Raw genomic sequence first — 56627 nt, 5'->3', positions numbered from 1 at the left:
CGGCATCGGCGCCCAGATCCTCCGCGAGCTCCAGGTCGGCCAGATGCGCCTGATGGCCAACCCGCGCAAGATCCCCAGCATGGCCGGATTCGGCCTGACGGTCGTCGGCCACCTCGCCGCCGAGGCCTGAGCCTCGCGCCCGCCCTCTTTTTCCAGGTAATCCCATGCCCCGCTACGACAACATCCCCGAAATCGCACCCAACCTCGACGGCAGCGGCCTCAAGGTCGGCGTCGTCATGTGCCGCTTCAACCTCGACGTCTGCGAAGGCCTGCTGTCCTCCTGCACCGCCGAGCTGCTGCGCCTTGGCGTCGCCGCCGCCGACATCACCATCGCCACCGTGCCCGGCGCCCTCGAAGCCCCGCTCACGCTGCAGGCGATGGCCAAGAGCGGCCGCTTCGACGCGCTGGTGGCCCTCGGCGCGGTGATCCGCGGCGAGACCTACCACTTCGAGCTCGTCTCCAACGAGCAGGGCGCCGGCATCACCCGCGTCACCCTCGACACCGGCGTACCCATCGCCAACGGCATCCTCACCACCGAGGACGACGACCAGGCCCTCTCCCGCATGCAGGTCAAGGGCGCCGACTGCGCCCAGGCCGCCGTCGAGATGGCCCGCCTGCTGAAGGCACTGGCATGAGCGCCGCGCCCAAGTCCCCCCGCCGCCGCGCCCGCGAATTCGCGCTGCAGGGCGTTTACCAGTGGCTGCTCAACCAGTCCGCCCTCACCTCCATCGAGAGCCAGATGGCCGAGGTCGGCGGCTTCGACAAATGTGACCGGGATCTCTTCCTGGGCCTTTTGCGCGGCACCATCGGCAACGCCGCCGACCTGCAGGTGGGCTTCGCCCCCTTCATCGACCGGCAACTCAACGAGCTGTCGCCCGTCGAGCGCGGCATCCTGCTGATGGGCACCTTCGAGATGGTGCACCGCCCCGACACCCCCTACCGGGTCATCATCAACGAGGCCATCGAGCTCGCCAAGGGCTACGGCGGCACCGACGGCCACCGCTTCGTGAACGGCGTGCTCGACAAGCTCGCCGCCCGCCTGCGCCCCGAAGAGTTCGAGGCCAACCAGCAGCAGCGCCGCGCCGCCCGCGCGGCCAAACAGGGCGGCGGCGACACGCCCGCCTGAGCCCCGGTGCCATGCCCTCCGAGTTCGCGCTGATCCGCAAGCACTTCACGCGTCCCGCCCGCCACACCGACCTGGCGGTGGGCGACGACGCGGCGCTGATCCGCCCCTCGGCAGGCATGCAGCTGGCCATCTCCACCGACATGCTGGTGGCCGGCACCCATTTCTTTGCCGACACCGACCCCGAAGACCTCGGCTGGAAAGCCCTAGCGGTGAACGTCTCCGACCTCGCCGCGATGGGCGCCCAGCCCCGCTGGGTCGTGCTGGCCGCCAGCCTGCCGGCCCCCGACGAAGCCTGGATCGCCGCCTTCGCGCGGGGCTTCTTCGCCTGCAGCGAAGCCTTCGGCATCGACGTGATCGGTGGCGACACCACCCGCGGGCCCCTCAACCTGTGCCCGACCATCTTCGGCGAAGTGCCCGTCGGCAGCGCCGTCACCCGTGCCGGTGCCCGGCCTGGCGACGACCTGTGGGTGTCCGGCGCCCCCGGCCGCGCCGCCCTCGGCCTCGCCCAGCTGCGCGGCGAAGCCACCCTCGCCGGCGCCGACCGCGCCGACTGCCTTGCCGCCCTGCAGCGGCCGCAGCCGCGGGTCGCCCTCGGCCTCGCCCTGCGCGGCCTCGCCAGCGCAATGCTCGACGTCTCCGACGGCCTGCTGGGCGACCTCGGCCACATCCTCGAACAATCCGCGGTCGGCGCCGTGATCAGCGAAGAGGCCCTGCCGCTCGCCCCGCTGCAGGCCGCCTGCGGTGACGCCGCCCTCGCCTTCCGCGCCTGCACCGCCGGCGGCGACGACTACGAGCTGCTGTTCACCGCCCCCGCCGCCCACCGCGCCGAAGTCGGCGCGCTGGCCGGGCAGCTCGGCGTGCCCCTCCACCGCATCGGTGCGATCACCCCGCCCGACCAGGGGCTTCGCCTGCGCGGCCACGACGGGCAGCTGCGCCCCCTGGCCGCCCGCGGCTACGACCACTTCGGGCGCTGAGCATGCAACCCAACCGGCGCTTCCTGCTGGCCGACCCGGCCCATTTCGTCGCCCTCGGCTTCGGCTCCGGCCTGTGGCCCAAGGGGCCGGGCACCGCCGGCACGCTGGCCGGCTGGCTGCTGTTTCCCTTCGTCAAGGCGCCGTTGTCCGACCCGCTCTTCGGCGCGCTGCTGGTGGCCTGCTTCCTGTTCGGCATCATCGCCTGCGAGCGCACCGGGCGCAGCCTCGGCGTCGCCGACCACGGCGCCATCGTGTGGGACGAGATCGTCGCGATCTGGCTGGTGCTGTGGCTCACCCCGTCCACGCTGGCCTGGCAGGCCACGGCCTTTGCGCTGTTCCGCTTCTTCGACATCGTCAAGCCCGCCCCCATCCGCTGGGTGGATGAACACACCCGCGGCGGCTTCGGGGTGATGCTCGACGACCTCCTGGCCGCCGGCTACACCCTGCTGGCGCTGGCCATCCTCATGCGACTGACCGGCTGATGGACACCTCCACCGACCCCCACCTCGACGCCCTCTCCCGCCTCGTCGGCGAGCACCTCGCCGCCCGCGGCTGGCGCCTCGCCACCGCCGAATCGTGCACCGGCGGCTGGGTGGCCGAAGTCGTCACCGCCACCGCCGGCAGCTCAGGCTGGTTCGACTGCGGCTTCATCACCTATTCCAACGACGCCAAATTCGCGCTGCTGGGGGTGTCACCGATGACCCTCGCCCGCCACGGCGCGGTCAGCGAAGCCACCGTCGCGGCGATGGCCGAAGGCTGTCTCGAGCGCTCCGAGGCCGAAGTCGCCCTGTCGATCTCCGGCATCGCGGGCCCCGGCGGCGGCTCGCCTGCCAAGCCGGTCGGCACCGTCTGCTTCGGCTGGGCCCGCCACGGCGAAGCCCCGCAGACCGCCACCTGCCACTTCGACGGCGACCGCAGCGCCGTGCGCCGCCAGGCAGTCGTCTTCGCCCTCACCGAACTCCTCCGCCGCTTCCAGTAAAACCCTGCCGATTCAGGTAGTTGGCGATTGTGCTGGACTCTGCCCGATGACTGTATAAAATATCAGTCATCGCAGCATGCCATGAGTCTTTGCACCGGCACCATGCTGTGGTCCACCCGCACGCAAACTCTGTGCCATAATCACCTAAACCTTTATTGAAGGATCACGACCCATGGACGACAACAAGGCCAAGGCCCTCTCGGCTGCGCTCTCCCAGATCGAAAAGCAGTTCGGCAAGGGCTCGATCATGCGTCTCGGCGACGGCGAGGTCGAAAGCGACATCCAGACCGTCTCCACGGGCTCGCTGGGGCTCGACATCGCCCTCGGCATCGGCGGCCTGCCCCGCGGCCGGGTCGTTGAAATCTACGGCCCCGAATCCTCCGGCAAGACCACCCTCACGCTGCAGGTCGTGGCCGAAATGCAGAAGCTCGGCGGCACCGCGGCCTTCATCGACGCCGAACACGCGCTGGACGTCACCTACGCCCAGAAGCTCGGCGTCAACATCGGCGAGCTGCTGATCTCCCAGCCCGACACCGGCGAACAGGCCCTCGAGATCGCCGACATGCTGGTGCGCTCCGGCGGCGTCGACGTGGTCGTCATCGACTCGGTGGCGGCCCTCACCCCGAAGGCCGAAATCGAAGGCGAGATGGGCGACCAGCTGCCCGGCCTGCAGGCCCGCCTCATGAGCCAGGCCCTGCGCAAGCTCACCGCCAACATCAAGCGCACCAACACCCTGGTTATCTTCATCAACCAGATCCGCATGAAGATCGGCGTGATGTTCGGCAGCCCCGAGACCACCACCGGCGGCAACGCGCTCAAGTTCTACGCCTCGGTGCGCATGGACATCCGGCGCATCGGCACGATCAAGAAGAACGACGAGGTGATCGGCTCCGAGACCAAGGTCAAGGTCGTCAAGAACAAGGTCGCCCCGCCGTTCCGCGAGACCCTCTTCGACATCCTTTATGGCGAAGGCACCTCCCGCGAGGGCGAGATCATCGACCTGGGCGTGCAGCACAAGTTCGTCGACAAGTCCGGCGCCTGGTATGCCTACAACGGCGAGAAGATCGGCCAGGGCAAGGACAACGCCCGCGAGTTCCTCAAGTCCAACCCCCACATCGCCCGCGAGATCGAGAACAAGATCCGCGTCGCCGTGGGCCTGCCCGAGATGGCAGTGATCGCCCCGGCCGCGCCGGCAGCGGCGGCCTGAGGCCGGTTCAACACCTTCACGACTCCCCATGGCCGCCAGCCTCCACGAACGTGCCCTGCGCTGCCTCGCCCAGCGGGAACACTCCCGCGCCGAGCTGGCCCGCAAGCTCGGCAGCCTGGGCGAGGCCGATGAGGTGAAGGCCGAGCTCGACCGCCTCACCGAGCTCGGCCTGCTCTCCGATGCACGCTTCGCCGACGCCTACGTGCGCGCCAAGGCGGCGCGCTTCGGCGCCTCGCGGCTCCGGCTGGAGCTCTCCCGACGCGGCGTGAGCGGCGAGCTGATCGCCGCCAGCCTCGAAGACAACTGCAGCAGCGGCGAGCTCGAACGCGCCCGCGACATCCACCGGCGCAAATTCGCCGAGGCGCCCCAGGACGCCCGCGAATGGGCGCGGCAGGCACGTTTTCTTCAAGGTCGTGGCTTTTCCTCCGAAATAATCCGTAGAGTCCTGAAAGAACACCCCGGCGATGAGCCTGCTTAAAGTCAGCAACCTGCAGAAGAAATACAAGGCCCGCACGGTCGTTCACGACGTCTCCTTCGACGTCGGCAGCGGCGAGGTGGTCGGCCTGCTCGGCCCCAACGGCGCGGGCAAGACCACCTGCTTCTACATGATCGTCGGCCTGGTGACCGCCGACGGCGGCGAGATCACCCTCGACGACCAGGTTCTGACCCATCGGCCCATCCACCAGCGCGCCCGCCTCGGCCTCTCATACCTGCCCCAGGAGATGAGCGTTTTCCGCAAGCTCACGGTGGCCGAAAACATCCAGGCGGTGCTCGAGCTGCAAAGCCTCACCAAGGCCCAGATCGCCGAGCGCCTCGAAGCGCTCCTCGGCGAGCTCGGCATCGAGCACCTGCGCGACAACACCGCGATCTCCCTGTCGGGGGGCGAGCGCCGCCGCTGCGAGATCGCCCGCGCCCTGGCCAGCGACCCGCGCCTGATCCTCCTCGACGAACCCTTCGCCGGCGTCGACCCGATCGCCGTGATCGACATCCAGAAGATCATCCGCTTCCTCAAGGAAAAGGGCATCGGCGTGCTGATCACCGACCACAACGTCCGCGAGACCCTCGGCATCTGCGACCGCGCCTTCATCATCAATGCCGGCGAAGTGCTGGCCAGCGGCCGGCCCGACGAGATCGTCCGGAATGAGCAGGTCCGTCAGGTTTACCTCGGCGAGCACTTCCGGCTCTGAGGCATCATCGCATCATGAAGCCCAGCCTCCAGCTCAAACTCTCCCAGCACCTCGCGCTCACGCCGCAGCTGCAGCAGTCCATCAAGCTGCTCCAGCTGTCCACCATCGAGCTCAATCAGGAAATCGAGAAGGTCCTTCTCGAGAATCCCATGATCGAGCGCGACGAGCCCGAGAACCAGCTCGGCTCGAGCCGCGTCGAGGCACCCGGCCCGATGGCACCGGCCGGCAGCGAGGCCGCCCAGGAGCGCGAGCAGGAGCAGGCCCGGGAATCCGACCGGGAACGGGAGCCCGAGCGCGACTTCGAGCCCAACGGCGAGATGGGCGAGTGGCAGGGCACCGGCAGCGCCCCCCGGGACGATGACGACGACGCCGACTTCCAGGAGTTTCAGGCCGCCATCCCGGCCCTGCGGGACCACCTCGACGCCCAGATCGCCCTCACCCCGCTGTCCGATCGCGACCGGGCCCTGTGCCGCTTCATGATCGAGGCCCTCGACGACGACGGCTACCTCAGCCAGTCCCTCGAAGACCTGCTACCCCTGCTGCCCCCCCGAACTCGAGGTCGAAATCGACGACCTCAAGATCGCCCTGTGCCAGATCCAGAGCCTCGACCCGGCCGGCATCGGTGCCACCGACGTCAGCCAGTGCCTAGCCCTGCAGCTGCGCACCCTGCCGGCCGGCGAGATCCGCAATCTGGCCCTGGCCATCGTTGCCGATCACCTCGAGCTCCTGGCCGCCCGGGATTTCCTCAAGCTAAAACGCGCCCTGCGCTGTAGTGACGACGCCCTGCGCGAAGCCCACGCTCTGATCCTAGGGCTCAACCCGCGGCCCGGCGCCCAGTTTGCCGCCTCCGACACCCGCTACGTGGTGCCCGACGTCGTCGTGCGCAAGGTCCGCAACAGCTGGGTCGTCAGCCTCAACCCCGACGCCATGCCGCGCCTGCGCATCAACAACCTGTATGCCCAGATCCTGCGCGACAACCGGGGTGCCAGCGGCTCGCTGTCGAGCCACCTCCAGGAAGCCCGCTGGCTGATCAAGAACGTGCAGCAGCGCTTCGACACCATCCAGCGCGTATCGCAAGCGATCGTTGACCGCCAGCGCCAGTTCTTCGATTATGGCGATGTGGCAATGCGTCCGCTTACCCTGCGGGAAATCGCCGAGCAACTGGATCTACACGAATCCACCGTCTCGCGGGTGACCACCCAAAAGTACATGGCCACACCGCGCGGCATTTTCGAATTCAAGTATTTTTTCGGCAGTCACGTCGCCACCGACACCGGTGGAGCCGCCTCCTCGACAGCGATTCGGGCGCTGATTCGCCAGTTCGTGGGGGCGGAAGACAAGAAGAAACCCTTGTCCGACGCCAAGATTGCCGACTTGTTGGGCCAGCAGGGCATCGTTGTCGCTCGCCGGACGATCGCAAAGTACCGCGAGTCCCTCGATATCCCGCCGGTCAGTCTGCGCAAATCCATCTGACAGAAAGGTAAGAACCATGAACCTCAACATCACGGGGCATCACGTCGAAGTCACTCCGGCCATCCGCGATTACGTCACCGGCAAGCTCGACCGCGTGATCCGGCACTTCGACAACGTCACCAGCGTCGGCGTGATCCTCTCGGTGGAAAAGCTGCGTCAGAAGGCTGAAGTCACCGTCCATGTGCGCGGCAAGGACATCCACGTGGAAAGCGAAGATTCCGACATGTACGCCGCCATCGACGCCCTCACCGACAAGCTCGACCGCCAGGTCCTGAAGTACAAGACCAAGGCTGCCGACCACGGCCACGACTCCCTCAAGAACCACGTTGCCGAATCCTGATCTGCAACCGTCGTAATACCGTATTCCCCGGGACCGTTGTGGCTATAATGCGCCCCAACTGACACAACGGCCCCGGCGGCTTCCGCGCCGGGTTTTCCACTCAGCTTTCCTCACCGGAAACCAGCTTCGGCATCGACCGAGCAGGCGAGTCCATCCATGAACCTCATCGCCAAACTACTGCCGCCCGCCAATGTGGTCGTCGGCCTCGAGGCGAGCAGCAAGAAGCGTGCTTTCGAGCAAGCCGGCCTGCTGTTCGAGAACAATCACGGGATCGGTCGCAGCACCGTCTTCGACAGCCTGTTTGCCCGTGAGAAACTCGGCTCCACCGGCCTGGGCCAGGGCATCGCGATTCCCCACGGCCGCATCAAGGGCCTCAAGGACGCGCTGGGAGCCTTCATCCGCCTCGCCGAGCCCGTGCCCTTCGACGCACCCGACGGCCGTCCGGTGACCATGCTGTTCGTGCTGCTGGTGCCCGAGCAGGCCAACGAACACCACCTGCAACTGTTGTCCGAGCTGGCCCAGATGTTCAGCGACCGCGCCTTCCGCGAGCAGCTAATGAGCGCCCCCGACAGCCTCGCGGTTCATGGCCTCTTCGCCGGATGGGGAAGCGATGCGTCAGACGACGGTAGCCCGGCTGTTTGACGACAACCTCGAACGCCTGAGGCTGCGCCACATCTGTGGCAGCCTCGACACCCGCATCGCGGTCTCCGAAGACCGCATCTGGCCCGCCGACATGGTCGGCCACCTCAACCTGATCCACCCCGACCGCCTGCAGATCCTCGGCTCGTCGGAGCTCTCCTGGGCCCGCCGCCAGACCCGCGAGAAGGTCATCCACCACGTCCGCGAGATCCTCTCCTACGGGCCGCCAGCCATCATCGTGGCCGACGACGAGGACATCCCAAGCATGGTGCGCACCCTGTGCGCCAACGACGACATCGCGCTGTTCGCCAGCCCGCTGCCGGCCGCCAACGTCATCGACCACCTGCGCAGCTACCTGTCGCGCAAGCTCGCCGAGCGGGCCGCGCTGCACGGGGTGCTGATGGACGTGCTCGGCCTCGGCGTGTTCATCACCGGCGACTCCGGCGCCGGCAAGTCCGAACTCGCCCTCGAACTCCTCTCCCGCGGCCACGGCCTGGTGGCTGACGACGTGGTCGAATTCTCGCGCATCGCCCCCTCCGTGCTCGAAGGCCGCTGCCCGCCGCTCCTGCAGGACGTCATGGAGGTGCGCGGCCTCGGCATCCTCAATATCCGCACGATCTTCGGCGAAACGGCCTGCCGGCGAAAGATGAAGCTCAAGCTGGTGGTCCACCTCCAGCGTCGCCAGCCCGGCCAGGAAGACCCCCTGCGCCTGTCCCTCGACAGCGAACAGCAGACCATCCTCGGCGTGTCGGTGCGTCGGGTGGTGCTGCCGGTCGCCGCCGGTCGCAACGTGGCGGTACTCCTCGAGGCCGCCGTGCGCTCCACCATCCTGCTCCTGCGCGGCATAGACTCCACCCAGGAGTTCGTCGACCGTCAGCGCCGGGCCATGGAAGAAGGCGGGCACTGAGGCCCGCGGTTTCATCCGCGTCAACGCATCGCCCCGCGCACCGTTTATCATCCAGATGTAGTCCCCCCAAACCGCCCATAGAAGGAGTGGCCAGATGAAGAAAGTGATCCTGAGCGTCGCCGTTTCCCTGTTTGCCGCCAGCCTGGCGCCCGCCGCCTTCGCCGCCGGGGCCCAGCAGAACAAGATGAAGGAATGCAACGCCTCCGCCGGCGAACTCAAGGGCGACGAGCGGAAGGCCCACATGAAGGAATGCCTGTCGGCCAAGCCGGCCAACAAGGGCTCCACTCAGCAGGAAAAGATGAAGTCCTGCAACAAGGAAGCCGGCGAAAAGGCGCTGAAGGGCGACGATCGCAAGAAGTTCATGAGCGGCTGCCTCAAGGGCTGACGCCTCGGCAGCTCATCCCATGCAAAAGGGCCCGACGGGCCCTTTCTCTTGTGTGGGAGCACGGCGCCCGAGCCGTCAGTCGAGGGCGAAGGCCACCGCATCCGACATGTTGTCAGCCACCGAGAAGCCGCAGCCGATGTGGCCCTTCTCGGCCAGCGCGAGTTCGTCGCGCTTGACGCAGCGCTCCGGGCTCCCCTCCTCGAGCAGGTAGGTGCCGTTGGTGCTGGAATCGGCCAGATAGAACGCCCCGTTGCGCAGCTCGATACGGGAATGCTGACGCGACACACGGGGGTCTGAGACGACGATGTCGTTGCCCGTCTCACGCCCGAACAGGAGGGTTGGGTGGGCAGCATCGATCACCCAGTTCTGCCCCCGGAAACTCACCCGCATCTGCTTTGGGGCCTGGCCCACGTCCTGGCGCGAATCGGCCGGGCTCGGCGGCGGTGGCGGCGCCTCGCCCAGTGCCGGGGCAGAAGGCGTGAGCGGTGCCAGGGCCGCGGGCGGCGCCGGGCTGGCCACCTCGTCGGTCTTGCCCAGCATCCGGCGCATCGACGGTGACAGGATCTGACTCAGCGCGTCGGAGACCGCAATGGTGTCAGGGTTGCTGCCTTCGACCAGGCTGGCCGCCAGCTTTTCTGCCGCCACCCGATCACCGCCACCTTCCGACTCGAGGACCACACCGGCGCGCAGCACCAGCTTGATCCCGCTCATCGGCGGCAGGGCACGCACCCGCTCGCGCATCTCACGCGCCGCCAGCAGCGCCGAATCGGCGTCGGCAAAGCTGGCCACCAGGGAGTCTGGACGCAGCTCGAGCGCGCTGCCCGAGTAGGCCTCGGCACAGCGGGACATGCGGTTCAGGCAGCGCTCGACCGCATAGCCAGCCTCCGCCTCGCCAAGCTTGACGGCCAGACGCAAGCCGCCGGCCACATCGGCGTACAACAGACAGCGGTTCGAAGCGCGCTCATTCATCGTTACAGAATCCGTCGGAGCCTGACAGGCCGCCGCGCGTCGGCGCAGCGTGGGGGTTGGAAGAAAGGGACGGAACCGGCCATGGCGATCACGGCCTCCAGATCCCGATCGGGATGTCGGTGCTGCCCGCGCCGACCGGCAGCTCGGGCGCATCGAAGACGATGTCGCCCTCGCCCACCTCGGTGGAACGAGACACGTTGCGGAAATCAAACAGTTCGCCATCCGCCAGGTGCGAGGGCACCACGTTCTTGAGGGCCGTCGCGATCGACACGATGCGCCCCGGGAAGCGGCTGTCCCAGTCGCGCAGCATGGCCTTGATCTGCTTGCGCTGGGCGTTTTCCTGGCTGCCGCAGAGGTTGCACGGGATGATCGGGTATTCCATGCCCCGGGCGAAGCGCTCGATGTCCTTTTCGGAACAGTACGCCAGCGGCCGGATCACCACGTTCTGCCGGTCGTCACTGACCAGCTTGGGCGGCATGGCCTTCATCTTGCCGCCGAAGAACATGTTGAGGAACAAGGTCTCGATCATGTCGTCCCGGTGGTGACCGAGGGCGATCTTGGTGGCCCCGACCTCCTTGGCCGTGCGGTAAATGATGCCGCGGCGCAGGCGCGAGCACAGGGAGCAGGTGGTCTTGCCCTCCGGGATCTTGTCCTTGACGATCTTGTAGGTGTTTTCGGTGACGATGCGGTACTCGACCCCGATGGACTCGAAGTAGGCCGGCAAGACGTGATCGGGGAAGCCCGGCTGCTTCTGGTCGAGGTTCATCGCGACGATGCGGAAGTCGATCGGCGCCCGCTCGCGCAGGGCCAGGAGCAGGCTCAGCAGCGTGAAGGAATCCTTCCCGCCCGACACGCAGACCATCACCACGTCGCCCTCTTCGATCATGCCGTAGTCGACGATGGCCTCCCCCACCTTGCGCATCAGGTGCTTGCGGAGGCGCAGGAATGAGTTGGAGAGACGACTCTCCGTCTCGGGAAGTTCGATCGCCGAAGGCGCGGAAGGGGCCACTACTTGTTCCATCTTGTGCAAATATCCAATGATTATAAACTGATGCAAAAACCTGTTACACCAGCATAAATGTTAAATACGTTATAAATGCGCCGTTCGTCCGCCGTCGACCGGGATGACCTGCCCCGTGATGTAGTGCGCGTCAAGGAGCAGAAAGCACACCGTGCGGGCAATATCAGACGGCGAGCCGACGCGGCCGAGCAGGGTGTGATCGATGATCGCCTGCCGCGCCTCGGGCGAAAACTGGCCGTCTTCCGGCCACTCGATCGCTCCCGGCGAGACACCATTGACGCGCACCTCCGGAGCCAGCTCCAGCGCCAGAGCCCGCGTCAATCCAAGCAAACCGGCCTTTGCCGCGCAATACAGGGGATAGCCCGCGAGGGGCCGTTCGGCATGGATGTCGATGATGTTGACGACCGCCCCCCGGGCCACCTTTAGGGCTGGCGCGGCGGCCTGCACGAGAAACAGGGGCGCCTTCAGGTTGGAGCCGACCAGATCGGTCCAGGCCGCCTCGTCGATATCGCCGAGGGCCGTGGGGAAGAAACTCGAGGCGTTATTGACCACACCGTCGAGTTTCCCGAAATGGGCAATTACCTCCGCGACGAGCCCCGGCAGGCTCGCCGAATCAAGCAGGTCGGCCTGAAAAACCCGCACTGAGCCCGGCCGCTGCCGATTCAGGGCTTCTGCCAGCTGCTCGGCCTCAGCTACCGAGTGACGGCAGTGCAGTGCCACCCGCGCCCCCGCCAGATGCAGCTGACGAACGATCTCGGCCCCGACGCGCCGGGCGCCGCCGGTGACGAGGACCACGGGGGCCGACGGTTCTTGGTTCATGACTCGCAGGGGTATTTTTGAGGGAGGCGTAATCATACGGTGCTGGACGCACATCGGCCCAGGTTTCGCGGCCGCAGCCCGCGGTGCCAGGCCCCACCGGAAAACCCTTGATAATTCTGGGAACTGCCGCCGGACGCGCCTGATCGCGCGCGGCTGCGGGCGGCCAGGTCGACGGGCAACACGGGCCCGAACACCGCCATACGGCGCCCCTGAGGCCCCACGAGGCGACGGCAGGACCTGGGGCAGCGCGGCGCCCTGTTGCCATACCGCGGCAGGCCTGCGACGGCACGACCGGACGGCAGGGACACCTCCCCGGGCGTGCCGGCGCGCACGCAGCCCCCCGCCCCTCGAGGTGCAAGCCTGGCGAGGGCGCGATAGTGAGTGCTCATGCGGCACCCGAACTTGCGAAAGCGGTCAACCGGCATCCCCTGATAATACATCAGCATCCCTCCGGCAAACCCCGCCGGGAGGTGGGCGCCAGAGGGGTAAAATGCCCATTTTAACCAGCCGGTGCGAACCATGAAGCTGCCCCAGCCCTCCCCCGAAGCCCTTGCCCAGAGCGGACAGCTCGTCGACCGCCTGCGCAGCCTGATCGAAGCGCAGGGGGGCTGGATCTCCTTCGCCACCTACATGGCCGAGGCGCTCTACACGCCGGGCCTCGGCTATTACAGCGGCGGCGCCCACAAGTTCGGCCCCGGCGGCGACTTCATCACCGCGCCGGAGCTCACGCCCCTGTTCGGCCAGGCCCTGGCCAGCCAGGTACAGCAGATCATGGGCCTGTCGGCGCCCCATGTGATCGAGGCGGGTGCCGGCACCGGCCTGCTGGCCGCCGACCTGCTGCTCGAACTCGAGCTCCGCGGCGCCCTGCCCGAGAGCTACGCCATCCTCGAAGTCTCGGGCGAGCTGCGCGAGCGCCAGTTCGACACCCTGGCTGCCAAGGTTCCGCACCTCGCATCCCGCGTGCAATGGCTCGACGGCCTGCCCGAGCGTTTCTCGGGCGCGCTGGTGGCCAACGAGGTGCTCGACGTGATGCCGGTGCACCTGATCGCCTGGCGCCCCGAAGGCATCTTTGAGCGCGGCGTCGCCCTCGGCGACGAGGGCCGGTTCGTGTGGGCCGACCAGCCAGCCGCCGGCAAGGTGGCCGAGGCCGCGGTGGCCCTCGATCTGCCGCTGCCCGAGGAGGGCGAGTACGTCAGCGAGCTCAATCTCGCCGGCCGCGCCTGGGTGGCCGAATGGGCCGCCCGCCTCGACCAGGGCGCGATGCTGCTGGTGGACTACGGCTACCCGCGGGCCGAGTACTACCTGCCCAGCCGCAGCACCGGCACCCTGCTGTGCTACTTCCGCCACCACGCCCACGGCGACCCCTTCGTGTGGCCGGGCCTCAACGACATCACCGCCTTTGTCGACTTCACCGCCATCGCCGAGGCCGGCTTCGAGGCGGGCCTCGACGTACTCGGCTACACCGACCAGGCCAACCTGCTGTTCAACTGCGGCGTGCTCGACTGCCTGGCGCGCAGGGCGCCCGAGGAGAGCACCGATTACATCCGCGCCGCCAAGGCCCTGCAGCGCCTCACCGGCCCCCACGAAATGGGCGAACTGTTCAAGGTGATCGCCCTGGCGCGGGGCATCTCCCAGCCGCTGATCGGCTTTCTGCGCGGCGACCGCCTGCACGCCCTCTAGGCGCCACAAAAACAGAGCCCGCCGACCTTGCGGCCGGCGGGCTCCGGGCTTTAATGCAGCCTCCGCCTTGGGCGGGCTCACTCCTGGAAGCGATACACCGCGCTCAAAAAGGCTTCCACGTCTGTCGGGACGGGGTGCACCGCGTGCTCCGGGAGCGGGATCTCCTGAAGGCCGAGGGCCAGCTCGGGCGGCACCAGATTGGCGTTCAGGACTTCGTCGTCATAGACCGATCCGACCGCTTCCTGCGGTTCATCGTAAAAGCGCTCACCACTTTGCATGTCCATCCAGATCACCATTTCGGCCTCCGTTCCGGGGTGAAGATGCACCCCTTTGCTAGTCTAACGGCCCGGGCCCCCAAAGGTTGAAGGAAATCCAGCGGCGCCGCAGGCACTTCGACACACCCACCAAGCCGCCAGTCTTACGTTTCAAGGATGGATCAAGCCCGGCCCCGGGGCAATGACGAAGTTCACGGGATACCCGGTTTTCGGGCCGCCCTTACAAACCCTGACTCTTCAGCCAGTACAGGATGGGGTCGGCGGCGATGCGCCAGTCGGTCTCCATCATCATGCCGTGGCCCAGGTCGGGCAGGATGTTGGCGCTGACGCCGTAGCTGCGGGCGGTCATGCGCACCTGGTCGGGCGGGATCAGCACGTCGTGCTCGGCCCCCAGCACCAGCATCGGCGGCCGCGGCGTGCGTGACAGGGACGGCAGGTCGAACAGCGACATATCCCAGATCGCCCGGTGGGATTCGGGCTGGCACAGGTGATAGTAGCGGCGCAGGCGCTCGATCTCGATGGTCTCGTGGAACATCGCGTCGCGCAGGGTCTCCATCTGGGGCTGGCCGCCGCCCATGATGCGGTTGAGGTCGCCCAGCAGATGGGGCTTGGAGAAGGCCAGCCCGAAGGCCGAACCGAGCAACCCCTGGGGCGGCACCGACGACATCAGCACGGCACCCGGCACCGTGTGCTTCTCGAGGTACTTCTGGATCACCATGCCGCCCATCGAGTGGCCGATCAGCACCGGCGGCGCCGGCAGCTTGTCGGCCACCTCCGCCACGTCAGCCACGTAATCGGCGATCGAGAAGCTGTCCAGGTAGGCCCGCCCGCGGCTGGCGCCATGGCCCGACAGGGACACGGCGTAGGCAGCGTAGCCCTGCTCGGCAAACCAGGGCAGAAAGTTCTCATCCCAGCACCAGGCGGCCGTGTAGGCGCCGTGGACGAAGAGCAGCGGGGTTGGGCGGGCCTCGCCGGCGGGCATGCGACAAAGAACTTCAAGATCACCGAAGCGGGCGCGGTTCATGCGCGGGCTCCGGCCAGACGGGCGGGGGTCGAAATCATGGCTTGTTCAGGCAGAATCATGTTGTTGTGGCGCAGAACTTACAGCACCCGCGCAGCGGAAGAAAGCACAATCCGCGCCGGGCTTCACAACAAACGTTTGAACCTGCCCCCTCAAAACCCGCGGAGAAGCCTGATGCTCAAGTGGTTGCTGGCAATCGTGATCCTGGCCGTGGTGTCCGGGCTGGGCTCCAGCCTGTCGCCGCGGCGCTGGCGCTTCGGGCACCTGCCCGGCGACCTCCACTTCGACCTGTTCGGCCGCCACATCCATATTCCGCTGACCAGCACCCTGCTGCTGTCGTTACTGGTGGGGCTGCTGATCCGCTGGCTTTGAGGCCTCTTCGCCGGGCCCGCGCACCGCAAAGCTCACGCTGTCGAGCACCGCGCCCTCCGCCGACATCAGCTCGAGCAGATGGCGCCCCGCCACCGGGCGCCAGGCTAGCCGCCCGCTGTTTCCGTTTCCGTTTCCGTTTCCGGCGCTCAGGCGCTCGCCGTCGAGACGCCACCAGCTGCCGGCCGGCGCCCGGGCGGCTTCGAAATGCACCCGGAAACCGCGGTCTTCGGCCAGCCCCAGCGCATCGACGATACCGCCACCGACCGGATACAGGATGCGCGGCGGGTTGCGCGCAGCGACCACCACCCGCTCGGTCTCGGTGCCGCGGATAAACCACTCGCGCCGCGCGTTCTCGATGGTCGGCTCGAACACCACCAGCGCCGACACCACGCCCGCGGGCGCGGGCGGGCGCGGCAGCGCCGGGTTGCGCTGCAGCCCGCGCAGGAAGTCCTGCCCCAGCCCCGCCGCCTGGACGGGCAGGCCGCGGCCACCGGCGGTCCACAGGGCCAGGGTGTAACGCTCGGAGAAGGCCGCCAGCACCGTCTCGCGCCCGTCGGGCACGTACTGGCGGAGCACGAAGGGCTGGGCCGCGCCGTCCGCGTCGCGCAGGGCCAGAATGTCGCCCACGATGAAGCCGGCCTCGGCCCGCAGCAGGCGGCGCTGGGGCCGCTCCGGCACCAGCGTGAGGTGCGGTGCGAGCCACTGTCCGCCGCTGGCGAGGGCCCGATACAGCCCGGCCAGCTGCAGCAGGTTGAGGTCCGGCGGGCCGCTGCGGGGCAGCTCGATATCGGCCAGGCGCAGCCGCTCGGCCAGCGTATCGCCCGCCAGCCGGGTCACCACCTGGCCCGGCTCCGCCAGCCCCTCGGCCAGCGCGCTGCGGGCGCTGACCCACAGGCGGTCGTCGGGGTGGGTCGGGGCGTGGTTGCCGAGGGAGTCCTCGAGCGGCGTGGCCGCGGTGATCTGGCGCCGTTCGATCGCCACGCCGTAGGCAAAGGGCAGCAGCAGGTTGCCGGCGCTGCGCAGCAGCTGCACCTGGTCGGGCTGAGACGAGTCGGGCGCCCCCACGTAGGCCAGCACCTCGCCGCTGGCGTTGTCCACCAGCACGCCGGCCGCCTCCGCCACGCCGAGGCGCTTGAGCGCGGCCGTGAGGCTCTGCTGCAGCTCCACATCCAGGGTGCTCTGCAGGCGCTCGCCCGGGTGCAGCGCCGGCAGCAGCAGGCGGCCGGCATGGGGCGCCAGCCCCCAGCGCGGGCCGGTGTGCTGGCGGTCGAGGTTGGCGGCGAGGCGCTGGGCCGGCGCACAGGCGGCCGGCGCGTTGATGCGCTCGGCCAGCACGCAGGCCCGCTGGGCGACGTGCTCGGGGCGGGCGTTGGGGCCCCGCAGCAGCACCGCCAGGATCAGCGACTCGGCCCGCCCGAGCTCGGTCGGCGACTTGCCGAACAGGGCCCGCGCCGCGGCGTGAACCCCCTGCAGGTCGCCCCGGAAGGGCGCCAGGTTGAGGTAGGCCTCGAGGATCTGCTCCTTGGTCCAGCGCGCCTCGAGGGCCTGGGCGGCAAGGGCCTGGTCCCACTTCTGGCCGAGGGAACGCCGCGGCAGGCCACCGCGGCCAAGGGCGAGGTCCGGGTCGAGCAGGCCCGCCAGCTGCATCGACAGCGTCGAGGCACCGCGTTTGCGGTCGTACCACAGGTTGTGCCACAGCGAGCCAACAAAGGCCCGCCAGTCGACGCCCGAATGCTCGAAAAAGCGCTTGTCCTCGGCCGCCAGCAAGGCGTCCTTGAGGGCCGGCGAGAAGCTGTTGAGGGCCACCCATTCGAGCCGCCGCACGTGGGGGTCGACCCGCCTCTCGGTGAGCGGCGTGCCGTCCCTGGCCAGCAGCACCGCGACCGACGGGCGGGCGGCGGCCTTGACGTCGGCGAAGGCCGGGATGGGCTGGGTGGCCTGCACGGTCGTCGTCGCCACGCCCATCAAAATGACGAGGGCGATCCGCCGGAAACGGGCGGCGAGCAGAGGAGGAGAACCGGGCGAGGACATGGCTGGCCGGCATTGTATGCCGGCCCAGGACGGGCATGACGCGGGATTCGTACCGCCTGGCCGACAGTAAATTGTCAAGAAAGGTTTCGATGCCCAGGGCTCAGCCCAGCGCCTTGAGCGCCGCCACCCGGGCTTCGTGCACCGCCTCGGGGATGCGCGCCTTGTCGGCCAGGCCGCGGGCGATGGCGCCAGCGTCCACCCCGCGCACCGCCGCCAGCGCGGCGAGCAGGTGGCCCCGCTGGGGGTAGGGGCGATCGCCCAGACCGGCGCGGCCCCGATGATCGCAGGCACAGGCGTCGAGCATCGCGGCGAAGCGCTCCGGGCGGCGCAGGCCGTCGCAGCGCTCGATGAGCCGGACGATGGTGAGCGGGCGCAGCTCGAGGGCGCGGTGCACGATGCCGTGCTCGCGGGCCACCATCAGCGCCAGGTCGCGGCAGTCGGCGGGGCACTTGAGGCGGGCGCAGACCTCCGCAGCCAGCCGCTCGCTGGCGGCCTCGTGGCCGTAGTGGTGGGGCAGCTTGTGGGCGGGGCTGGTGGCCTTGCCAAGGTCGTGGAGCAGGCAGGCGAAGCGCCCGGCGAGCGGCAGGCCGGCGGCTGCGGCCTCGTCGAGCACCAGCAACAGGTGGGCGCCGGTGTCGACCTCGGGGTGATGGGCCGCCGGCTGGGGCACGCCGAACAGGCGATCCACCTCGGGCAGCAGGCGGGCCAGGGCACCGCAGTCGCGCAGCACCGCTACCATCCGCGACGGGCGGGCTTCCATCAGGCCGCGGGCGAGTTCCTGCCACACCCGCTCGGGCACCAGCGCGTCCACCTCACCGGCGGCGACCATCTGGCGCATCAGCGCCAGGGTTTCGGGGGCCACCGTAAAGTCGGCAAAGCGGGCGGCGAAGCGGGCCAGCCGCAGGATGCGCACCGGGTCTTCGGCGAAGGCCGGGCTGACGTGGCGGAACACCCGCGCGGCGAGGTCGCGCTGCCCGCCGTAGGGGTCGGCCAGGGTGCCGTCGGCGTCGCGGGCGATGGCGTTGATGGTGAGGTCGCGGCGGGCCAGGTCTTCTTCGAGGGTCACCGCCGGGTCGGTGTGGAAGACGAAGCCGGCGTAGCCCGGCGCGGTCTTGCGCTCGGTGCGGGCCAGCGCGTACTCCTCGTGGGTGTGCGGGTGGAGGAAGACCGGGAAGTCCTTGCCGACCGGCTTGTAGCCCTCGGCGAGGAGCATCTCGGGGGTTGCCCCGACGACGACCCAGTCCCGGTCCTTGACCGGCAGGCCGAGGAGTTCGTCGCGGATGGCGCCGCCCACGCAGTAGATCTTCATGAGCGGCGGAGCATGCTGGCGGCCAGCCGGGCACGCTTGTTGGCCTCGCCGAGCCAGGTCGGGGCGATCGCCTCGAGCGGGGTGGGCCGGCGCCCCCAGGGCTGGGGCGCGCCGCTGGCGACGTTGTCGACGCGCATCGAGCGCACGTTGTCGCGGCTCATCAGTGGGCCGGGCAGGCACTCGAGGGCGGCCGCCTGGAGCATCGCGAGGCCCTCGGGCAGCGGGATCACCGGGCGCCGGTGGCCGCTGACCTGGCCCACATACTCGATCAGCTGCTTCAGCGTGTACACGCCCGGGCCGGCCATCTCGAAGACCTGGCCGGCGGCATCGGCGCGGGTGAGCGACTCGGCCACCACCTCGGCCACGTCGCCCACGTACACCGGCTGGAAGCGGGCGCCGGCGCCGCCCAGGGGCATCAGCGGGAAGGCTTCGAGCAGGCTGGCGAAGAGGTTGAGGAAGCTGTCGCCCGGCCCGAAGATCACCGAGGGGCGCAGGATGGTCCATGCCACGTCCGGCGCGGCGGCCCGGATCGCCGCCTCGCCGGCGGCCTTGGAGCGCTGGTATTCGGACGGGCCATTGGCGTCGGCGCCGAGGGCGCTCACATGCACGATGCGCCGCACCCCGGCCTCGCGGGCGGCGGCCACCAGGCGGGTCGGCAGCTCGACGTGGGCGCGGGCGAAGGCCGGGCCATAGGGCTGGCCCGAGGGCGAATGGAGCACCCCGACGAGGCTCACCACCGCATCCACGCCGGCCATCAGGCGCCGGAGGGTGGGCGGGTCGAACACGTCGGCCTCGACGACCTCGGCGGTGGGCAGCGGCAGCAGGTGGCGGGCACGGTCGCGGCGGCGGGTGGGAAGCACCAGCGCGACCCCGGCGGCGGCCAGCTGGCTGGCCACGGCGCTGCCGACAAAACCACTACCTCCGACGATCAAGACCTTGCGCGGATACATGTTGGGACTCCGATGAGGATGGGTTGAACCTGGATAAGGCGGCGAAGCGCTTCGTGCAGCCTTGAAAACCCTGCCGAAGCGCGCTGTTCCTGCGGGTCGGCGCCCGTCACGGCGGCACGCCTCTCACCCTGGATTGACTCGCCAAGCCCTGAAGAAATTCCCTTATTCGGCGGCGGGCTCCAGGCCGGCCCCCGGCGCCGGGCTCCCCAGGCCGGAGAAGTCGCCGCCGGCGCTCGGCGCGATGGTGCCGAGGCGCCCCTTCAGCGACGGCGCCTTGCCGTCGAGCAGGGCGGCGTAGATGACGGAGTTGGCCATCACCTTTTTTACATAGTCGCGGGTCTCGCCGAAGGGGATGGTCTCGGCGTAGATGGCGCCCTCCAGGGGCCGCGCATCCTTCCACTTGCGGGCCCGCCCGGGGCCGGCGTTGTAGGCGGCCGAGGCCAGCACCGGGTGGTTGTCGAGGCCTTCGAGGACCATCCGCATGTAGGTGGTGCCGAGCATCACGTTGGTGTCGGGGTCGCGCAACCAGCCGATGTGGTAGCCCTTCATGCCGAGCTTGCCGGCCACCCACTGGCCGGTGGCGGGCATGATCTGCATCAGGCCCTGGGCGCCCACGCTGGAGCGGGCTGCGGTGACGAAGCGGCTCTCCTGGCGCATCAGGCCATACACCCAGCCCGGGTCGAGGGACTGATTGCGGGCGTTGGGTTCGATACGCTCGCGGTAGGGGGCGAGGTAGCGCAGGCTGTAGTCGTGCTCGCTCTTGGTGCGGTCGGCGGCATTGATGGCCCGGTCGTAGATGCCGAGCTGCTGGGCGAGCTGGGCGGCGCCGATCAGGAAACGGTCGTCCCGGTTGCGCATCGTCCAGTTCCATTCGCGGGCGCCTTCGGTGCGCATCTCGAGGCGGAACAAGGCCAGCGCGCGCTGCACGCCGGGGGTCTGGCGAACCTGCTCGGCCTCGTCGGCGCTGAGGGCGCGGGCCTTTTTGGGCAGCGTGAAGCCGCGCCCGAGCTCCTCGTCGGCGAGGATGCCGTAGAAGGTCGGGTGGCCGGCGATGCGCTCGAACTCGAGGCGCGAGGCGTCGCGGTTGCCCAGCGCCATCTGGGCGCGGCCGAGCCAGTAGGTCCAGTCGGGGAGCTTGCGCTGCTCGGCCGGCATGGCCTCGACGCCGGCCTTTACGCCGCGCCAGTCACCGGCCCGCAGCGCGGCGCGCACCCGCCAGGCGGCCTGCTCTTCGGACATCGGGGTGTCGCCGGCGGCCTTGAACCAGGGGTTGGCGTCGGGCATCAGCCGGGTGGCGGCCTGCCAGGCGATCTGGCCAAGGGCGTAGCTGCGCTCGGCGGCCGAGAAGCGTTCGTTGAGGCCGAGGTAGCGGGTGTAGGCACCCATCGGGTCGTCGCGGGACAGGCGGGCCAGCGCGATCAGCGCCAGCTCGCGGCCCTGGCGCTGGGCGGCGAAGCTGACCGGCAGGCGGTCGAGGTAGGTGGAGGGCGTCTGCCCCGCCCGCTCGAGCTCGATGCTGGCGGGCTGCTGGTCGGCGGGCAGCCAGGCGGCCACCGCGCGGGCGCCGGCAAAGCGCTTGGCTTCCATCAGGCGGCGCACGCGGCTCCAGGTTTCGTCGGGGCTCACCCGGGCTTCGCGGACCAGGGCCTGCAGCACCGGGATGCAGCTCTCCGGCGTGTCGACCAGCGAGAACCACAGCGGGCGCGCGTCGTCGAGGGCCGCGGCGTCGCCCAGGCCGAGGCGGGCCTGGAGGTGGTAGCACTTGACGTCCTGCTCGGGCTGCTCCATGGCCGGAAACTCGGCCGCCAGGGTGTCCCACTCGCCGCGCTTGCCGAGGGCACGCAGCCATTCGCCGCGCAGGCGCTCGGCCAGCAGGCTGCCGCGCTGGCGCTCGAGGAAGTCGAGGATGGGGAGCGGGTTGAGGTCGCCCGGGCGGGCGACGTGGGCCGACAGGGCCCAGTATTCGGGGTAGGGGTCGAGGGGATGGCCGGTCGGCGGGGCATACAGCGCGAGCCGGTTGCGGTCACCGCTCCGCGCGGCGTCCTTGGCGAGCAGGATCCGCTCGTCGCCAGGGTCGCCACCGGCCGGGGAGGCCATCCACAAAAATGCCGCCAGAACGGCCCACACGCTATTCTTCATTGCTTCCAGTTTCCGCCACGTTCCAGCCCGATTGCCGCCGGAGAATAGCACAGTGACCACCCCCTTCCCGCCCCCTGACGCCCGGATTGCTGCATTGCGCAAGGCCCTGCGCAGCGAACGCATCGCCGCCCGCGAAGCGCTGCCTGCCGCGGAGCGCCAGGCCCTCACCGGGCGCATCGAGACGCACCTGGATGCGCTGGTGGCCCGCCTCGCGCCGGGCTGCCTGGCCTTCTGCTGGCCGTGGCGCGGCGAGGTGGATCTGCTGCCCTGGGCCCACCGCTGGCTGGCCGCCGACCCGGCTCGCCGGGCGGCCCTGCCGGTGGTGCTGACCCCGGCCCGCCCGATGGAGTTCCTGCGCTGGCGGCCGGATGCGCCGATGGCCACCGACCACCACGGCATCCCGATCCCGGCCGGCGACGAGCCGGTGTCACCGGAGCTGCTGATCGTGCCCCTCAACGTTTTCGACGCCGCGGGCTACCGGCTGGGCTACGGCGGCGGTTATTTCGACCGCACCCTGGCCGCCCTCGACCCGGCCCCCACCTGCGTGGGGGTGGCCTTCGAGCTGGCCCGCTGCGAGTCCACCCACCCCCAGGCCCACGACAAGCCGATGGACTGGGTCGTCACCGAGGCGGGGGTGTTTGGGGGGAGTGGGGGCCGGGCTGGGGCGCTGGCGTTTTGTTGATCGACGGAGGGTCCGGCCGACCCTCCATCGCCTAATTTTGAGGCAACGCCGCCTAAAGTTTAGGCAGCATCGCCTAAATTTTAGGCAAGAGAGGGTCCCCGCCACCCTCGGCTGCCTCATTTTTAGGCGACGGAGGGTCCGCGGGAGGGTCGATCGCCTAAAATTTAGGCAGAGTCGCCTCATAATTACGCAGTGCCGCCTAAAATTTAGGCAGCGGCGACTAAAAATGAGGCGGCGCTGACTCATTTTGAGGCGGCGGTGCCTAATCTTTAGGCAAAGTCGGCGAATTTTCAGGCCAGGTCGGGGGAAATCCGTCGAGGCGACGTCGGATTACGCCCTGTGGACTAGCCCAACCTACCCGGGCTGCCCACCGGCTTGACGCCGGCGAGGGGGCTGTCGAGGATGGCGGCGCGGATCACGTCGATGGCGCCGCTGCGCGGGTAGGTGACGCGCCAGGCCAGGGCGACGCGGCGGAAGGGTTCCGGCGTGGTGAAGGGGCGCACGGTGAGCAGCGAATTGCCGCCGGGCAGCGCGTCGGCGGCGGTGCTGGGCAGCACGGTGATGCCGGCGCCGGTGGCGACCATGTGGCGGATGGTCTCGAGGGAGCTGCCCTCGAGGGTGCGCTGCAGGCCCTCGCCGGGGCGGCACAGGGGGCAGGCTTCGAGCACCTGGTCGCGGAAGCAGTTGCCGGCACCGAGCAGCAGCAGCGGCGCCTCGGCGAGCCGGCTGGCGGGGATGCGCTCCTCCGACTCCCAGCCGTGGCCGGCGGGCAGCAGCACCCGGAAGGGCTCGTCGTACACCGCCTGGGTAACGATGCCGGGCTCTTCGAAGGGCAGCGCCACGACGATCACGTCGAGGTCGCCGCGCTTGAGGGACTCGGCCAGGCGGGCGGTGTAGTTCTCCTGGATCAGCAGCGGCATCGACGGCGCGGCGGCGTGCACCCGGGGAATCAGGTGGGGCAGCAGGTAGGGCCCGATGGTGTAGATCACGCCGAGCTTGAGGGGGCCCGACAGCGGGTCGCGGCCGGCGGTGGCGAGCTCCTTGATCTGGCCCGCCTCGAGGAGCACCTTCTCGGCCTGGGCGACGATGCGCGCGCCGATGTCGGTGATCTTCACGTCGGCGGCGCTGCGCTCGAAGAGCGTCACCGCCAGCTCTTCCTCGAGCTTCTTGATGGCCACCGACAGGGTCGGCTGGCTGACGTTGCAGCGCTCGGCGGCGTGCCCGAAGTGACGTTCGCGGGCGAGGGCCACGAGGTAGCGAAGATCGGTAAGCGTCATGAAAGCTCCCTGCGATGGCGATAGGCTTTAACTATACATGGGCATGTGGGGAGTAGGTATTGGGAAGTGGGAAGTGGGCGCCCCCCAATACCCACTCCCCAATACCCACCCCCTTGTTTCCGCAGCGGGCCGCCCCAAGATTTGTAAGTCAACGTTCGTCCAGGGAACGGCCCCTGCCGGGGCGCGTCCACTCTCCCGTGAAAATTCAGGAGCCACGCATGAAGCCCACCGTGTTTCGATCCACCCTTGCCTTTTCCGCCATCGTCCTCGCCCTCACCGGCTGCCTGCAGGAGGGCGGCGCGATCTCCCCGTCCCACGCGGCCAATGGCAGCGCGGCCCCGGCCGCGGCGCCTGCCACCGCGCCGGCGGCCGGCCGTTACGGCCTGCCCGACTTCTCGGCGCTGGTCGAGCAGGTCGGCCCGGCGGTGGTGAACATCAGCGTGACCCAGAAGGTCGGGCGCAGCGGCGCCACCTCGGGCGAAGACGCCTTCGCGGGCGACCCCTTCTACGACTTCCTGCGCCGCTTCGGCGTACCGGTGCCGGGGATGCCGGGCAACGGCGGCGGGCGGATGCCCGAGCAGATCCAGCAGGGCGTCGGCTCCGGCTTCATCGTGAGCCCCGACGGCTACGTGCTGACCAACGCCCACGTGGTCGATGGCGCCAGCGAGGTCACCGTCAAGCTCACCGACAAGCGCGACTTCAAGGCCAAGGTGGTGGGCGTCGACAAACGCACCGACGTGGCCCTGCTCAAGATCGACGCCGCCGGCCTGCCCTTTGTCCGCACCGGCGACGCCGAGCGCACCAAGGTGGGCGAGTGGGTCATCGCGATGGGCTCGCCCTTCGGCTTCGAGAACACCGTGACGGCCGGCATCATCAGCGCCAAGGCGCGCCGCCTGCCCGACGAGAACTACGTGCCCTTCATCCAGACCGACGTGGCGATCAACCCGGGCAACTCGGGCGGCCCGCTGTTCAACCTGGCCGGCGAGGTGATCGGCATCAACTCGCAGATCTACTCGCGCTCGGGCGGCTTCATGGGCATCTCGTTTGCGATCCCGATCGACGTGGCGATGAAGGTCAAGGACCAGCTCCAGAAGTACGGCAAGGTCTCCCGCGGCCGCCTGGGCGTGGCGATCCAGGGCCTCGACGCCGAGCTGGCCCAGAACTTCGGCCTCGACAAGCCCGTCGGCGCCCTGGTGGCCAGCGTCGAGAACGGCTCCCCGGCCGAAAAGGCCGGCCTCGCGCCGGGCGACGTGGTGCTGGGCGTCAATGGCCAGAAGGTGGACAACTCCGCCGACCTGCCGCGCATCATCGGCGAGCAGAAGCCCGGCTCGGTGGTCCGCCTGTCGATCTGGCGCGACCGCAAGGCCCGCGACATCAACGTCACGCTCGGCGAACAGGCCGGCGAGAAGCTCGCCGCGATGGGCGGCGCCGAGCGCAAGAGCGAGAGCGCCAGCGGCAAGCTGGGCCTCACCGGCCGTGCCCTCACCGCCCAGGAGGCGTCCCGCCTCGGGGTGCCCGGAGGGGTGGTCGTCGAAGGCCTCAGCGGCCCCGCGGCCAAGTCCGGCCTGCAGCCCGGCGACGTGATCATCGGCGTCAACAACCAGCCCATCACCGGGATCGAGCAGTTCCGCAAGCTGCTCGATGCCGCCGGCAACCGCTTCGCGCTGCTGATCCAGCGCGGCGGGAGCCGCATCTTCCTGCCCGTGCGGATAGGCTGAACGCCGCCGTCCTGCGGGTGCCACAACCCGCAGGACGGCCCACCGTGTCACGACAACTTGCACGGCGCTGCAAATATTTGGCAGCGCCCGGTTGGGCGGGATGGATATAATTGGCTCAACAATGGTGGGGATATTTCCAGGGCACGGCGCCCTCCCCCCGCAAAACAAAAGCCAAGCGCGTTGTCGATGCTTCCTACCCCCCGGACCTTGCTTGTCCTCCTTGCAGGCGCACTGTCGGCCACCGCTGCCGCCCAGGGGCGGGCCACGGCCGGTGAGTCGCCCTTCTTCGAGGAACTGCCGACCGTCCTGTCGGCCTCGCGCCTGCCGCAGGTCCTCCACGAAGCGCCGGGGGCCGTCACCATTCTCGACCGGGACTTCATCCGCGCCACCGGTTATCGCGACGTGGCGCGCCTGCTGCGCCTGGTGCCCGGCATGCAGATCGGCCAGGAGCGGGGCCACGGCCAGTGGGTCACCTACCACGGGCTGGGCAGCGACTTCCCCACCGAGATCCAGGTGCTCATCGACGGCCGTTCGGTGTATGCGCCGAGCTCCTTCGGCGGGGTCGACTGGTCGGGGCTGGCCCTCACCGTCGACGAGATCGAACGCATCGAAGTCGTCCGCGGCACCAACTCCAACGCCTTCGGCGCCAACGCCTTTCTGGGCGTGATCAACATCATCACCCGCCATTCCCAGCAGGATCGCGGCAGCCGCGGTCAGGTCAACCTGGGCAACCACGGCATCGCCGACGTCCAGGCGGTCTGGAGCGGCGGCAGCGACGACCTCGGCGTGCGGATCTCGGCGGTCCAGACCCGTGACAACGGCTTCAGCGGCGTCAACGATTCACGCCACAGCCAGGTACTCAGCCTGCGCAGCGACTACCGGCTGGACGCCCGCAACGAACTCACCCTGCGCGCCGGCTACAACAAGGGCGAGCGCGGCCAGGGCTACCCCGACTCCATCTTCGACAACAACGCCGTGCGCACGATGGGCTCGGCCGACTACAGCCTGCACCTCACCTGGCGCCATACCGCGGGCGAAGACGAGGAATGGCTGGCCAGCCTCTACCACAACCGCGAATCCGGCACGGACAACTGGCAGGCCAATGGCGCGGCCAACGGCCGGCAGTTCTTGAACGTGCCCCTCTCCCGCAGCGGGACGAACACCCGCAGCAACGCCGAGCTGCAGCACCGCTTTGCGCTCAACCCCCAGGCGCGGCTGGTGTGGGGCCTGGAAGCGCGTCAGGATGAATCCGACGCACTCCCGCTTTTCGCCAGCGGCAACCCACCGCCGCACGAGCTCTACCGGGCCTTCTCCAACCTCGACTGGCGGCTGACGCCGGCCTGGCAGCTCAACCTCGGCGCCCTGGTTGAAAAAAACGGCGCCGCCGCCACCCAGTTCATTCCGCGGGCCTTCGTCAACTGGCAGGCCAGCGCCACCAACACCTTCCGGGCGGGTTATTCGCGGGCCTGGCAGCAGCGCAACCTGTTCGAAGTGTATGGCGACGTGCGCGCCTACGACCCGAAGGGCGCGCCGGGGGCGCTGCCCATCGCCTGGCCCTACGCGCCCAACCCCAACCTGCGCATCCCCCACGTGGATACCATCGAGCTGGGCTACCTGGGCCGCTTCCCGTCCATGGACGCGACGCTGGACGTGCGCGTATTCAACGAGCGGATCAGCGACTTCGTGATCCGCCGCAGAACCTCCGCTCCGGGCCCGCTGGCGTCGGATGCACTGCCCCTGCCGATCTCGCAGTTCACCAACCTCGACTCCGCTGTCGAGCTGCGCGGCATCGAGTACCAGCTGCGGACGCGGCCCTGGTCCGGCGGCGAGCTGCTGCTCAGCCACACCCTGATCGACCGCCGCATGAAGGACGAGGAGATCCGCGAGCGCACCTCGCCCTATTCGGCCAGCCTGACCTGGCTGCAGAGCTACCCGGCCGGCTGGACCAGCACCGCCAGCCTGCTGCGGATGGGCCAGCTGGCCGGTGGTTACGGCTACGTGCCGGGTTGCGAGACCACCTCGAAGCCCTACACCACCCTCGACCTGCGCATCGCCCGGGCCTTCCGCTTCGAAGGCCGCAAGGCCGAGGTGGCGCTTAACGGCATCAACCTCGGCGGCCCGCACCAGGAAATCGCCGACCGCTCCGAGCAATGCCTGCCGGCCCACCGGGGCAAACCGGTGAACCCGGCCTCCAGCATGGTCTGGATGTCCATCGCGATCGAACTGTAGGGCGCGGGCGGCAGGGGCTCAGCTGTCGGGCCCCACCGTCTTGCGGATGAACACCGCGCGCTGCACGTCATTCACCCACACCAGCCCGTCGCCGGTCTGGCCGGTGGTCGCCACCTGCACGATGTGATCGACCAGCGCGTCCACCAGCTCGTCGGGCGCGATGATCTCCACCCTCACCTTCTCGGTGAAGTCCACCAGCTCTTCCTTGATGTTCTGCGGTGCGTGGCGCAGGGTCGAGCCACAGCCGAAAGCCTTGCTCACCGTCATGCCCGGAAAACCCGGCATGGACCGCAACACCTCGCGCAGACGCGGCAGCTTCTGCGGGCGGATGATGGCGCGGATTTCCTTCATTTGTCTTCTCCTTGCATCGGCGGGCCACCCGCGAGTGGCCCGCCTGGATCATCTGGGGATCAAGCCTCGTAGGGCGTGTCGTCGAACCACTTGTAGAGGGTGGGCAGCACCACCAGGGTCAGCAGCGTCGAGGTGATCAGGCCGCCGATCACCACGATGGCGAGGGGGCGCTGCACCTCGGAGCCCGGCCCCGTGGCGAACAGGAAGGGGATCAGCGCCAGCAGCGCCACGGTGGCCGTCATCATCACCGGGCGGAAACGCTGGGTCGCGCCCTGCACCACCGCCTCGGCCGGGGGCAGGCCCTCGGCACGCAGGTGGCGGATGTAGGTGACCAGCACCACCCCGTTGAGCACCGCGATCCCCCACAGGGCGATGAAGCCCACCGAGGCCGGCACCGACAGGTACTCGCCGGTGAACAGCAGCCCCAGCACCCCGCCCACGCTGGCAAACGGCAGCACCAGGATGATCAGGCTGGCCAGCTTGAGCGAGCCGAACAGCAGGAACAGCAGGAAGAAGATCGCCCCCACCGTCACCGGGATGATGATGGTCAGGTGCCCCATGGCCCGCTCCAGGTTCTGGAACTGGCCGCCCCACTCGAGGTAATAACCCTCCTTCAGCTCGACCTTGGCGGCGATGGTCTTCTGCAGCTCGGCCACGAAGCCGCCCAGGTCACGGTCCTTCACGTTGATCGCCACCACCACGCGGCGCTTGGCGAGCTCGCGGGAGATCTGCGCTGGGCCATCGACGATGCGGATGTTGGCCAGGTTTTCCAGCGCCACCTGCACGCCGCCGGGGGCGTTCACCAGCACGTTGCCGATCTTCTCGACGTTGTCGCGGAAGCTCTCGGGCAGGCGCACCACCGAGGCGAAGCGGCGTTCGCCCTCATAAACCTCGGTGGCCTGCTTGCCGCCGATGGCCGCCTCGATCACGTCGTTCACATCCGACACGTTGAGGCCATGGCGGGCGATCGCGGCGCGGTCGATCTCGACCGACAGGTACTGCTGGCCGGTGATGCGCTCGACGCGGATGTCGGTGGCCCCGGCCACGCCGGCCGCCACGCGGGCGATCTCGTCGGCCTTCTGCTTGAGCAGGTCGAGGTCGTCGCCGAACACCTTCACGGCCACGTCCGAGCGCACGCCGGTGACCATCTCGTCGACCCGGTCGGAGATCGGCTGGGCCATCACCACCTGGGCGCCGGGCAGCACCTTGAGCTTCTCGCGCATGGCGTCGGTGATGTCGTCCTGGGTCCAGCCGGCCGGCCACTCATCGCGCGGCTTGAGGCTCACGATGGGGGTCGACTCGTTCTGGCCCTGGGGGTCGGCCGGCGATTCACCGCGGCCGACGCCGGAGATCGCCGACTTCACGCCCGGCACCTCCATCACCAGCTTCATCGCCTGCATCTCCATCTTGATCGACTCATCCAGCGAGATGTTGGGCACCCGGTTGATGCCCGGCACCACCGAACCTTCCTTCATCTCGGGGATGAAGGCGGTGCCCAGGAAGGGGAACATACCCAGCGTGGCCACCAGCAGCACGATGCCGCCGGCCACCACCTTGCGGCTGTTGGCCACCGCCCAGTGGAGCATCTTCAGGTAGGGCGCCTTGATCTTGGCGATCAGCCAGGTGTCGTGGCCCGGGCCGCCCTTCAGCAGGTAGGACGACAGCACCGGCGTGAGGGTGAGCGACAGGAACAGCGACACCGCCAGCGCGATGGCGATGGTGTAGGCCAGCGGGGCGAACATCTTGCCCTCCATGCCCTGCAGCGTCATCAGCGGCAGGAACACCAGGATGATGATGCTGACCCCGAAGATCACCGGCGTAGCCACCTCCTGCACCGCATCGAAGATGATGCGGACCTTGCTCTCGCCCCCGTCGGCCGCGTGGCCGAGGCGCTCGAAGGCGTTCTCGACCACCACCACCGAGCCGTCCACCATCAGGCCGATGGCGATCGCCAGGCCCCCCAGCGACATCAGGTTGGCGGAGATGCCGTAGTGGTTCATCGCCATGAAGGTGATGAGCGGCGTGAGCACCAGGGTTGCCACCACGATCAGGCTGGAGCGCACATCCCCGAGGAACAGGAACAGCACCACCACCACCAGCACCACGCCCTCCAGCAGCACCTTGGTCACCGTCCACAGGGCCGCGTCGACCAGCTCGGAGCGATCGTAATAGGGCACGATCTTGAGGCCGTCGGGCAGCATCCCCTTGTCGTTGATCTCGGCCACCCGCGCCTGGATGCGGCTCACCACCTCCTTGGCGTTGCCGCCGCGCAGCATCATCACCACGCCGCCCACCGACTCGGTGACGCCGTTCTTGACCACCGCGCCCTGGCGCACCTCGTGGCCGAAGGTCACCTCGGCCACGTCGCGCACGAAGACCGGCGTGCCGCCGACCTCCTTCAGCACAATGGCGCCGATATCGGACAGGCTCTTGACCAGACCGATACCACGGATCAGGTACTGCTCGGCGTACTGGGGCAGCACGCCGCCGCCCGAGTTGGCGTTGTTGCGCGCCACCGCTTCGTACACATCGCGCACCGTGAGCTGGTAGTGACGCAGGCGGTCGGGGTTCACCAGCACCTGGTACTGGCGGTTGTAGCCGCCCTGGGAGTTGATCTCGGCCACGCCGGGGATCGAGCGCAGCAGCGGGCGCACCACCCAGTCCTGCACGATGCGCCGCTCGGTGAGCTCCTTCTCGGTGAGCTGGCGGTCGCCGTCGTCCGGGTGGTCGAGGGTGTATTGATACACCTCACCGAGGCCGGTGGACACCGGCCCGAGCACCGGCACCACGCCCTCCGGCATCCGGGCGCCCGCCTCGATCAGGCGCTCCATCACCAGCTGGCGGGCAAAGTACACGTCGGTGGCGTCGGTGAACACCAGGGTGATCAGCGACAGGCCGGGCTTGTTGAGGGAACGCATTTCCTCAAGCCCGGGCAGGCCGGTCATGGAGATCTCGAGGGGCACGGTGACAAAGCGCTCGACCTCCTCGGGCGAGCGGCCCGGGGCCTCGGTGGCGATCTGCACCTGCACGTTGGTCACGTCGGGGAAGGCGTCCACCGACAGCTTGCGCGCCGCGTTGAAACCGAAGGCGAGCAGGATCGCCGCCACCACGACCACCACCAGCCGCTGCTGGAGGGCCGTTCGAACAAGGGATGCGATCATGCCTTACTCCAGTTCCTTGCGCTTGCGCTCGGTATTGAGATGAAAAGCTCCCGCAGCCACGATGCGCTCGCCCGCCTTGAGGCCATCGAGCACCGGCCGCTGGCCGCCGCCCTCGGGGCCCAGGCGCACCGGGGTCAGGCGGTAGCTGCGCGGCGCCGTCTCGACGAAGACGTGATCGGCGTTGTTCTCGCGCACCACCGCTTCGGCGGGCACCACGATGCGCTCCACCGCCGCGGCCTGGATCAGCATCGTCGCCAGCATCGCCGGCTTGAGCTGCCGCCCGGCGTTATCCACCCGGCTGCGCACCGTGACCGTTCGGGTCTCCGGATTGACCGTGTCGGCCACGTAGATGAGCTTGCCGGTGAGCCGCGCGCCAAGGGCCGGCACCTCGATGTCCACCGCCTGGCCGGTGCGCACCAGCGCCGCCTGCTGCTCGGGCACCTCGGCGGTCACCCACACCTCGGACAGGTCGGCCACCACGTACAGCGCGTCGGCGGGCTGCACCACCTGGCCCTGGGTGATGCGGCGCTCGACCACCGTGCCGGCCACCGTCGACACCACCGGCGTCACCGAATTGATCGCCCCGTTGTTGCCCAACCGCGAGATCGCCGCCTGCGACATGCCGAGCACCCGCAGCTGGTCGGCCGCGGCGCGCTGCTCGGCCGAGGCGATCGCCAGCTCGCTCTCGCGGCGCTGCAGCTCGGCGCGGCCGATCACGTCGGCGGCAAACAGCTGGCGCGCGCGCTCCACGCTGCGCGCCTGCAGGTCGGCCTGGGCGCGGGCCTTGAGGTAGTCCAGCTGGGCCTGGCCGAGCTCGGTGCTGTTGATCACCGCCAGCGCGTCGCCAACCTTGACCTGCTGGCCCAGGCGCACGTTGATCTCGATGACCCGGCCGGTGACGGTGGCGCCGATGCGCGACACCCGGTATTCGTCGAAATCCACCTTGCCGGCCACCCGCAGGGTGTCGGACACCGAACGCGCGCCGGCCGGCGCCACCTTGATGTCGGCGCCGAAGTCGGCGGCCACGCTGACCAGCAGCGGGTCGGGTTTCTCGGCCTTGGCGCCGGCATCGAGGGCGGTGGAGACTTCGTCCGCCGGCGGCTTGCCCGCGGGGCTGGAGGCATCCTTGCAGCCGGCGAGGACGAGCATGGCCGTCAGCATGGCCAGGGCGAGGGGCTGGATCTTGAGAGTGGGCTTCATGGGAAGGGTCCGGATCATTGGGGGGCGCGCAGGCGCTCGATTTCGATGACGGCCAGCTGCAGGGCGTAGCGGGCGGCGATGAGTTCGTTGCGGGCGGCGCGGAAGACGCGCTGGGCGTCCAGGTATTCGAGGATGCCGCGCTCGCCGAAGCGGTAGGCCGCCTCGGCCACCTTCATGGTGGATTCGGCCTCGCGCAGGATGCCGTTCTCGAGGGCATTGACCTGGGTGCGGGCGATTTCGTATTCGCGGTAGGCGCCCTCCAGGGCCTGCAGCAGCACCAGCTGCTGGCCGGCCTCCTCGCTGCGGCTGCGCGACAGCAAGGCCGCGGCCTCGGCCACCGGCCCCTGGCGACGGTCCCAGATCGGCACGCTGACGACCACCCCGAGCCGCGTGTCGCGCAGCTCGCGATCGCGCTCGTCGGCCACCTTCAGGGCCACCTCCGGCTGGCGGCGCAGGCGCTCGAGCTCGAGCTGGCGCTCGGCCCGGCGCACCTCGGCCTGGCTGCGCAGGAGCTCGGGGTTGCGCGCCAGCACGTCGGCCCGCAGCTCATCGAGAGGCGGCACCACCGGGCTGCGCGTCAGGCTGCCGTCAACCTGGAAATCCGCCGGCAGCGTCGGCCCGACCACGCTCCGCAACGCTGCGCGGGCCTGGGCGATGCGCAGGCTGGCGCTCTCGGCCGCCTTCTGGGCGTTGAGCAGCTCGGTGTCGGCCTTGATCAACTCGAAGCGGGGCGACTCGCCGGTGTTCACCCGCACCGCCACCTTGCTGCGGATCTGCTCGGCGATGCCCAGGTCTTCCTGGCTCGCCCGCAGCTCGGCCTGGCGGCGCAGCATGTCGAAGAAGCGCTGGTCGAGCCGCGCCAGCAGGTCGTTCTGCAGGCCACGCCGCTCGGCTTCGCGGGCTTCGAGGCCGAAACGCGCGGCGCCGAGGCGCGCATCGCGCTGCCACGGGTTGTCGAGGCGCTGGGTCAGCGCCAGGCTCTGGGTGCTGCCGGCCACCACGCCGGGCATCCGGGCGCTGCTGCGGCCGGCCATGAACTCGACCTCGGGGTTGGGATAGGCGCCGGCCGTGGTGAGCTGGGCGCGGCCCGCCTCGACGTAGGCTTCGGCCGCCGCCACCGAGGGGTGCGTGGCGCGGGCCATCTCGCGCAGGGCCTGCAGCGAATAGGCCGCCGCGGGCCGGGCTTCCGGCTGGGCGGACGCGGGCACGGCTTCGTTGCCCGGCGCCGCGAGGGCAGGCACCGCCACCGCGGAGAGCGCGACGGCAATCAAGACTTTCCTGAACATGGAGATCCTTCGGTGCAAAGATCGCACCGTTTGTTTTGATGAGGACGAATGATGGCTTGCGGCCAGGCGGAGGCAAACCCCGGCATGGCACGGCCTGCAAGCCACCCACGAGGGGCGTCGCTCAGGCCTGCCGCGGCGGCGGGGAGGTGGGGCGGGGGAGGATGGAGCTGAAAACGGGCAAGACCACGGACGGCCGCACTTCGAGCAGGATCTGCCGCGGCAGCGAGAACACGCTGACGATGCCCGGACAGTCTTGCGGGTCGCCCCCGTCGCCATCGAAGCTCAGGGGGCTCAGCTGCTGCACCTGCTCCTGGTCGACCAGCTCGGACGCCGACTCGCAGGCGTCTTGTGCACTGGCCGCGCCCGCCCACATGAGGACGAGGCAGGCGAGCACGAGGGTCAGGAGGCGATGAACAGGTTGCATTGCAACATAGGGACACGGCCGCCGACGCGGGAGTTCCCTTGTAAGCAAAAAAAACCGGCGCCGTTTGCAGCCGGAGGCGTGACTATAATCGCAGCTTTTCCGATTTTCCCCTAATCATGCTGCGTCGCATCATCCTGCTCCTGCTGGTCCTGCCGACCCTCGCCTTCGCCCAGCTCACGCCGCCGCCGGTGGCGGCCCGCGCCTGGCTGCTCCTCGACGTGGGCTCCGGCCAGGTGCTCACCGCCGAAAACCCCGACCAGCGCATCGAGCCGGCCTCGCTCACCAAGCTGATGACCGCCTACCTGGCCTTCGCCGCGGTCAAGGGCAAGACGCTGACCCTCGACCAGACCATCCCGGTGTCGCCCAAGGCCTGGAAGGTGTCCGGCTCCAAGATGTTCATCGAGCCGCAGACCCCGGTCACCGTCAAAGAATTGCTCCACGGCATGATCGTGCAGTCGGGCAACGACGCCTGCGTGGCCCTGGCCGAAGCCATCGCCGGCTCCGAGGAAGCCTTCGCCCAGCTGATGAACAAGGAAGCCGCCCGCCTCGGCCTCAAGAACACCCACTTCGAGAACGCCACCGGCCTGCCCCACCCGTCGCACCTCACCACGGTGCGCGACCTGTCGGTGCTGGCCACCGCGCTCATTCGGGATTTTCCTGAGTTCTACTCGATCTATTCCGTAAAGGAATACACCTACAACAAGATCAAGCAGCCCAACCGCAACCGCCTGCTCTTCCTCGACCCGACCGTCGACGGCGTCAAGACCGGCCACACCGACAGCGCCGGCTACTGCCTGATCGCCTCGGCCAAGCGCAACGACCGCCGCCTGCTTTCGGTGGTGGTCGGCACCACCAGCGACAGCGTGCGCGCCCAGGAATCCCAGAAGCTCCTCAACTGGGGCTACCTGGCCTACGATACGGTCAAGGTGTACAGCGCCAACCAGGCCGTTAACGAGCCCCGCGTCTGGAAGGGCAAGGAGAACACCGTCAAGGCCGGCTTCCTGAACGACTTCGTGCTGTCGGTGCCCAAGGGCGACGCCGACAAACTGAAGGCCAATGTGGTCAGCCAGCAGCCCCTGCTGGCGCCGATCGCCAAGGGCCAGCAGATCGGCACCCTGCAGCTGTCCCTGGGCGACAAGCCGATCGGCGAATACCCGCTGGTGGCCATCGACGAAGTGCCCCAGGCCGGCTGGTTCGGCCGCCTGTGGGACGCCCTGCGCCTGTGGATCAAGAACCTGTAAGGAGGCCCCGATGACTGAAGAAGGCCGCACGACCCTGCTCGAATTCCCCTGCGAGTTCCCCATCAAGATCATGGGCGCGCGGGTGGACGACTTCGCGCAGACGGTGCTCGGCGTGGTGCTGCGCCACGCCCCCGACTTCGACGCCGCCACGATGCAGATGCGCCCCTCGTCGAAGGGCAACTACCTGTCGATCACCTGCACCGTCAACGCCACCTCCCAGGCCCAGCTCGACGCGCTGTACGTCGAGCTGTCGTCCCACCCGCTGGTGAAGGTCGTCCTGTGATCGTCCGCCGCCCCGGCCGTGTGCCCTACGAACCCACCTGGCGGGCGATGCAGGATTTCACCACCCAGCGTGACGCCTCCACGCCCGACGAGCTGTGGCTGGTCGAGCACCCGCCGGTGTATACCCTGGGCCAGGCCGGCAAGGCCGAGCACCTGCTCCACGTCACAGACATCCCGCTGGTCAAGATAGACCGCGGCGGCCAGATCACCTACCACGGCCCCGGCCAGGTGGTGGGCTACCTGCTGCTCGACCTCCACCGCCGCGGCCTCAAGGTGCGCGAGATGGTGAACCTGCTCGAACAGGCCCTCATCGACTGCATCGCCGACTACGGCCTCGACGCCCGCCGCAAGGACGGCGCGCCCGGCGTGTACATCGACGGCGCCAAGGTGGCCGCCCTCGGGCTGCGCGTAAAAAACGGCTGCAGCTACCACGGCCTGTCGCTCAACGTCGATATGGACTTGACACCATTTACCTGGATCAACCCCTGCGGCTATAGTGGGCTACAAACCATCCAACTCAAGGACTTCGGCGTGACTGAAGGGCCCGAGGACGTCGCGACCCGGCTCCTCGTCCACCTGCAGCGGCATTTCCCGGACGTCCCACCCACCTGACCAAAGGACAGCAGATTCATGGAAGACACCGCCCGCAAGCAACGCGGCGCCGAGAAAACCGCGCGCATCCCGATCAAGATCGTCCCCGCCGAGCGGCTCAAGAAGCCCGAGTGGATCCGCATCAAGCTCGGCGCCGGCGCCGAGGCGGAGCGCTTCAACGAGATCAAGGACACCCTGCGCGAGCACAAGCTGCACACGGTGTGCGAGGAGGCCTCCTGCCCCAACATCCATGAATGCTTCGGCAAGGGCACCGCCACCTTCATGATCATGGGTGACATCTGCACCCGCCGCTGCCCCTTCTGCGACGTCGGCCACGGCCGCCCCGAGCCGCTCAACGCCAACGAGCCGGCCGACCTGGCCAAGACCATCGCCGCGATGCGCCTCAACTACGTGGTGATCACCAGCGTCGACCGCGACGACCTGCGCGACGGCGGCGCCCAGCACTTCGTCGACTGCATCCAGGCCACCCGCGCCGCCAGCCCCAAAACCACCATCGAGGTGCTGGTGCCCGACTTCCGCGGCCGCATGGAGATCGCCCTCGACATCTTCGACCAGGCCCCGCCGGACGTCATGAACCACAACCTCGAAACGGTGCCGCGCCTCTACAAGCAGGCCCGCCCCGGTTCCGACTACGCCTACTCGCTCGAGCTCCTCAAGCAGTTCAAGGCCCGCCACCCCGAGGTGTCCACCAAGTCCGGCCTGATGGTCGGCCTCGGCGAAACCGACGACGAGATCCTCGAAGTGATGCGCGACATGCGCGCCCACAACGTCGAGATGCTCACCATCGGCCAATACCTCCAGCCCTCCGGCGGCCACCTGCCGGTGCTGCGCTACGTGCATCCCGACACCTTCAAGATGTTCGAGACCGAAGCCCTCAAGATGGGCTTCAAGAACGCCGCCTGCGGCCCGATGGTCCGCTCCAGCTACTGGGCCGACCAGCAGGCGCAGGGGGCGGGGGTGGTTTGAGGCCTCTGCCTGTCGGTTGTCTGCCCAGAGGGCGTCCTGCGGGACGCCCTTTTTCGTTAGCGCTTCAAGCCGCCCAGCTAAATACAAAAATTTCTTTGCACAAATAATTCTTTGCACTATATTTTCTTTGCGCAAACACAGAGACCACACCATGGACAACATCGCCGGCTCCCCAGTCGAAGGGGCTAACTTTTTCGGCCGCAGCGCCGTCGCCCAGGATCTATGGGACACCCTCCAAAACGACGACATCCTGCTCCTCGGGCCACGAAGGATCGGCAAGACGTCGGCCGCACGCGCCGTGATGACCCTTGCCCGCGACAGCGGCTGGAAAGCCATTGAGATCAACGTTGCCGCTTGCGTCGACGAAAAAGGCTTCCTGGACAAACTCGGCGCAGAACTGAAGAAGGCCATCGACTCCCTACCCGGAAAACTGTGGGACGGCGCCCGGGAAAAACTCGGCGCCCTCGGCAACCGCATCAAATCCCTCAAGCTCGGTGGTTTCGGCGGCACGGTCGACATCAGCCTGAGCGGCCCGGACAGCGACGACTGGAGCAAGGTTGGCAACGATCTCCTGACCCTGCTCGACGAACTGGACGACCGCTGGCTGATCTACATGGATGAGCTGCCGATCATGCTCTTCAACATCATCCGCCAGGATCAGACCGGCGGCGTCTTGCGGGTACGTCGCTTCCTCGACTGGTTCCGCAACGACGTGCGCGCCCTCGCCGGCGCCCAGAAGGTGCGCTGGCTGATCTCCGGCTCGGTGGGCCTCGACACCCTGGTCCAGGAACACGGCATGGCCGATACCATCAACAGCCTCAACCACCAGAGCCTCCCGCCCTTCAGCGAAGCCCTGGCCTGCCAGCTGATCCGCGAACTGGCCGCCCGCTACACCATCGCGCTCGACGCCACCGCAATCGCCCGCCTGGTCGCGGCAATCCGATGGCCACAACCCTATTACCTTCAGGTGGCGTTTCAGCACCTGCGCAGCCTCGTCAATGCAGCCCCTGCCACCCCGCCGCAGGATCTGATCGACAAGGCCGTGGATCAACTCATCCAGCCTGGCGCCGACAACGATTTCCACCACTGGGAAAAGCGCCTCGAAATGCAGCTCTCTCCAGACCTGGCCCGGCTGGCCAAGGCGCTCCTGACCCAGAGCGCCACCCAACCGAGCGGCACCCGCGCCGAAAACCTGCTGGCCACCGTCCAGCAACGCCATCCCAACGCCACCGACGACGAAGCACTCGCCCTCTTCGCCCGCCTGCGCGACATCCTCCTTCGCGACGCCTACTGGCAACCCGACGACAGCACCGGCGGCCGCCATTACCACTTCCCCCTCGAACCCCTGCGCCGCTGGTGGCTCCGGAGGAACAGCCTGTGAGCATCGCCACCCACCACTACAACCCCGACTGGCTCAGCGACGACGCCCTCGTCGCCGGCTTCATCGCCCGTCAGGCAGAGTTCCGCTTCCTGCGCGACGAGCTCGCCCGCGCACCGCTCGAAGGCAGCGTGCAGCACTATCTACTGATCGGCCTGCGTGGCGCCGGCAAGACCACCCTGCTCAAGCGCCTCGCCGTCGCCATCCGCCGCGACGTCGACCTCGCCGACCACCTCATCGCGCTCTCCTTCCCCGAAGAGCTGTATCAGGTCAAGGACCTGGCCGACTTCTGGTGGGCCGCATGCGAGGCGCTGGTGGACGAACTCGACCGCCAGGGCCGCCGCGCCGACGCCGACGCCCTGATGGACCGCACCGATGCCGCCCGCGCCGCCGCCCGCCGCAGCGACCAACCCGCCGACGCCGGCCTCGCCCTGCTCCTCGACACCTGCGCCCGGCTCCAGCGCCGGCCGGTGATGCTGGTGGACAACCTCGACATGGTCTTCGAGCGCATCGACAAGCGCGGTCGCAAGCTCAAGGACCCCCACGCCGCCGCCTACTGGGCGCTGCGCGAAGCCCTGTCCACCACCCGGTCGCCCATCGTCATCGGCGGCTCGGTGCGCCTCTCCGAGCCCTTCACCGACTACGACAAGGCCTTCTACGACTTCTTCGTCCCCAAGCGCCTCGGCCGGCTCGAACTCGCCGAAGTCCGCCGGGTGCTCGAACACCTCGCCGACCGCCAGGGCAGCCCCGAGATCAAGGCACGCCTGAAGGCCCGCCCCAGCCGCATCGAAACTCTCCACGACCTCACCGGCGGCAACCCGCGCGCGGTTGGCCTCATCTTCACCCTGCTGCAACAAGGCCCCAACAGCCGGGCGGTGGAAGACTTCGAGCGCCTGATGGACCTCACCACGCCCTATTACAAGGCCCGCTTCGAAGACCTCTCCGAGCAAGCCCAGGTGGTCATGCACGCCCTGGCGGTGCGCCGGCCCGGCGACGGCAGCGGCCTGCGCTTCGGCCACACCGCCGCCGAGCTGGGCGCCCACGCCGGCCTGCCCACCAACGTCGTCTCCGCCCAGCTCGACGTTCTCGAGCGCGAAGGCCTCCTCGAAAAATCCGCCGCCTTCGGCCGCACCCAGTACCGCATCGCCGAACAGCTCTTCCGCCTGTGGCTGCAGATGCGCGGTAACCGCCGCGTCCGCCAGAGCGCGCTGGGCCTCACCGAATTTCTCGAGGCGATGTACGACGAGGAAGAACTCACCGCCACCCTCCAGGGCGCCACCGGCCCCGCCCTCGCCGAAGCTCGCCTCGCCTTCGCGATGGCCGACATGCGAGGCCGCCGTGCCGACCGCCGCAGCCTCGAAGCCTGGGGCGCCGAATGCGCCACCCGATACGCCGACGAAAGCGGCGCCTCCCTCGACGACATCCTGCCTGCCGAGGATCTACCCGAAGATCTCGCCGCCCTGTCCGCGCTGCGCAGGCGGCTCGCGGGATGCATCGGCCACGGCCTCAGCCAAGCCGAACAGGACGCCCTCGTCGGCGCACTGGACCTGCGCCTCGAGGCCAAACGCGCCGCCGTCGATGCGCTGTGCGCGTCCGGGACGGCTGTCACCGAAGCCGAACGCATGCGAACGTATCAGCTCGCCGAAAGGCGCAAGCTGCTGCGCTACGGCCTCCTCGAAGCCGACCTGCCGCTGCTCTACGGCCTGCGCGCCCGCGGCTTCTTCCCACTGCCCCACCTGCACCCCGACGATATCGCCCCCGCCCAGCGCGCCAACGGCGGGACCAGCCTCGACGCCCTCGCCTGGCGCCTCGTCGGCGCCTGGAGTTACGTAAAATTCGCCGACGAAGCCGCCGAGGGCTGGCTTTCCTGGGGCAGAAAGCACGCTACCGACGCCAGCGCTAACGCCTGGGCCAATGTCGCTGGCGCATTGCGCCGCTCGGACCAGCCCAACGCCGCCAGAGAGGCCCTGACCGAAGCCACCCAACGGGGCACGACCGCCCGCACCGAATACGAACGCGCCTGCCTGCTCGCCGAAGTTGCCGGTCTACCGACTGAAGCCGAAGCCACATTTCACGCGGCGGCTACGCTCGACCCAAGCGATCCCTTCCCTTGGAACGGTCTTGGCAACACCATTGCGGAACAGTCGGAGAGGGCCAACGAGGCAGAAGCCGCCTACCACAAGGCCATCGAGATCGATCCCACGTACGCAGCCCCGTGGCACAACCTCGGTAACCTCCTCGCCAAACAGCCGGAGCGCACCGACGAAGCCGAAGCCGCCTACCGCCAAGCCATCGAAATCGATCCGGCCCTCGCCTCGCCTTGGAGCAACCTAGGCTCTCTCCTCGCCGGACAACCCAGGCGCATCAATGAAGCCGAAGCCGCCTACCGTAAAGCCATCGAGATCGACCCCAGTGACCGAGGCTCATGGATCAACCTGGCCTTCCTCCTCGCGGAGCAAACGAAACGTACCGACGAAGCTGTAGCCGCCTACCAAAAGGTCATTGAGATCGACCCCAATGACAGCTGGGCCACTGGGCATTTGGGATTATTGCAGGCAGAGAAGGGCGATCTAGAAGCTGCAGAAGCATCGATTAAAAGAGCCGTTACCGTCTCACTCGAGACCGAACTGCACGAGTTCTGGCAAGCCCAACTCGACAGGCTGCACGCCCGGCGAAGTACCATCGCCGCGACCCGGGCCCTCAGCGTCGGCAGCTTCGCGGACACCCGGGCGGCACTGGACAAACTGCTGGCCGACGCCGCCGACCTCCCCACCGCCCTCGCCAGCCAGGCCTTCGTCGAACGCTTCCTCGCCCCGCTGCTCGCCAACCCCACCCAGGCCGCCAGCGTGCTGGGCCTGCTGCATGGGTTGGGCTATGATCGCCACGCGCGCCCGTTGCTACTGGCCTTCGAGGCGGCCATCGACGGCAAGCCCGAGCTGCTCGACGCCCTGGAGCCGGAGACCCGCAACGCGGCCAAACGCATGTACGAACGGCTCACCAAAGCCGCCAAGCGCTGACCCACCCCAACCGAGGAACGACAATGACCAACGCCCTGCAAACCATCCCCGTGAACAAGATCGACGGCACCCCCGCCACCCTCGCCGAGCACGCCGGCAAGGTGCTGCTGGTGGTCAACGTGGCCTCCAAGTGCGGCCTCACCAAGCAGTACGAAGGGCTGGAAAAGCTCTACGAGCAGTACCGCGACCAGGGCCTGGTGGTGCTCGGCTTCCCGGCCAATGATTTCGCCGGCCAGGAACCGGGTAGCGATGCCGAGATCGCCGGCTTCTGCACCGCCAACTTCGGCGTGCAGTTTCCGATGTACAGCAAGCTGGTCGCCACCGGCCCGGGCAAGCACCCGCTCTACGCCGCCCTCACCGCCGCCAGGCCCGAGACCGAAGACCGCGCCGGCATGGAGCAGGCCCTGCGCGGCTACAAGATCGAGCCGACCGCCGCACCCGAGGTGCTGTGGAACTTCGAGAAGTTTTTGATCGGCCGCGACGGCCAGGTGCTGCGCCGCTTCGCCCCCGACACCGCGCCGGACGCCGACAAGCTCGTCGCGGCGATCGAAACCGCCCTCGCGTCGAACTGAGGCAAGGCGCCGGGCCCCCGGGCCCGTCCCGACCCCGCCATCATCGGAGCGCTTCCATGCCCTGGCTCATGCTCTTCATCGCCATCGTCGCCGAGGTCATCGCCACCTCGACCCTCAAATCCACCGAGGGTTTCACCCGCCTGTGGCCGTCGGTGGTGGTGGTGGTCGCCTACGAGACCGCCTTCATCCTGCTGTCCCTGTGCCTCAAGAAGATCCCGGTGGGCATCGTCTATGCGGTGTGGTCGGGGGTTGGCGTGGCGCTGGTCACGCTGGTGGCTTGGTTCTTCCTCGACCAGCCCCTCGACGCCCCGGCCATTGCCGGCCTCGTGCTGATCGTCGGCGGCGTGGTGGTCATCAACGCCTTCTCGAAGACGGTGACCGAGTAACGCCCCGAAGGACGCCTCCCATGCAATGGTTCCTGCTCGCCGTGGCCATCGTCTCCGAAGTGATCGCGACGCTGGCCCTCAAATCCTCCAACGGCTTCCGGCGCTTCTGGCCGTCGGTGGTCGTGGTGTGCTGCTATTCCCTCGCCCTCTACCTGCTGTCGCGCACCCTCGACGTGCTGCCGGTGGGCGTGGTGTATGCGATCTGGTCTGGCTCGGGGGTTGCCCTCGTCACGCTGGCCGGGCACTTCTTCTTCAAGCAGGTGCTCGACCGCGCGGCGATCATCGGCATCGGCATGATCGTCAGCGGCGTCATCGTGCTGCAGCTGTTCTCGAGCTCGGTGACGCACTAGCCCAACGGCACCCCCGCCGCCGCAAAATACGCGTCCAGCCGGGCGATCCAGCCGGCCTTTTCGGCGTCGCCCGCAAAGCTCGCCTCGAAGCTGTTGCGGGCCAGCCGGTACCAAGTGGCGGCGTCGAAGCCGAAGGCGGCCTGCACCGCGCGGATGTTGTCGTTGAGATAACCGCCAAAGTAGGCCGGATCGTCGCTATTGAGCGTCACCCTGGCACCCGCGGCGATGAGCCGTGGCAGGCTGTGCTCGGCCATCGTGGCAAACACGCACAGCCGGGTGTTGGAGAGCGGACAGACGGTGAGCGGCACGCCCTCGCGGGCCAGGCGGGCGAGCACCGCCGGGTCTTCCGGCGCCCGCACCCCGTGGTCGATGCGCCGCGCGCCGAGGATGTCGAGCGCCTCGGTGATGTAAGCCGGCGGCCCCTCCTCGCCGGCGTGGGCCACCACCGGCCTGCCCAGCGCCCGGCAGCGCGCGAAGAGCCGCGCAAACTTGGCGGGCGGATGCCCGCGCTCCGACGAATCCAGCCCGAAGCCGTGGATGCGCCCGATGAAGGGCTCCGCCTCGGCCAGCGCGGCGAGGCATTCGTCCTCGCTCAGGTGGCGCAGGAAGCACATGATCAGCCGCCCCGAAATGCCCCAGCGCCGTGCCCCTTCGGCGAGGCCGTCGTCGAGCCCGTCGAGCACCGTGGCAAACGGGATGCCCCGCGCCGTGTGGGTCTGGGGGTCGAAGAAGATCTCGGCGTGGATCACCCCGTCGGCCGCCGCCCGCTCGAGGTAGGCCAGCATCAGGTCGCGGAAGTCGGCGCGGGTCTGCAGCACCGCGGCGCAGGCGTAGTACAGGTCGAGGAAGGACTGCAGGCTGTCGAAGGCGTAGGCCGCCTTCAGCGCCGCCTCGTCGGCGTAGGGCAGCGCGACGCCGTTGCGGCGCGCCAGCGCAAAGGCCAGGCCGGGCTCCAGGCTGCCCTCGATGTGGATGTGGAGCTCGGCCTTCGGCATGCCGAGGGCCAGAGCAAGCGGATCAGCGCAGCTCATGATCAGTCTCCGCGAAGGAAGGAGCCTCAATCATAGGCCCGCGCAGCCCCGAAACATGGACAATTGCCGCAAGTTTCCACCCGATCGGCCGTTAAGCGCACGGTAAGGCAGCGCACACCGCCGCGCCCGCCGCGCCCGACTCCCACCGCGACGACATGGACATCGTCTACTTCATTTACGGCCTCGCCTTCCTGGTGCTGGGGGTCGTCATCGTCATCTGGCCGAAGGCGGGCAGCCGCTTCGCGTTCGCCCGCCTGAGCCTGTGGCTGGCCGGCTTTGCCTTCGTGCACGGCACGCTGGAATGGATGGACCTGTGGCGTGTCGTCCGCGGTGATAACCCGACCCTCGCCGCCGCCCGCCCGCTAACCCTGCTCGCCTCCTATGTGCTGCTCTTCGAGTTCGGGCGCCGCACGCTGAGCGCCGCCCGGCCCGGGCCGCAGCTGTCCGGCTGGGTCCATGGGCTGCTGCTGGGAGGCGTCGCCGCGGGCACCCTCGCCCACGCTGCGCCCCTCGACAGCCTGGCAATCTGGACGCGCTACCTCTACGGTTTTCCGGCCGCGCTGCTGTCGGCCATCGGGCTGCAGGCCTATATCGGCCGGCGCATCCGCAGCGAGCTGTCAGGGCATGAATTCCCCGCCGTTCGGCGCAATTGCCTGCTCGCCTGCGCCGCCCTCACGGCCTACGGCGTGCTGGGCGGGCTGATCGTGCCGCAGGCCCCCTGGGCCCCCGCGGCCTGGCTCAACCAGGAAGGCTTTCTGGCTGCCGTCGGTGTGCCGGTGCAGATCTTCCGCGCCGGCTGCGCCGTGATGATCGCCTTCTCGATGGCCCGCGTCCTGCAGATCTTTCACCTGGAACAGCAGCAGCACCTCGCGCAAACGCTCCGCCAGACCGCCGCCGCCCTCGAAGAGGCCGGCCGGCTGGGGCGTCACAACCGGCTGCTGCTCGAATCCGTCGCCGAAGGCGTCTTCGGCCTCGACACCGAGGGGCGCACCACCTTCATCAACCCGGTCGCCCTCGCGCTGCTGGGCTACCAGGCGGCCGAGCTCATCGGCCAGCCAGCACACGCCCTCATCCACCACAGCTGGCCCGACGGCCGGCCCTACCCCGCCGGCAGCTGCCCGACCCACCAGACCCTGCTGGACGGCCAGCCCCGCCACGTGGCCCACGAATACTTCTGCCGCAAGGACGGCAGCACCTTTCCCGTCTCCTACCACACCGCCCAGGTCCAGGAGCAGGGCCGGGTGATCGGCGTGGTGGTGGTCTTCGAGGACATCTCCGAGCGCGTCCGCCTCGACGCCGAACTCGATGCCTACCGCCACCAGCTGGAGCAGCTGGTCGCTGAGCGCACCGCCCAGCTGACCGAAGCGGAGGCCTACAGCCGGCTGATCCTCGAGAGCTCCGCCAGCGGCCTCTACGGCATGGATGCCGAGGGCCGCTTCACCTTCATCAACCAGGTCGCCAGCGACCTGCTGGGCCACGCCCACGGCAGCCTGATCGGCAAGAAGGTACATGTCAGCGTGCACCATCACCGTGCAGATGGCACCCACTTCCCGGTTGAAGACTGCCCGATGCTGGCCGCTCTCGTGCGCGGCGAATCGGTGCACAACGACGACGACCTGTTCTGGTGCGCCGACGGCAGCCCGCTGCCCGTCGCCACCGCCACGCGACCGATGCACCGGGACGGCCAGATCATCGGCGCGGTGGTGAGCTTCACCGACATCCGCCAGCGCAAGGCCACCGACGAGGCGCGCCGCCAGGCCCTGCTCGAGGCCGAGCGGCTGGTGCGGATCAAGAGCGAGTTCCTCGCCAACATGTCCCACGAGATCCGCACCCCGCTCAACGCCATCATCGGCATGACCCACCTGATCCGCCGCGCGGGCGTGCCCGACAAGCAGGCCGCCCGCCTGCAGCGCATCGAGGTGGCCGGGCTGCACCTGCTGGAGATCATCAACACCATCCTAGACCTCTCCAAGATCGAAGCCGGCAAGTTCGTGCTGGCCGATGGCCCGGTCAAGCTCGAGGCCGTCGCCGCCAACGTCTGCTCCATCCTCACCGAGAGGGCGCGGGCCCAGCATGTCGAGCTAATCACCACGCTGTCGCCCGTCCCGCCCCATCTGCAGGGCGACGCGCTGCGCCTCCAGCAGGCCCTGCTCAACCTCACCGGCAACGCGGTCAAGTTCACCGAGAATGGGCGCGTGTGCATCCGTATCCGGGCCTGCGAAGAATCGCAGGAGAGCGCGCTGATCCACTTCGAGGTCGAAGACAACGGCATCGGCATCCCCGCCGAACAGCTGCCGCGCCTGTTCACCGCCTTCGAACAGGTGGACGGCTCCGCCACCCGCCAGCACGGCGGCACCGGGCTCGGGCTGGCCATCACCCGCAAGCTCGCCGAGCTGATGGGCGGCGAGGCCGGCGCCAGCAGCACCCCCGGCGTCGGCAGCCGCTTCTGGTTCACCGCCCGGCTGCGCAAGGGCCCGCCGGAAACCGACCACCCCTACGCCAACGGCCACTCCCCGGTCGAGGCCGCGCTCGTCGCACGCCACGCCCAGCGCCGCCTGCTGCTGGTCGAGGACGAGCCGATCAACCGCGAGGTGGCGCTGGATGTGCTCGGTGAATGCTTCCAGAACGTCGACATCGCCTGCGACGGCGTCGAAGCCGTCGCGCTCGCCGCCCGCCAGCCCTACGACCTCATCCTGATGGACATCCAGATGCCCCATCTGGACGGCCTCGAGGCGACACGGCAGATCCGCGCCCTGCCCGGCAGCGCAAGGCCCACCATCATCGCGATGACCGCCAACGCCTTCGCCGAAGACCGCGCCCGCTGCACGGCCGCGGGCATGGACGACTTCATCGCCAAACCCTTCACCGCCGATCTGCTGTTCACCACCCTCCTGCGCTGGTTGTCCCAACGCGACAAGCCCGACGACGCATCTGCCCCCTGACGCCTGCCACCGCAGCAGGCCGGCGATCCATGTGATAAGTTGGAAGTGTCTCCGTAGATCCGGCACCCCGGCTGCCGGCTCCGCAGCATGAGCGAACGCCCCATCCAGTTCTGGTTCCGCGGCGCCATCCGTCAGGTCGAAGGCGCTGCACCGGCGCGCAGCCTGCTCGACTGGCTGCGCGAAGACATGCGCGCCACCGGCACCAAGGAAGGCTGCGCCGAAGGCGACTGCGGCGCCTGCACCGTGGTGCTCGGCGAGGCCGTCGGCGGCGCGCTGCAGCTGCGGGCCGTCAATGCCTGCATCCGCCTCCTGCCCACCCTCGACGGCAAGGCCGTGTTCACCGTCGAAGACCTCGCCACCCTCGCTGGCCCCGGGCGCCTGCACCCGGTGCAGCAGGCGCTGGTAAGTGGCCACGGCACCCAGTGCGGCTTCTGCACGCCGGGCTTCGCGATGAGCCTGTTCGCGCTGTATGAGAACCACCCCACCTGCCCCAGCCGCGAGGCCATCATCGACGCCCTGGCCGGCAACCTGTGCCGCTGCACCGGCTACCGCCCCATCGTCGACGCCCTGCCCGCCGCCTACCGGCTGCCCCGGGTAAGCCTGGATCGCGGCCCCATCCTCGCCGCGCTGGCCCGCATGGCGGCGCTGCCACCGCTGATCTACCGTGCCGGAGGCTGCCGCTTCATTGCCCCGCGCAGCCTCGCCGAACTCGCCGCCGCCCGCCAGGCCAACCCGCAAGCCCGCCTCGTCGCCGGCGCCACCGACCTCGCCCTGGGCATCACCAAGGCCCTGCGCGACCCGGGCGACCTGCTGTGGCTCGGCGCCGTGCCCGAACTGCAGGCCATCGGCCGCAGTGCCGACGGCGGCCTCGCGATCGGCGCCGCCGCCAGCCTCGCCGATGCCTTCGCGGCGCTGGTCGCCTTCGAGCCCGGCTGGGCCGAGCTCGCCCGCCGCTTCGCCGGCCCGCCGGTGCGCCACGCCGGCACCCTGGGCGGCAACATCGCCAACGGCTCGCCCATCGGCGACAGCATGCCCGGCCTCATCGCCCTGGGCGCCCGGCTCGTGCTGCGGCAAGGCGCCCAGCAGCGCCGGCTGCCCCTCGACGAGTTCTACCTCGGCTACCGGCAGACAGCCCTCGCCCCCGGCGAATTCATCGAGGCCGTCGAAGTGCCGCCCGCCCCGGCCGGCAGCCTGTTTCGCTGCTGGAAAGTCTCGAAGCGCCACGACCAGGACATCTCCGCCCTGTGCGGCGCCTTCGCCATCGGCCTGGCCGACGGCCGGGTGAGCCACGTGCGCATCGCCTTCGGTGGCATGGCCGCCACGCCCGCCCGGGCCCGCGCCACCGAGGCCGCCCTGCTGGGCCAGCCGTGGACCGAAGCCACCGTCGAGGCGGCGATCACCGCCCTCTGCACCGAGTTCAAGCCCCTCGATGACCTGCGCGCCTCCGCCGCCTACCGCCGCCAGGCCGCCGCCGGCCTGCTGCGCCGGCTGTGGCTGGAGACCTGCGGCACCGCCCCGCTGCGCCTCGCCGACATCGCCCCGGCAGCCCAAGCCGCGCCGGCCACCACGACCGTCGGCGCCGACCGCCCGCCCCCCATCGGCCAGCCCCTGCCCCACGAGAGCGCCCACCTCCACGTGGCCGGCAGCGCCACCTACACCGACGACCTGCCCGAACCGGCCGGCCTGCTCCACGCCGCGGTCGGGCTGTCCGATGTGGCCCACGGCCGCCTGATCGGCCTCGACATCACGGCCGTGCGCGCCGCGCCCGGGGTGCGGGCCGTCATCACCGCCGCCGACATCCCCGGCCTCAACGACTGCGGCCCGGTGGTCCACGACGACCCCATCCTCGCCACCGGCGAAGTGCTGTTCCACGGCCAGCCGCTGTTCGCCGTCGCCGCCGACACCCGCGAACAGGCCCGCCGCGCAGCCCGCCTGGCGGTGATGCGCATCGAGCCGCTGCCGGCCATCATGAACATCGACGACGCCCTCGCCGTCGGCAGCGAGGTGCTACCCCCCGTCGAGCTCAGCCGCGGCGACGTCGCCGCGGCCCTTGCCGGCGCGCCCCACCGCCTCGCCGGCCGCGTGCGCACGGGTGGCCAGGAGCATTACTACCTCGAAGGCCAGATCGCCTGCGCGATCCCCCGCGAGGACGACAGCCTGCATCTGCTCAGCTCCACCCAGCACCCCACCGAGATGCAGCAGGCGGTGGCCGGCGCGCTCGGCTGGCGGATGCACCAGGTGAGCTGCGAATGCCGCCGGATGGGTGGCGGCTTCGGCGGCAAGGAGGCGCAATCTGCCCAGTGGGCCTGCATCGCCGCGCTGCTCGCGCGGGCCAGCGGGCGGCCGGTCAAGCTGCGTCTCGACCGCGACGACGACATGCGCGCCACCGGCAAGCGCCACGACTTCCGCATCGACTACAACGTGGGCTTCGGGCCGGATGGCCGCATCATTGGCCTGCGCCTCGGGCTTTCATCCCGCTGCGGCTTCTCGGCCGACCTGTCGGGCCCGGTCAACGACCGCGCGGTGTTCCACGCCGACAACGCCTACTACCTCGACGCGGTGGCCATCCGCAGCCTGCGCTGCCGCACCCACACGGTGTCGAACACCGCCTTCCGCGGCTTCGGCGGGCCCCAGGGCATGTTCGCCATCGAAATGGTGCTCGACGACATCGCCCGCCACCTGGGCCTAGACCCGCTGGCGGTGCGCCGCGCCAACTTCTACGCCGGGCCGGGGCGCAACATCACCCCCTACGGGATGCGCGTTGAAGACACCATCATCGCCCCGCTGGTGGCCCGCCTGGTGAGCGACGCCGACTACGCCGGGCGCCGCGCCGAAATCGCCGCCTTCAACGCCACGAGCCAGGTGCTCAAGCGCGGGCTGGCGCTCACCCCGGTCAAGTTCGGCATCTCCTTCACCAACACCTTCCTCAACCAGGCCGGCGCGCTGGTGCATGTGTATAAGGACGGCAGCGTGGGCGTCAGCCACGGCGGCACCGAGATGGGCCAGGGCCTCTACACCAAGGTGCGCCAGATCGTCGCCGCCGAGTTCGGCCTGGCGGTGGGCGACGTGCGCCTGTCGGCCACCGACACCAGCCGCGTGCCCAACACCTCGGCCACCGCCGCCTCGTCGGGCAGCGACCTCAACGGCAAGGCCGCCCAGGCCGCCTGCCGGGCGATCCGCGGGCGGCGGGCGGCCTTCGTCGCCGGCAAGGCGGGCGTCGAGGCGACCAGCGTGCGCTTCGAGGCCGGCCGCGTGCGCGCCCCCGGCTTCGACGCCCCCTTCGCCCAGGTCGCGCTCGACGCCTGGCTGGCCCGCGTGCAGCTGTGGGACGCCGGCTTCTACGCCACCCCCAAGCTCAGCTACGACGCCAGCGCCATGCGCGGCCGGCCCTTCTACTACTTCGCCTACGGCGCCGCGCTGAGCGAGGTCGCCATCGACACCCTCACCGGCGAACACCGCCTGCTGCGCGTCGACATCCTTCACGACGCCGGCCGCTCCATCAACCCGGCCATCGACATCGGCCAGATCGAGGGCGGCTTCATCCAGGGCCTCGGCTGGCTGACCAGCGAGGAGCTCGTCTTTGGTGCCGACGGCGCGCTGCTCACCCACTCGCCGTCCACCTACAAGATCCCCACCGCCGCCGACCTGCCGCCGGTCTTCAACGTGCGCCTGTGGGACCAGCCCAACCGCGAGGACGCCATCCACCGCGCCAAGGCCGTCGGCGAGCCGCCGCTGATGCTGGCCCTGTCGGCCTTCTTCGCGCTGCGCGACGCGGTGGCCGCCGCCCTCGGCCCCGGCGCCCGCCCGCAGCTCGACGCCCCGGCCACGCCCGAGGCCATCCTGCGCGCTCTCCACGGAGGCTCCCTGCCATGACCGAATGGCTGCCCGCCCTCGCCACCCGGCTCGCCCGCGGCGAGGCTTGCGTCCTCGTCACCGTCGCCCACACCGTGGGCTCAACGCCCCGGGAGGCCGGCGCCACCATGCTCGTTGGTGCCCAGGCCAGCCTCGGCAGCATCGGCGGCGGCCAGCTCGAGTGGCTGGCCGCCAGCGCCGCGCGGGCCCTGCTGGAAGTGGGCGGGCCGCCGCGGCTGATGCGCCTCGCCCTCGGCCCGTCGCTCGGCCAGTGCTGTGGCGGCATCGTGTGGCTGGCCCTCGAACGCGTCACCCCCGACAGCGCCGCCGACTGGCAGGCTCGGGCCGACGCCGTGGCCGCCGGGCAAGGCCTGCAGCGCCAGCTCGCCACCAACGAAGCCGCCTCCCGCTGGCGCCTGCTCGAGCCGGCCCAGGCCACCCGCTCCACCGCCCACCTGCTCACCGACGGCGCCCGCTGGGAGCTCACCCACCTCGTCGCCGCGGCCGACTTTCCGGTGATCCTGTTCGGCGCCGGCCACGTGGGCGAGGCCGTCGTCCGTGCCCTCGCCCCGCTGGGCGCCCGCATCATCTGGGTGGACACGCGGGACGACATCTTCCCGCCCACGCTCCCGCCCGGCGTGCGTGCAATCGCCACCGACAGCCCCGAAGCCGAGGTCCGCACCGCCCCGCCGGGCAGCTATTTTCTGGTGATGACCCACAGCCACGCGCTCGATTTCGCGCTCTGCGAGGCCATCTTCGCGCGCCACGACTTTGCCTGGTTCGGCCTGATCGGCTCCGCCACCAAGCGCAGCAACTTCGCGCGGCAGTTCGTCATCCGCGGCCTCGACCCCGAGCGCCTCGCCGATCTCAGCTGCCCGATCGGCATCCCCGGCATCCAGGGCAAGCACCCGGCGCTGATCGCCCTCGCGGTGGCGGCCCAGCTCCAGCAGGTGCGCGAAGCCCGCGCGGCCGTCGAGCACGCCGCCCATCCGCCCCCCGCCGCGCCGCCGCTGTCGTCGCTGCCGCGCCCATGACCACCCCACCACACCGCCTCGTCCGCGGCCAGCTGCTGCACTTCCTGGCCGACCCGGGCCCCGCCGACGACCCCGCCACGTGGCAGTTCTTCGACGACGGCGGGCTGTGGATCGCCGACGGCCACATCCGCGCCGCCGGCCCCTGGGCCAGCGTGTGCGCCGCGCTGCCGCCCGGGGTGCACGAAGCCGCCACCCTGCACGACTACCGCGGCCGACTGGTGCTGCCCGGCTTCGTCGATTGCCACCTGCACTACCCCCAGGCCGGCGTGATCGCCAGCTACGGGCGCCAGTTGCTGGCCTGGCTCAACGACTACGTCTTCCCCGCCGAGGCGCGCTTTGCCGACGCCTCAGAGGCCGAACGCACGGCCGCCTTCGTCGTCGATCGCCTGCTCGCCCACGGCACCACCACCGCCTCGGTGTTCGCCACCGTGCACCCGCATTCGGTGGACGCCTTCTTCGCCGCCGCCGAAGCCCGCGGCCTGCGCATGCTGTGCGGCAAGGTGCTGATGGACCGCAACTGCCCCGAAAACCTGCGCGACACCGCCGCCGGCGGCATAGCCGACAGCCTGCGCCTCATCGAGCGCTGGCACGGCCGCGGCCGCCTGCGCTACAGCCTCACCCCGCGCTTCGCCCCCACCTCCAGCCCCGAGCAATTGCGCCTCACCGGCGAGCTGCTCGCGAGCCAGCCGGGCCTGCACCTGCAGACCCACCTCGCCGAAACCCCCGCCGAGCTCGACTGGGTGCAGCAGCTCTTCCCCGAGCGCCGCAGCTACCTCGACGTCTACCAGCACTACGGCCTCGCCGGCCCGCGCACGCTGCACGCCCACTGCATCCACCTCAGCACCGCCGAGCGCCACAGCATGGCCGCCAGCGGCGCCGCGGCGGCCTTCTGCCCGGGCTCCAACCTCTTCCTCGGCAGCGGCTTCTTCGACCTCGATGCCAGCCGCAGCGCCGGCCTGCGCGTCGGCCTCGCCACCGACATCGGCGCCGGCACCGGCTTTGGCCTGCTGCGCACCCTCGCCCAGGCCTACGAAGTCGGCCAGGCCTGCCGGGCCCCGCTGTCGGCGCCGCGCGGCTTCTACCTCGCCACCCTCGGCGGCGCCCGGGCGCTCTACCTCGACGAGCACATCGGCAACTTCCAGCCCGGCCGCGAAGCCGACTTCATCGCCCTCGACTGGGCCGCCACCCCGGAACTCGCCTGGCGCATGGAGCGCTGCCAGGGGCTCGCCGAGCGCCTCTTCGCGCTGATGATGCTGGGCGACGAGCGCTGCGTGGTGGCGACGCACGTGATGGGGGAAGTGGCGTTCGTGCGCTGAGGGCGGGCGGCAGCCCCGGCCAGGGGCAGATCAGGCATTACAATGCTTCGGTGACATGGCTTGCGTTCAGGGAGAGTTACGCATGGGGCAGGAGCAACTGATTCCACGTTTGATGAGCGCCGACGAGTTCTATGCATGGCTCGAGTCCCAGAGCGAACGGTATGAGCTGGTCGATGGGCAGCCGCTGCTCATGGCCGGGGCGACGATTGCCCACGACACGGTCGTCATGAATGCGAGCCGGCTCATCGGTAACCAGTTGCTGGGCAAGCCCTGCCGCCCCCGCTCCGCCGATATCGCCGTCAAGATCTCGACTCATCAGGTTCGCTATCCGGACCTGAGCGTGGATTGCGGAGACCCCGCCGGCACCTCCCGGGAGGCCGCCAAGCCGACGCTGGTCATTGAAGTGGAATCCCCCAGCACCGGCATGGTCGATGCGATCGACAAGCTGGAGGAATACAAGTCGCTTCCCTCCATGCAATACATCCTCCTCGTGTCGATCAAACGGCCGCGCGTCCGGTTCTACTTCCGCAACGCTGCAGGCGCCTGGGACAGCCAGGTGATCATCGGCATGGAATCCCAGATCGAGATGCCCTTGATCGGGGTGATGCTGTCACTGGGTGATCTGTATTACGACCTCAGCTTCGACGCCGGGCAGAAGTGAGGGCGAGGCGGGCGCGGGCGAACCTCCATCTGATCTACACGCCCACGTTGACGGGACAGGGGTAGGTGCCGGCGCACCGCACGCCCATCCCACCAGCGCTCCCGACCCCGGATACATCCCACCCGCCTGTCCGCGAGGGAGTCGCGTCTATCCCGGGGACTGTCGTGCCCACTCCTCGAAGTGCTCCCGAGCAGCCCGGAAGCCGTCCCGTGGGCAGTTCGATGCGGCGGGCGCCTGTCCGGCGGAGTATGCAACCCTGTCGCCGGGCCGCTCGCGAGCACCTCAAATGCCCACGCGCCTATCCGGCGGATAGGGCTGCCCTGTAGGTTTTGCCCAGCCCTTGCCCGAATTTCGTCCTCGCGAGCACTTCAGGGAGTGGGGCATACCCTCCCGGAAATGCTCGGTTGGACCTCCGGCGTGATCGCTTGGGCGGGCGAAGGGGTCGGCTGGGATTCCGGCGTGGTCGGCCGGGCGCACGAAGCGCTCACTCGGGCCTCCGGAGTGATCGGCCGGGCGGGCGGGAAGATCGACGGAGCACAGGGCCGGGGAAGTTGGGCCGCGCGGGGGATCGGCCGGGCCTGCCGGCCACTGCAGACAGCCCGGCCCCGGGCGCGGGGCAGGCCCTGAACAGGCCGCTCAGGCCTCGGGGCTGGCCGGTTTGCGCGGCTTGCGGGACAGGCGGGTCTTCATCGCCTCCTTGAGGGTGTCCAGGCTGGTGCCCTTGCCGAAGACCTTGGTCAGCGCATAACCGTCGAGGGACGCGCTCAGGATGTCGCTGCCCAGCGCCAGCTCGGTGTCGTCGGCGCGGTCGGTGAGCGCGCGCAGGCGCTGCAGGCGCGGCCGCAGCGCATCGAGGGTGGCGATGTCCTGCTGGAACTCGGCCAGCTCGAAGTCGGCCGGCACCATGCCGGCGTTCTGGCGCAGCACCAGCTCGGTCTGGCGGCAGAACACCTCGGACCCGTCCCCCATCTTCAAGGCCTTGCGGCGCTGCTCGGCGGTAAGGGTGACCAACTCGGCGAGGTTTTTCTCGAGCGCCGCCAGGGCCGCATCCACGGCCTCGAGCTGAGCCGCACTGAATTCGAGGGAGACGAGATTCTGTTTCATGGCAAGACTCCTGATCGTTATGGGATTGCCGCCGCATGCCGCAGGAATCCGCGGGCGATGCCAATGGCAGCCCGGAGATGGTACACGGGACACGATGTCGTGCAAATACGACATGGCCATTCAAGGCGCCGACGAGGGCGGCGCTGCCCAAGATGGGCAAATGTTGCGTGTGACCACCCCTTCAAATGCTGCGGGCGTTTAACCCGGGAACGGCAGTCGACCGCTTTCCGTAAGCTCACGCGCCGCATGGGCGCACGCTCTTTCGCCTTCGCCGAGACTCACCCGGGGGTAAACGTTGGTGCAGCCGCGGCGGCGGGCTTGCCACGGGCGCCGGGGCCACGCCTGCTCTGCCGCCCAGACGCCGCCGGACAGGCCCCGCCCCCGAGCGAACAAACGGCCGCCGCCCCTTCCCTCGGCCACCGCGCCGGGCTACCGTAGCGGCCGCACCGCACACTCCGCCACGCCATGCCCCCCGCCCTCCGCGCCCTCGCCTCCCGCAATTACCGCATCTACTTCGCCGGCCAGCTGGTGTCGCTGGCGGGCACCTGGATGCAGCAGATCGCCATGGTGTGGCTGGCCTACCGGCTCACCGGTTCGGCGCTGGTGCTGGGGGTGGTGGGCTTCGCCAGCCAGATCCCCATCCTCGTCCTCAGCCCCTTCGGCGGCGTGCTGATCGACCGCTTCGACCGCCGCCGCCTGCTGATGCTCACCCAGGCCCTGTCGATGGTGCAGGCGCTACTGCTGGCCTGGCTGGTGTGGCAGGGCGTGGCGACGCCCACGCACCTGATAGCCCTGGCCTTCGGGCTGGGCTGCATCAACGCCCTCGACGTGCCGGCCCGGCAGGCCATCGTGGTGCAGCTGGTGGATGACAAGGGCGACCTGCCCAACGCCATCGCCCTCAACTCGTTCATGATGCACGCCACCCGCTTCGTCGGCCCGGCGCTGGCCGGCTGGGTGGTGGCCACAGCGGGCGAGGCCCTGTGCTTCCTGTTCAACGCGGCGTCCTACCTGGCGGTGCTGCTGGCGCTCGCGGCGATCCGCCTGCCCGCCACCACGCGCCGCGGCCCCGCCGCCCCGCCGCTGCAGGCCCTGCGCGAGGGCGTGCGCTACACCGCCGGGCACCGGCACATCCGCGCCTCGCTGCTCCTGATCGCCAGCCTGAGCCTGCTGGCCACGCCCTACACGGTGCTGATGCCGCTCTTCGCCAAGGAGATCTTCGGCGGCGACGCGCGCCTGTACGGCCTGTTGATGGGCACCGCCGGCTGCGGCGCGCTGGGCGGCGCGGTGCTGCTGGCGCTGCGCAGTGACACCGCCGGCCTCGGCGCGCTGGTGGGCCGCATGGCGCCGCTGGTGGGGTTGGCGCTGGCGGTGTTCGCCCTGTCGCCCAGCCTGTGGCTGAGCGTGCCGGCGCTCTTGGTGCTGGGCTTTGCGATCCTGCTGTGCGTGGCGGGCAGCAACACGCTGATCCAGACCGCGGTGGACAATGACTACCGCGGCCGGGTGATGGCGCTGTTCACGATGGCTTTCCTGGGCCTCGCGCCGCTGGGCAGCTTTGCGGTGGGCAGCCTGGCCCACGCCTTCGGGGTGCGCGCCACGCTGGTGGCCTGCGGGCTGGCCAGCTGCGCGGCCGGGCTGGCCTATCGGCGCGGGCAACGGGCTCGCGCGGGTTGACGGGGTGGAGCCGTCGCCGTGATCCATGGAGCAGCGCAAAGCCGGCGATACCCCTGTAGGGGCGACTTCAGAGGGTGTTGT

The 56627-nt window shown here is 69.3% G+C and carries 50 protein-coding genes and 1 pseudogene (1 of these 51 running past the window's edge); 34 read left to right on the top strand and 17 right to left on the bottom strand.

Features of this window, described 5'->3' with window-relative positions:
* The 14 genes and pseudogenes from ribBA to ZRA01_RS08220 all read left to right on the top strand — a co-directional run.
* Window positions 1-130: the 3' portion of a bifunctional 3,4-dihydroxy-2-butanone-4-phosphate synthase/GTP cyclohydrolase II gene (ribBA, locus tag ZRA01_RS08285; RefSeq protein WP_141351166.1), read on the top strand. Its footprint begins 971 nt before the window's first position; only the last 130 of its 1101 coding nucleotides appear in the window; its start codon lies beyond the left edge, outside the window; the stop codon is at window positions 128-130.
* 34 nt (window positions 131-164) lie between these two features.
* Entirely contained in the window at window positions 165-635 is a 471-nt protein-coding gene (ribH, locus tag ZRA01_RS08280; protein WP_141351165.1) for a 6,7-dimethyl-8-ribityllumazine synthase, read from the top strand.
* Window positions 632-1126: a transcription antitermination factor NusB gene (gene nusB / locus ZRA01_RS08275; RefSeq protein ID WP_141351163.1), complete on the top strand. Its 495-nt coding sequence runs from the start codon at window positions 632-634 to the stop codon at window positions 1124-1126. The genes ribH and nusB overlap by 4 nt, the downstream gene beginning before the upstream one ends.
* Before the next feature lie 11 nt (window positions 1127-1137).
* Window positions 1138-2100 (top strand): thiamine-phosphate kinase, encoded by a 963-nt coding sequence (gene thiL, locus ZRA01_RS08270; protein WP_141351162.1) that lies wholly within the window; start codon window positions 1138-1140, stop codon window positions 2098-2100.
* A gap of 2 nt (window positions 2101-2102) precedes the next feature.
* Window positions 2103-2582: a phosphatidylglycerophosphatase A family protein gene (locus ZRA01_RS08265; RefSeq protein ID WP_141351160.1), complete on the top strand. Its 480-nt coding sequence runs from the start codon at window positions 2103-2105 to the stop codon at window positions 2580-2582.
* The gene (locus tag ZRA01_RS08260) at window positions 2582-3079 is read left to right on the top strand and encodes a CinA family protein (RefSeq protein ID WP_141351158.1); all 498 of its coding nucleotides are present in this window, start codon (window positions 2582-2584) and stop codon (window positions 3077-3079) included. The genes ZRA01_RS08265 and ZRA01_RS08260 overlap by 1 nt, the downstream gene beginning before the upstream one ends.
* Window positions 3080-3251: 172 nt before the next feature.
* Entirely contained in the window at window positions 3252-4286 is a 1035-nt protein-coding gene (recA, locus tag ZRA01_RS08255; RefSeq protein ID WP_141351156.1) for a recombinase RecA, read from the top strand.
* Window positions 4287-4314: 28 nt separating this feature from the next.
* Complete coding sequence (locus tag ZRA01_RS08250; RefSeq protein WP_141351155.1) at window positions 4315-4764, top strand: regulatory protein RecX; 450 nt, start codon at window positions 4315-4317, stop codon at window positions 4762-4764.
* Entirely contained in the window at window positions 4751-5473 is a 723-nt protein-coding gene (gene lptB / locus ZRA01_RS08245) for an LPS export ABC transporter ATP-binding protein (protein WP_141351153.1), read from the top strand. Before ZRA01_RS08250 ends, lptB begins: the two co-directional genes overlap by 14 nt.
* Window positions 5474-5487: 14 nt before the next feature.
* Window positions 5488-6946, top strand: a pseudogene (locus tag ZRA01_RS08240) (RNA polymerase factor sigma-54).
* A gap of 16 nt (window positions 6947-6962) precedes the next feature.
* Window positions 6963-7286: a ribosome hibernation-promoting factor, HPF/YfiA family gene (hpf, locus tag ZRA01_RS08235; protein WP_141351152.1), complete on the top strand. Its 324-nt coding sequence runs from the start codon at window positions 6963-6965 to the stop codon at window positions 7284-7286.
* A 156-nt stretch (window positions 7287-7442) separates the two neighbouring features.
* Window positions 7443-7928, top strand: a complete 486-nt coding sequence (gene ptsN / locus ZRA01_RS08230) for a PTS IIA-like nitrogen regulatory protein PtsN (RefSeq protein WP_141351150.1) — start codon at window positions 7443-7445, stop codon at window positions 7926-7928.
* The gene (hprK, locus tag ZRA01_RS08225; protein ID WP_141351143.1) at window positions 7897-8832 is read left to right on the top strand and encodes an HPr(Ser) kinase/phosphatase; all 936 of its coding nucleotides are present in this window, start codon (window positions 7897-7899) and stop codon (window positions 8830-8832) included. Before ptsN ends, hprK begins: the two co-directional genes overlap by 32 nt.
* A gap of 94 nt (window positions 8833-8926) precedes the next feature.
* Window positions 8927-9217 (top strand): PsiF family protein, encoded by a 291-nt coding sequence (locus ZRA01_RS08220; protein ID WP_141351142.1) that lies wholly within the window; start codon window positions 8927-8929, stop codon window positions 9215-9217.
* 75 nt (window positions 9218-9292) lie between these two features.
* On the opposite strand, the gene ZRA01_RS08215 is transcribed toward ZRA01_RS08220, so the two are convergent.
* From ZRA01_RS08215 to ZRA01_RS08205, 3 genes are all read right to left on the bottom strand, one after another.
* On the bottom strand, window positions 9293-10186 hold the full coding sequence (locus ZRA01_RS08215; RefSeq protein ID WP_141351140.1) for an FHA domain-containing protein: 894 nt from the start codon (window positions 10184-10186) through the stop codon (window positions 9293-9295).
* 88 nt (window positions 10187-10274) lie between these two features.
* Entirely contained in the window at window positions 10275-11207 is a 933-nt protein-coding gene (gene ttcA, locus ZRA01_RS08210) for a tRNA 2-thiocytidine(32) synthetase TtcA (protein WP_141351138.1), read from the bottom strand.
* A gap of 69 nt (window positions 11208-11276) precedes the next feature.
* Complete coding sequence (locus ZRA01_RS08205; RefSeq protein WP_141351136.1) at window positions 11277-12026, bottom strand: pteridine reductase; 750 nt, start codon at window positions 12024-12026, stop codon at window positions 11277-11279.
* 519 nt (window positions 12027-12545) lie between these two features.
* On the opposite strand from ZRA01_RS08205, the gene ZRA01_RS08200 reads away from it, so the two are divergent.
* Window positions 12546-13706 carry a class I SAM-dependent methyltransferase gene (locus ZRA01_RS08200; protein WP_141351134.1) on the top strand — a complete coding sequence of 387 codons (1161 nt, stop codon included), beginning with the start codon at window positions 12546-12548 and terminating at the stop codon, window positions 13704-13706.
* A 77-nt stretch (window positions 13707-13783) separates the two neighbouring features.
* Here the strand turns inward: ZRA01_RS08200 and ZRA01_RS08195 are convergent, their stop codons facing one another.
* Window positions 13784-14002 carry a hypothetical protein gene (locus ZRA01_RS08195; protein WP_141351133.1) on the bottom strand — a complete coding sequence of 73 codons (219 nt, stop codon included), beginning with the start codon at window positions 14000-14002 and terminating at the stop codon, window positions 13784-13786.
* A gap of 199 nt (window positions 14003-14201) precedes the next feature.
* Entirely contained in the window at window positions 14202-15005 is an 804-nt protein-coding gene (locus tag ZRA01_RS08190; protein WP_141351131.1) for an alpha/beta hydrolase, read from the bottom strand.
* 171 nt (window positions 15006-15176) lie between these two features.
* Between ZRA01_RS08190 and ZRA01_RS08185 the strand changes: the two genes are divergently transcribed.
* Window positions 15177-15374 carry a DUF2905 family protein gene (locus ZRA01_RS08185; RefSeq protein WP_141351129.1) on the top strand — a complete coding sequence of 66 codons (198 nt, stop codon included), beginning with the start codon at window positions 15177-15179 and terminating at the stop codon, window positions 15372-15374.
* On the opposite strand, the gene ZRA01_RS08180 is transcribed toward ZRA01_RS08185, so the two are convergent.
* From ZRA01_RS08180 to ZRA01_RS08165, 4 genes are all read right to left on the bottom strand, one after another.
* On the bottom strand, window positions 15342-17405 hold the full coding sequence (locus ZRA01_RS08180) for a transglycosylase domain-containing protein (RefSeq protein WP_141351127.1): 2064 nt from the start codon (window positions 17403-17405) through the stop codon (window positions 15342-15344). The two genes, ZRA01_RS08185 and ZRA01_RS08180, sit on opposite strands and share 33 nt — an antisense overlap.
* Before the next feature lie 100 nt (window positions 17406-17505).
* Window positions 17506-18714, bottom strand: coding sequence for a multifunctional CCA addition/repair protein (locus ZRA01_RS08175; protein ID WP_141351125.1), 1209 nt, complete (start codon window positions 18712-18714; stop codon window positions 17506-17508).
* Window positions 18711-19664 carry a complex I NDUFA9 subunit family protein gene (locus ZRA01_RS08170; protein ID WP_141351123.1) on the bottom strand — a complete coding sequence of 318 codons (954 nt, stop codon included), beginning with the start codon at window positions 19662-19664 and terminating at the stop codon, window positions 18711-18713. Before ZRA01_RS08170 ends, ZRA01_RS08175 begins: the two co-directional genes overlap by 4 nt.
* Before the next feature lie 162 nt (window positions 19665-19826).
* Window positions 19827-21803 carry a lytic transglycosylase domain-containing protein gene (locus ZRA01_RS08165; protein WP_141351121.1) on the bottom strand — a complete coding sequence of 659 codons (1977 nt, stop codon included), beginning with the start codon at window positions 21801-21803 and terminating at the stop codon, window positions 19827-19829.
* Window positions 21804-21855: 52 nt separating this feature from the next.
* Between ZRA01_RS08165 and ZRA01_RS08160 the strand changes: the two genes are divergently transcribed.
* Window positions 21856-22485 (top strand): 5-formyltetrahydrofolate cyclo-ligase, encoded by a 630-nt coding sequence (locus tag ZRA01_RS08160; protein ID WP_141351119.1) that lies wholly within the window; start codon window positions 21856-21858, stop codon window positions 22483-22485.
* A gap of 344 nt (window positions 22486-22829) precedes the next feature.
* Here ZRA01_RS08160 and ZRA01_RS08155 read toward each other — a convergent pair whose 3' ends face one another.
* Complete coding sequence (locus tag ZRA01_RS08155) at window positions 22830-23762, bottom strand: hydrogen peroxide-inducible genes activator (RefSeq protein WP_141351117.1); 933 nt, start codon at window positions 23760-23762, stop codon at window positions 22830-22832.
* 218 nt (window positions 23763-23980) lie between these two features.
* On the opposite strand from ZRA01_RS08155, the gene ZRA01_RS08150 reads away from it, so the two are divergent.
* Together ZRA01_RS08150 and ZRA01_RS08145 are read left to right on the top strand one after the other, a co-directional pair.
* Window positions 23981-25480, top strand: a complete 1500-nt coding sequence (locus ZRA01_RS08150) for a DegQ family serine endoprotease (RefSeq protein WP_141351115.1) — start codon at window positions 23981-23983, stop codon at window positions 25478-25480.
* 186 nt (window positions 25481-25666) lie between these two features.
* Window positions 25667-27709, top strand: coding sequence for a TonB-dependent receptor plug domain-containing protein (locus tag ZRA01_RS08145; RefSeq protein WP_141351113.1), 2043 nt, complete (start codon window positions 25667-25669; stop codon window positions 27707-27709).
* A gap of 18 nt (window positions 27710-27727) precedes the next feature.
* Here the strand turns inward: ZRA01_RS08145 and ZRA01_RS08140 are convergent, their stop codons facing one another.
* The 5 genes from ZRA01_RS08140 to ZRA01_RS08120 form a co-directional block, all read right to left on the bottom strand.
* A complete protein-coding gene (locus ZRA01_RS08140) occupies window positions 27728-28060 on the bottom strand; it encodes a P-II family nitrogen regulator (protein WP_141351112.1) in 333 nt (110 codons plus the stop codon).
* 59 nt (window positions 28061-28119) lie between these two features.
* Window positions 28120-31221, bottom strand: a complete 3102-nt coding sequence (locus tag ZRA01_RS08135) for an efflux RND transporter permease subunit (RefSeq protein WP_141351110.1) — start codon at window positions 31219-31221, stop codon at window positions 28120-28122.
* A gap of 3 nt (window positions 31222-31224) precedes the next feature.
* Window positions 31225-32421 carry an efflux RND transporter periplasmic adaptor subunit gene (locus ZRA01_RS08130; RefSeq protein WP_141351109.1) on the bottom strand — a complete coding sequence of 399 codons (1197 nt, stop codon included), beginning with the start codon at window positions 32419-32421 and terminating at the stop codon, window positions 31225-31227.
* Between the two features lie 14 nt (window positions 32422-32435).
* Window positions 32436-33707, bottom strand: a complete 1272-nt coding sequence (locus ZRA01_RS08125) for a TolC family protein (RefSeq protein WP_141351107.1) — start codon at window positions 33705-33707, stop codon at window positions 32436-32438.
* Between the two features lie 121 nt (window positions 33708-33828).
* On the bottom strand, window positions 33829-34131 hold the full coding sequence (locus ZRA01_RS08120; RefSeq protein WP_141351105.1) for a hypothetical protein: 303 nt from the start codon (window positions 34129-34131) through the stop codon (window positions 33829-33831).
* A 116-nt stretch (window positions 34132-34247) separates the two neighbouring features.
* Between ZRA01_RS08120 and ZRA01_RS08115 the strand changes: the two genes are divergently transcribed.
* From ZRA01_RS08115 to ZRA01_RS08080, 9 genes are all read left to right on the top strand, one after another.
* A complete protein-coding gene (locus ZRA01_RS08115) occupies window positions 34248-35372 on the top strand; it encodes a D-alanyl-D-alanine carboxypeptidase family protein (RefSeq protein ID WP_141351103.1) in 1125 nt (374 codons plus the stop codon).
* Window positions 35373-35382: 10 nt separating this feature from the next.
* A complete protein-coding gene (locus ZRA01_RS08110) occupies window positions 35383-35655 on the top strand; it encodes a YbeD family protein (protein WP_141351101.1) in 273 nt (90 codons plus the stop codon).
* Window positions 35652-36266 carry a lipoyl(octanoyl) transferase LipB gene (lipB, locus tag ZRA01_RS08105; RefSeq protein WP_141351099.1) on the top strand — a complete coding sequence of 205 codons (615 nt, stop codon included), beginning with the start codon at window positions 35652-35654 and terminating at the stop codon, window positions 36264-36266. The genes ZRA01_RS08110 and lipB overlap by 4 nt, the downstream gene beginning before the upstream one ends.
* Window positions 36267-36284: 18 nt before the next feature.
* Window positions 36285-37232, top strand: coding sequence for a lipoyl synthase (lipA, locus tag ZRA01_RS08100; protein WP_141351097.1), 948 nt, complete (start codon window positions 36285-36287; stop codon window positions 37230-37232).
* Window positions 37233-37383: 151 nt separating this feature from the next.
* On the top strand, window positions 37384-38613 hold the full coding sequence (locus tag ZRA01_RS20515; protein ID WP_170182924.1) for a hypothetical protein: 1230 nt from the start codon (window positions 37384-37386) through the stop codon (window positions 38611-38613).
* Complete coding sequence (locus ZRA01_RS08095) at window positions 38610-41627, top strand: ATP-binding protein (RefSeq protein ID WP_170182923.1); 3018 nt, start codon at window positions 38610-38612, stop codon at window positions 41625-41627. Before ZRA01_RS20515 ends, ZRA01_RS08095 begins: the two co-directional genes overlap by 4 nt.
* Before the next feature lie 23 nt (window positions 41628-41650).
* Window positions 41651-42199 (top strand): glutathione peroxidase, encoded by a 549-nt coding sequence (locus ZRA01_RS08090; protein WP_141351093.1) that lies wholly within the window; start codon window positions 41651-41653, stop codon window positions 42197-42199.
* A gap of 56 nt (window positions 42200-42255) precedes the next feature.
* The gene (locus tag ZRA01_RS08085; RefSeq protein WP_141351091.1) at window positions 42256-42585 is read left to right on the top strand and encodes a DMT family transporter; all 330 of its coding nucleotides are present in this window, start codon (window positions 42256-42258) and stop codon (window positions 42583-42585) included.
* Between the two features lie 20 nt (window positions 42586-42605).
* Entirely contained in the window at window positions 42606-42935 is a 330-nt protein-coding gene (locus ZRA01_RS08080) for a DMT family transporter (RefSeq protein WP_141351089.1), read from the top strand.
* Here the strand turns inward: ZRA01_RS08080 and ZRA01_RS08075 are convergent.
* Window positions 42932-43966, bottom strand: coding sequence for an adenosine deaminase (locus ZRA01_RS08075; protein ID WP_141351087.1), 1035 nt, complete (start codon window positions 43964-43966; stop codon window positions 42932-42934). The genes ZRA01_RS08080 and ZRA01_RS08075 overlap by 4 nt on opposite strands.
* 155 nt (window positions 43967-44121) lie before the next feature.
* Between ZRA01_RS08075 and ZRA01_RS08070 the strand changes: the two genes are divergently transcribed.
* From ZRA01_RS08070 to ZRA01_RS08050, 5 genes are all read left to right on the top strand, one after another.
* Window positions 44122-46908 carry an ATP-binding protein gene (locus tag ZRA01_RS08070; RefSeq protein WP_141351085.1) on the top strand — a complete coding sequence of 929 codons (2787 nt, stop codon included), beginning with the start codon at window positions 44122-44124 and terminating at the stop codon, window positions 46906-46908.
* An 87-nt stretch (window positions 46909-46995) separates the two neighbouring features.
* Window positions 46996-50781: a xanthine dehydrogenase molybdopterin binding subunit gene (gene xdhB / locus ZRA01_RS20995; protein ID WP_141351083.1), complete on the top strand. Its 3786-nt coding sequence runs from the start codon at window positions 46996-46998 to the stop codon at window positions 50779-50781.
* A complete protein-coding gene (gene xdhC / locus ZRA01_RS08060) occupies window positions 50778-51794 on the top strand; it encodes a xanthine dehydrogenase accessory protein XdhC (RefSeq protein WP_141351081.1) in 1017 nt (338 codons plus the stop codon). The genes xdhB and xdhC overlap by 4 nt, the downstream gene beginning before the upstream one ends.
* Window positions 51791-53110 carry a guanine deaminase gene (guaD, locus tag ZRA01_RS08055; protein ID WP_141351079.1) on the top strand — a complete coding sequence of 440 codons (1320 nt, stop codon included), beginning with the start codon at window positions 51791-51793 and terminating at the stop codon, window positions 53108-53110. The genes xdhC and guaD overlap by 4 nt, the downstream gene beginning before the upstream one ends.
* A gap of 82 nt (window positions 53111-53192) precedes the next feature.
* Entirely contained in the window at window positions 53193-53771 is a 579-nt protein-coding gene (locus ZRA01_RS08050) for a Uma2 family endonuclease (RefSeq protein WP_170182922.1), read from the top strand.
* A gap of 636 nt (window positions 53772-54407) precedes the next feature.
* On the opposite strand, the gene ZRA01_RS08045 is transcribed toward ZRA01_RS08050, so the two are convergent.
* A complete protein-coding gene (locus tag ZRA01_RS08045; protein ID WP_141351075.1) occupies window positions 54408-54875 on the bottom strand; it encodes a hypothetical protein in 468 nt (155 codons plus the stop codon).
* Between the two features lie 465 nt (window positions 54876-55340).
* Here ZRA01_RS08045 and ZRA01_RS08040 point away from each other — a divergent pair, with 465 nt between their 5' ends.
* Entirely contained in the window at window positions 55341-56546 is a 1206-nt protein-coding gene (locus tag ZRA01_RS08040; protein ID WP_141351073.1) for an MFS transporter, read from the top strand.
* The last annotated feature ends 81 nt before the right edge of the window (window positions 56547-56627 follow it).

The sequence above is a fragment of the Zoogloea ramigera genome (assembly GCF_006539865.1).
Taxonomy (GTDB): Bacteria; Pseudomonadota; Gammaproteobacteria; order Burkholderiales; family Rhodocyclaceae; genus Zoogloea; species Zoogloea ramigera.
This window is presented reverse-complemented; position numbering and strand designations above follow the sequence as displayed.

Coding starts and splice junctions, on each gene's coding strand:
- ribH (WP_141351165.1), top strand. CDS start 165: ATGCCCCGCTACGACAACATCCCCGAAATCGCACCCAACCTCGACGGC.
- nusB (WP_141351163.1), top strand. CDS start 632: ATGAGCGCCGCGCCCAAGTCCCCCCGCCGCCGCGCCCGCGAATTCGCG.
- thiL (WP_141351162.1), top strand. CDS start 1,138: ATGCCCTCCGAGTTCGCGCTGATCCGCAAGCACTTCACGCGTCCCGCC.
- ZRA01_RS08265 (WP_141351160.1), top strand. CDS start 2,103: ATGCAACCCAACCGGCGCTTCCTGCTGGCCGACCCGGCCCATTTCGTC.
- ZRA01_RS08260 (WP_141351158.1), top strand. CDS start 2,582: ATGGACACCTCCACCGACCCCCACCTCGACGCCCTCTCCCGCCTCGTC.
- recA (WP_141351156.1), top strand. CDS start 3,252: ATGGACGACAACAAGGCCAAGGCCCTCTCGGCTGCGCTCTCCCAGATC.
- ZRA01_RS08250 (WP_141351155.1), top strand. CDS start 4,315: ATGGCCGCCAGCCTCCACGAACGTGCCCTGCGCTGCCTCGCCCAGCGG.
- lptB (WP_141351153.1), top strand. CDS start 4,751: ATGAGCCTGCTTAAAGTCAGCAACCTGCAGAAGAAATACAAGGCCCGC.
- hpf (WP_141351152.1), top strand. CDS start 6,963: ATGAACCTCAACATCACGGGGCATCACGTCGAAGTCACTCCGGCCATC.
- ptsN (WP_141351150.1), top strand. CDS start 7,443: ATGAACCTCATCGCCAAACTACTGCCGCCCGCCAATGTGGTCGTCGGC.
- hprK (WP_141351143.1), top strand. CDS start 7,897: ATGCGTCAGACGACGGTAGCCCGGCTGTTTGACGACAACCTCGAACGC.
- ZRA01_RS08220 (WP_141351142.1), top strand. CDS start 8,927: ATGAAGAAAGTGATCCTGAGCGTCGCCGTTTCCCTGTTTGCCGCCAGC.
- ZRA01_RS08215 (WP_141351140.1), bottom strand. CDS start 10,186: ATGAATGAGCGCGCTTCGAACCGCTGTCTGTTGTACGCCGATGTGGCC.
- ttcA (WP_141351138.1), bottom strand. CDS start 11,207: ATGGAACAAGTAGTGGCCCCTTCCGCGCCTTCGGCGATCGAACTTCCC.
- ZRA01_RS08205 (WP_141351136.1), bottom strand. CDS start 12,026: ATGAACCAAGAACCGTCGGCCCCCGTGGTCCTCGTCACCGGCGGCGCC.
- ZRA01_RS08200 (WP_141351134.1), top strand. CDS start 12,546: ATGAAGCTGCCCCAGCCCTCCCCCGAAGCCCTTGCCCAGAGCGGACAG.
- ZRA01_RS08195 (WP_141351133.1), bottom strand. CDS start 14,002: ATGGTGATCTGGATGGACATGCAAAGTGGTGAGCGCTTTTACGATGAA.
- ZRA01_RS08190 (WP_141351131.1), bottom strand. CDS start 15,005: ATGAACCGCGCCCGCTTCGGTGATCTTGAAGTTCTTTGTCGCATGCCC.
- ZRA01_RS08185 (WP_141351129.1), top strand. CDS start 15,177: ATGCTCAAGTGGTTGCTGGCAATCGTGATCCTGGCCGTGGTGTCCGGG.
- ZRA01_RS08180 (WP_141351127.1), bottom strand. CDS start 17,405: ATGTCCTCGCCCGGTTCTCCTCCTCTGCTCGCCGCCCGTTTCCGGCGG.
- ZRA01_RS08175 (WP_141351125.1), bottom strand. CDS start 18,714: ATGAAGATCTACTGCGTGGGCGGCGCCATCCGCGACGAACTCCTCGGC.
- ZRA01_RS08170 (WP_141351123.1), bottom strand. CDS start 19,664: ATGTATCCGCGCAAGGTCTTGATCGTCGGAGGTAGTGGTTTTGTCGGC.
- ZRA01_RS08165 (WP_141351121.1), bottom strand. CDS start 21,803: ATGAAGAATAGCGTGTGGGCCGTTCTGGCGGCATTTTTGTGGATGGCC.
- ZRA01_RS08155 (WP_141351117.1), bottom strand. CDS start 23,762: ATGACGCTTACCGATCTTCGCTACCTCGTGGCCCTCGCCCGCGAACGT.
- ZRA01_RS08150 (WP_141351115.1), top strand. CDS start 23,981: ATGAAGCCCACCGTGTTTCGATCCACCCTTGCCTTTTCCGCCATCGTC.
- ZRA01_RS08145 (WP_141351113.1), top strand. CDS start 25,667: ATGCTTCCTACCCCCCGGACCTTGCTTGTCCTCCTTGCAGGCGCACTG.
- ZRA01_RS08140 (WP_141351112.1), bottom strand. CDS start 28,060: ATGAAGGAAATCCGCGCCATCATCCGCCCGCAGAAGCTGCCGCGTCTG.
- ZRA01_RS08135 (WP_141351110.1), bottom strand. CDS start 31,221: ATGATCGCATCCCTTGTTCGAACGGCCCTCCAGCAGCGGCTGGTGGTG.
- ZRA01_RS08130 (WP_141351109.1), bottom strand. CDS start 32,421: ATGAAGCCCACTCTCAAGATCCAGCCCCTCGCCCTGGCCATGCTGACG.
- ZRA01_RS08125 (WP_141351107.1), bottom strand. CDS start 33,707: ATGTTCAGGAAAGTCTTGATTGCCGTCGCGCTCTCCGCGGTGGCGGTG.
- ZRA01_RS08120 (WP_141351105.1), bottom strand. CDS start 34,131: ATGCAACCTGTTCATCGCCTCCTGACCCTCGTGCTCGCCTGCCTCGTC.
- ZRA01_RS08115 (WP_141351103.1), top strand. CDS start 34,248: ATGCTGCGTCGCATCATCCTGCTCCTGCTGGTCCTGCCGACCCTCGCC.
- ZRA01_RS08110 (WP_141351101.1), top strand. CDS start 35,383: ATGACTGAAGAAGGCCGCACGACCCTGCTCGAATTCCCCTGCGAGTTC.
- lipA (WP_141351097.1), top strand. CDS start 36,285: ATGGAAGACACCGCCCGCAAGCAACGCGGCGCCGAGAAAACCGCGCGC.
- ZRA01_RS20515 (WP_170182924.1), top strand. CDS start 37,384: ATGGACAACATCGCCGGCTCCCCAGTCGAAGGGGCTAACTTTTTCGGC.
- ZRA01_RS08090 (WP_141351093.1), top strand. CDS start 41,651: ATGACCAACGCCCTGCAAACCATCCCCGTGAACAAGATCGACGGCACC.
- ZRA01_RS08085 (WP_141351091.1), top strand. CDS start 42,256: ATGCCCTGGCTCATGCTCTTCATCGCCATCGTCGCCGAGGTCATCGCC.
- ZRA01_RS08080 (WP_141351089.1), top strand. CDS start 42,606: ATGCAATGGTTCCTGCTCGCCGTGGCCATCGTCTCCGAAGTGATCGCG.
- ZRA01_RS08075 (WP_141351087.1), bottom strand. CDS start 43,966: ATGAGCTGCGCTGATCCGCTTGCTCTGGCCCTCGGCATGCCGAAGGCC.
- ZRA01_RS08070 (WP_141351085.1), top strand. CDS start 44,122: ATGGACATCGTCTACTTCATTTACGGCCTCGCCTTCCTGGTGCTGGGG.
- xdhB (WP_141351083.1), top strand. CDS start 46,996: ATGAGCGAACGCCCCATCCAGTTCTGGTTCCGCGGCGCCATCCGTCAG.
- xdhC (WP_141351081.1), top strand. CDS start 50,778: ATGACCGAATGGCTGCCCGCCCTCGCCACCCGGCTCGCCCGCGGCGAG.
- guaD (WP_141351079.1), top strand. CDS start 51,791: ATGACCACCCCACCACACCGCCTCGTCCGCGGCCAGCTGCTGCACTTC.
- ZRA01_RS08050 (WP_170182922.1), top strand. CDS start 53,193: ATGGGGCAGGAGCAACTGATTCCACGTTTGATGAGCGCCGACGAGTTC.
- ZRA01_RS08045 (WP_141351075.1), bottom strand. CDS start 54,875: ATGAAACAGAATCTCGTCTCCCTCGAATTCAGTGCGGCTCAGCTCGAG.
- ZRA01_RS08040 (WP_141351073.1), top strand. CDS start 55,341: ATGCCCCCCGCCCTCCGCGCCCTCGCCTCCCGCAATTACCGCATCTAC.